Genomic DNA, 57,671 nt, shown 5'->3' with positions numbered 1-57,671 from the left:
TCGACCTGCCCGAGGCGGAGTCCGAGCTGGTCGCGGGCTTCATGACCGAGTACAGCTCGCTGAAGTTCGCGCTGTTCATGCTCTCCGAGTACGTCTCGATGGTGACCATGTCCGCGGTCACCACCACGCTCTTCCTCGGCGGCTGGCGGGCGCCCGCGCCCATCACCACCTTCTGGGCCGGCGCCAACTCCGGTTGGTGGCCGATGCTCTGGTTCTTCGGCAAGGTGCTGATCCTGGTCTTCGTCTTCGTCTGGCTGCGGGGCACCCTGCCCCGGCTCCGCTACGACCAGTTCATGCGCTTCGGCTGGAAGGTCCTGCTGCCGATCAACCTGGTCTGGATCCTGGTCCTGTCCGGGCTGCGCTCGATCGAGGACTGGCAGACCCGGCACCGGCTGCTCGCCACCGCGATCGGCGCGGGCGTGCTGCTGCTGGCCACGCTCTTCTGGCCGTCCAAGAAGCGGGAGCCGAAGCCGACGCTCCAGGAACAGGCCAACAGCCGTCCGCACGGCAGCTTCCCGCTGCCGCCGATGGACCTGCAGGTACCACCGAGCCCGCGCACCAAGCGCGTGGTCGCCGAGCGGGAGCCGGCCAACATCGCCGCCGGCTCGGACTCCAGGGAGGTGTGACGTGGGCGCGATCACCGGAACGTTCAAGGGCTTCGGGGTCACCTTCTCGCACATGTTCAGGAAGGTCGTCACCACCGACTACCCGTTCAAGCCGCCGGTCTCGGCGCCGCGCTACCACGGGCGGCACATCCTGAACCGGCACCCGGACGGGCTGGAGAAGTGCATCGGCTGCGAGCTGTGCGCCTGGGCCTGCCCGGCGGACGCGATCTACGTGGAGGGTGGCGACAACACCGAGGAGCAGCGCTTCTCCCCGGGTGAGCGGTACGCCAGCGTCTACCAGATCAACTACGCCCGGTGCATCTTCTGCGGGCTCTGCATCGAGGCCTGCCCGACCCGTTCGCTCACCATGAGCAACGAGTACGAGCTGGCCCGGGACAACCGGCAGGACCTGATCTTCACCAAGGAGCAGCTGCTCGCGCCGCTGCTGCCGGGGATGGAGCAGCCGCCGCACCCGATGCGGCTGGGTGACAGCGAGAAGGACTACTACATCGGTTCGCTGACCAACCCGGGCACGTCGGCCGGTGCCGAGCACTCGCCGATGGGCCCCGGCCGGTACCAGGTGGAGGAGCACCCCGAGGTGACCTTCCCCGGCGCCGAGCAGGCGGCCCAGCGGGCAGCGGCAGGCAAGGGAGACGGCGCATGACCACGCAGACGGTGCTCGCCGCGGCGGGCCAGGTGTCCGGGGGTGAGGAGGTCACCTTCTGGATCCTCGCCCCGCTGGCGCTGATCGGCGCGATCGGCATGGTCTGGGCCCGCAACGCGGTGCACTCCGCGCTCTGGCTGGTGCTGACCATGCTCTGCCTGGGCGTGTTCTACGTGCTCCAGGCGGGCCCGTTCATCGGCATGGTGCAGATCATCGTCTACACCGGCGCGATCATGATGCTCTTCCTGTTCGTGCTGATGCTGGTCGGCCGGGACGCCTCCGACTCGCTGATCGAGACGCTGCGCGGACAGCGGGTCGCCGCGGTGGTGCTCGGGCTCGGCTTCGCCGGGCTGGTGGGCAGCGGCCTCTACCGGGCTCTGCACGGCGTCCAGGCGGTGGGCCTGGAACAGGCCAACGCCGAGGGCAACGTGCAGGGCATCGCCCGGCTGCTCTTCACCAAGTACGTCTTCGCCTTCGAGCTGACCTCCGCGCTGCTGATCACGGCGGCCGTCGGCGCGATGGTGCTGGCGCACGTCGAGCGGCGCAAGGAGGACCGGATGGACCAGGTCGCCACCATGAAGGCCCGGTTCCGCCCCGGCAACTACCCCGGCCCGAAGCCCGGCCCGGGCATCTTCGCCACCTCCTCCTCGGTGGCCACCCCGGCCCGCCTGCCCGACGGCCGGCTGACCGAGCGCAGCACCCCGGACATCCTGCCGGTCCGCGAGCTGACCGCCGAGGAGACCTCGCTGAAGGGGACCGAGAAGAAGTGACCCCGGACTACTACCTGATCCTCGCGGCGTTGCTGTTCACCATCGGCGCCGTCGGCGTGCTGATCCGGCGCAACGCCATCGTGCTGTTCATGTGCGTCGAGCTGATGCTCAACGCGGCCAACCTGACCCTGGTCACCTTCAGCCGGATCAACGGTGACCTGAACGGCCAGATCATGGCGTTCTTCGTGATGGTGGTGGCGGCGGCCGAGGTCGTGGTCGGGCTCGCGATCATCATGTCGATCTTCCGGACTCGACGCTCCGCGAGCGTCGACGACGCCAACCTGCTGAAGTACTGAGGGGTCCCCGGTGGAAGAGACCGTTCGATACGCCGAAGCCTCGGGGCTCCTGGGCAGCGTCTGGCTGCTCGTGGCGATCCCCCTGGTCAGCGCGGCGATCCTGCTGCTGCTCGGCCGGCGGGCCGACCGCTGGGGGCACTGGCTGGGGGTGGCCGCCATCGGTGCCGCCTTCGTGCTCGGCCTGACCTACTTCTTCCAGCTGCGCGGGCTGGAGAACAAGTCCGTCGAGCAGAGCCTGTGGCAGTTCATCTCGGTCGGCGACTTCAAGGTGGACTTCGGCCTGCTCTTCGACCCGCTGGCCGCGGTCTTCGTGCTGCTGATCACCGGGGTGGGCTTCCTGATCCACCTCTACGCGGTCGAGTACATGGCGCACGACGAGGGCCGCCGGCGGTTCTTCGGGTACTTCAACCTCTTCGTCGCCGCGATGCTCCTGCTGGTGCTCGGCAACAACTACGTGATGCTCTACTTCGGCTGGGAGGGCGTCGGCCTGGCGTCGTACCTGCTGATCTCCTTCTGGTACGGGCGGCCGAGCGCGGCCACCGCCGGCAAGAAGGCGTTCCTGATGAACCGGGTCGGCGACGCCGGCCTGGCCATCGGCATCTTCGTCATGTTCGCCACCCTCGGCACCACCCAGTACGACGAGGTCTTCAACGGTGTCGGCTCCCTGACCGGCACCACCGTCCTGGTGCTGGGCCTGCTGCTGCTGCTCGGCGCGGCCGGCAAGTCCGGCCAGTTCCCGCTCCAGGCATGGCTGCCGGACGCGATGGAGGGCCCGACCCCGGTGTCGGCGCTCATCCACGCGGCCACCATGGTCACCGCCGGCGTCTACCTGATCGCCCGGTCCAACCCGATCTTCTCGGCCAACGCCACCCTCCAACTGGTGGTGGTCAGCGTCGGCGCCCTGACCCTGCTGCTCGGCTGCGTCATCGGCGCGGCCAAGGACGACATCAAGCGGGTGCTGGCCTGGTCGACGGTGAGTCAGATCGGCTACATGTTCCTCGGCGTCGGCCTCGGCGGCGGGGCGTACGCGCTGGCCATCATCCACCTGCTGGCGCACGGCTTCTTCAAGGCCAACATGTTCCTCGGCGCCGGCTCGGTCATGCACGGCATGCACGACCAGGTGGACATCCGCCGCTTCGGCGGGCTGTCGAAGTACATGAAGGTCACCTGGCTGACCTTCATGATGGGCTGGCTGGCCATCATCGGCATCCCGCCGCTGTCCGGCTACTTCTCGAAGGAGCCGATCATCGGGGCCGCGTTCGAGCGGGACGGCTGGACCGCCTGGCTCTTCGGCGGCGCGGCGCTGCTCGGCGCCGGGCTCACCGCCTTCTACATGACCCGGCTGTTCGTGCTCACCTTCCACGGCCCGAAGCGGTGGACCGAGGACATCGAGCACCCGCACGAGTCCCCGAAGCTGATGACCGTTCCGCTGATCCTGCTGGCGGCCGGCTCGGTGCTGGCCGGTGCCCTGATGACGTGGAACGACGGGGTGGTCTCCTGGCTGACGCCGGTGCTCGGCGAGGAGGCCGGGAGTGAGCCGCACGCCGTGCTCCCGCACGTCGTGATCACCATCCTGTCGGTCCTGGTCACCGTGCTCGGCGCCGGACTGGCCTGGGCGTTGTTCCGCAACGGCACGGCCATCGAGCCGCAGCCGGCCGGCGTGCTGGTCACCGCCGCCCGCCGCAACCTCTACACCGATGCCGTCAACGAGGCGGTCTTCGAGAAGCCGGGCATCTTCCTCACCCGGGCGCTGGTCTTCCTCGACAACCGGGGCGTCGACGGGCTGGTCAACGGTCTCGCCGCCGCGGTGGGCGGGGGCTCGGGCCGGCTCCGGCGGCTGCAGACCGGTTTCGTGCGGTCGTACGCGACCTCGATCCTGACCGGCGCGCTGCTCGTGGTGGCGGCGTTCCTGGCGGTGCAGGCGGGGTGGCTGGCGTGATCGACCTCAACCCGGCCGCCCCCGCCGGCGGGCCACGCAGTCACGACGGAGGTAAGGCCGAATAATGTCCAACTTCCCGTTCCTCTCGGTGCTGACCGTGGCACCGCTGGTCGGCGCCCTGGTCGTGGCCCTGCTGCCGCGCCGGTCGCCGGAGCTGGCCAAGCTGGTGGCGTTCGGCTGGTCGCTGCTGGTGCTGGTGCTGTCGGTGATCATGTGGATCACCTTCCAGGCCGACGGTGATCGGTTCCAGTTCCGCGAGTCGTACGCCTGGATCCCGAACTGGGGCGTCAGCTTCACCTTCGCCGCCGACGGCATCGCGCTGGTCATGCTGATGCTGATCGCGATCCTGGTGCCGCTGGTGATCCTGGCGTCCTGGCACGACGCCGAGTCGTCCAAGCGGTCGGTGCCCGTCTACTTCGCCCTGCTGCTCGTCCTCGAGTGCACGATGATCGGCGTCTTCGCCGCCGCCGACGTCTTCCTGTTCTACGTGTTCTTCGAGGTCATGCTCGTCCCGATGTACTTCCTCATCGGCAGCTACGGCGGCCACCAGCGGCAGTACGCGGCGGTGAAGTTCTTCCTCTACTCGCTGGTCGGCGGCCTGTTCATGCTGGCCGCGGTGATCGGCCTCTGGGTGGTCGGCGGGAAGACCTTCGACTGGCAGGCGCTGAGCCAGGTGGACATCTCCACCGGCACCGCCCGCTGGCTCTTTCTCGGCTTCTTCCTCGCCTTCGCGATCAAGGCGCCGTTCTTCCCGTTCCACACCTGGCTGCCGGACGCCGGTGGCGCGGCCCCGGCCGGCGCGGCGGCGCTGCTGGTCGGCGTGCTGGACAAGGTCGGCACCTTCGGCATCCTGCGGTACTGCCTGCCGCTGTTCCCCGAGGCGTCGCGCTGGTTCGCGCCGTGGGCGCTGGCCCTCGGCGTGATCGGCATCATCTACGCGGCGCTGCTGGCGGTCGGCCAGAACGACCTGAAGCGGCTGGTGTCGTACACCTCGATCGCGCACTTCGGCTTCATCGGCGTCGGCATCTTCGCCTTCACCACCCAGGCCGGCACCGGCGCGGTGCTCTACATGCTCAACCACGGCCTCGCCACCGGCCTGCTCTTCCTGGTGGTGGGCATGCTGATCGCGCGCCGCGGGTCGGCCCTGATCAGCGACTTCGGCGGCGCGGGCCGGCTCGTCCCGCTGCTGGCCGGGGTGCTCTTCTTCGCCGGTCTCGCCTCGCTGGCGCTGCCCGGCACCGCGCCGTTCGTCTCCGAGTTCCTGGTGCTGATCGGCACCTTCACCACCAACAAGCCGGTCGCGGTGATCGCCACGCTCGGCATCATCCTGGCTGCCGCGTACGTGCTGTGGATGGTGCAGCGCACCACCCAGGGCACCCTCAACCCGGCCCTGACCGAGGTCGAGGGCATGCGCCGCGACCTCACCCTGCGCGAGAAGGTCGTGGTCGCCCCGCTGATCGCGCTGATCGTGCTGCTCGGCTTCTATCCCAAGCCGGTCACCGATGTCATCAACCCCGCCGTCCGCGCGACCATGCAGGACGTCGGTCGGACCGATCCCGCCCCGACGGTCGGCAGCGTCCAGGAGGCCGCAAAATGACCGAGCTGAAGTTGCCGTCGATCGACTACGCGGCGCTCGCTCCGATCCTGATCATGCTGGGCGTCGCCCTGGTCGGCGTCCTGGTCGAGGCGTTCGTGCCGCCGCGCCTGCGCAACGGGGTGCAGCTCGCGCTCGCCCTGGTGGCGGTGCTCGGCGCGCTGACCATGGTGATCCTCAACTCCGACGACCGGCTGATCACCGCGGGCCAGGCGCTCGCGGTGGACGGGCCGACGCTCTTCCTCCAGGGCGCGATCCTGATCCTCGCCGCGATGGCGCTGCTGCTCATCGGTGAGCGTTCGGTCGAGCGGGGCGGGGCGTTCGTCGCCCACGCCGCGGTCACCGCCGAGTCGCCCGACGACCGGCGGCAGGCCGACGGCGTCGGCGGCACCACCGAGGTGTACCCGCTGGCCACCTTCGCGATCGGCGGCATGCTGATCTTCGTGGCGGCGAACGACCTGCTGACCATGTTCATCGCGCTCGAGGTCTTCTCGCTGCCGCTCTACCTGCTCTGCGCGCTGGCCCGCCGCCGGCGGCTGCTGAGCCAGGAGGCGGCGATGAAGTACTTCATGCTCGGCGCGTACGCCTCGGCGTTCTTCCTCTTCGGGGTGGCGCTGATCTACGGCTTCACCTCGGGCATCCCGGGCCGGACGGCCGGCGTCGACTTCGCCACCGTGCACGCCGCGGTCACCGACTCCCCGGCCAGCCCGGTGCTGCTCTTCGCCGGCATGGCACTGCTCGCCATCGGCCTGCTGTTCAAGGCGGCCGCCGCGCCGTTCCACGTCTGGACGCCGGACGTCTACCAGGGCGCCCCGACGCCGGTCACCGGCTTCATGGCCGCCTGCACCAAGGTCGCCGCGTTCGGCGCCCTGCTGCGGGTCTTCCACGTCGCCTTCTCGGGGGCGGCCTGGGACTTCACCCCGGTGCTCGGCGCGGTGGCGGTGCTGACCATGCTGGTCGGTGCGGTGCTGGCGGTCACCCAGACCGACATCAAGCGGCTGCTGGCCTACTCGTCGATCGCGAACGCCGGCTACCTGCTGGTCGGCGTGCTGGCGCCGAGCAAGGACGGCCTCTCCGGCACGATGTTCTACCTGGTCGCGTACGGCTTCTCGGTGCTCGCCGCGTTCGCCGTCGTGACCCTGGTCCGGGACGCCGACGGCGAGGCCACCCACCTGTCCCGCTGGGCGGGCCTGGGCCGGCGGTCGCCGTTCTTCGCCTCGATCTTCACCTTCATCCTGCTGGCCTTCGCCGGTATCCCGCTGACCAGCGGCTTCACCAGCAAATTCGCCGTCTTCGCCCCGGCGCTGGACGCGAACCAGGCCTGGCTGGTGATCGCCGGCGTGCTGACCAGCATGGTGCTGGCCTTCCCGTACCTGCGGGTCGTGGTGATGATGTGGCTCTCCGAGCCGGGCGACGCCACCCCCACGGTGACGGTGCCGGGCGCGCTCACCTCGGCGGCCCTGGTGATCGGCGTGCTGGCCACCCTGGTCCTGGGGGTCGCCCCGGCGCCGCTGCTCGATCTGGCCAACGGTGCCGCCGAATTCGTGCGATGACCAACGTTGTCCCACCGGGGGCCGGTACGCCGTGGCGTACCGGCCCCCGGTCCGTGTCCCCCTGTCCGGGGCAGGTCGAACGGGTGTGGCATGGTTGAACACGTGGTGATTCCGGCTGGCGAGCGTTCAGGTGCCACCGGCTCCGGCGGTCGTCGGGGTCGGGAGGGCACGGGTCAGTTCGGCGCGCTCGGCCTGCATCTCGCCGATCCCCGCGTCGAGGCTTCCGTGCTGGGCCTGCTGGAGGATGTCGAGGTCGAGCTGCGGGCCAGCGTGGCCAGCGCCGACCCGCTCGTCACCGAGGCGGCCCGGCACCTGATGGAGGCCGGCGGAAAGCGGTTCCGCCCGCTGCTGGTGGCGCTGGGCGCGCAGTTCGGCGACCCGGCCGATCCGCACGTCGTACCGGCCGCCGTGGTGATGGAGCTCACCCACCTCGCGACGCTGTACCACGACGACGTGATGGACGAGGCGGCCGTCCGCCGGGGCGCCCCGAGCGCCAACTCGCGCTGGGCCAACTCCGTGGCCATCCTGGTCGGCGACTACCTCTTCGCGCGGGCCGCCGATCTGGCGGCCGACCTGGGCCCCGAGGCGGTGCGGTTGCAGGCGCGCACCTTCGCCCGGCTGGTCCACGGGCAGATCGCCGAGACCGTCGGCCCTCGGGACGGCGAGGACCCGGTCGCCCACTACCTGAGCGTCATCGCCGGGAAGACCGGTTCGCTGATCGCCACCTCGGCCCGTTTCGGCGGCATGTTCGCCGGGGCGTCCCCCGAGCACATCGAGGCCCTGGGCGGGTACGGCGAGACGATCGGGGTGGCCTTCCAGCTCTCCGACGACCTGCTCGACATCGCCTCCGAGTCGACGCAGTCCGGCAAGACGCCCGGCACCGACCTGCGCGAGGGCGTACCGACCCTGCCGGTGCTCTACGCGCTCGCCTCGGACGACTCGGACGCCGCCTCGGTGCGGCTCCGGGAGATCCTGGCCACCGGCCCGCTGGTCGACGACGCGCTGCACGCCGAGGCCCTCGGCCTGCTCCGCGAGTCCCCCGCGCTCAAGCGCGCCCGGGAAACCGTCCGCAGCTACGCCGAGGACGCCAGGACCCGGCTAGCTCCGCTCCCGCACAACCCGGCCCGCCACGCCCTCGAATCCCTCTGCGACTACATCGCCGACCGCACCAGCTAACCCCCGCCCCCCACCCCACCCCCTCCGCGACTCCAGGGTTGATCATGAAGTTGTTGCCACGACACGCCGTGTCGGAGGGCAACAACTTCATGATCAACGGGAGCCTGTCGGGGCCGGCGCGGGTCGGGCGTCAGGGGTGGGTCAGGAGGCGGCTGCCGGTGAGCATGAGGGTGGCGGCGACGAGCATTGACGCCGCCGCGAGGGCCCACATGACGGGGTAGCCGAGGTGGGCGGCGACGGTGCCGAGGGCCAGCGGGCCGAGGCAGCCGCCGGCGTACACCCCGGTCTGGGTGATCGAGGTGGCGGCGGCCGGGGCCTGCGGGTGCAGCCTGACCACCGCGAAGTTCATCAGCCCGGGCCACGCCCAACCGAGGCCGAAGCCGAGCACCACGCCGGCGACCAGCGGTGCCGGGCCGGCCAGCGCGAGCAGGCCCAGCCCGCCCGCGCCGACCACCAGCATCCCGGCGATCAGGGCGACATGGCCGCCGGTCCGGCGGTCGGCGAGCCAGCCCGCGCCCACCCGGGCCGCCACGCACACCGCGCTGCCCAGGGTGAGGGTGAGGCCGGCCAGGCCGGGCGACAACCCGCGGCCGACCGAGGAGTCCACCACGAACGTGCCCAGCGCGTTGGCCGCCGCCGCGGCCAGCGTCGCCGCCACCCCGACCACCACCAGCGCCCACGTCGCCCGGCCGGCCCGGCCGGCGGCGACCCGCGCGGTCCGGTCGTCCTCCTGCGGGGGTACGGCGGGCAGCGCGGCCAGCGCCGCCCCGGCCGCCGCCACGAACGCCCAGCGCCAGCCGGCGGTCAGCGCGATGGTGGGCACCGCCGCACCGGCCAGCAGCGTGGAGACCGGGATCGCGGCCTGCTTCACGCCGAACGACAGCCCCTGCCGGTGGGCGGGGACGTGCCGGGCCAGCGCCGCGTTGCTGGCGAGCTGGCCGAGCGCGTTCGCGGCGGCGCTCAACCCGAGCAGCGCGACCAACGCCGGGTACGACCGGGCCAGCGCCGCCACGCCCAGCAGCGAGCCGGCGGAGAGCAGGATGCCGGCGCGGGCCACCACGGCCGGGCCGTACCGCTCGACCAGCGCCCCCGAGGGGACGGAGGCGAGCGCGCTGATCCCGAAGTAGACCGAGACGGCGAGGCCCAGCCCGGCCGGGGAGAAGTGCAGGTCATCGCCCATCTGCACGGCGAGGCCGCCGACCAGGAAGACGGGCAGCACGCACGCGATGGTGGTGGCGATGGCGCCCGCGCTGGCGCCGACGGTCCGCCGGGGTGCGGGGGGTGCGGGGTCGAGCACGGTGTCGGTCATGGTCAGGCAAACCTACGCTGCCACGTTTTGGCAGCGGATCGTGTCTGTCGGTGCACGGTCTGTGCCCGGTGATCTGGCATCCTCCATCCGAACAGGCATTTCGCACTCGGCCTGTTTTTCATATGGTGTAAGTCCCCGGCGGCGGAGGTGGTTGTGCGCGACCCCTTGGCGGAACCTTCGGACCTGATCCGGAGCGTGTCCCGCGCGCTTCGAGTGCTCGAATCGGTCGGCCGTGCGCCGAAGGGCCTGACCGTCAAGCAGATCGCCCGCCGCTGTGAGCTGACCGTGGCCACCACCTACCACCTGGTGCGCACCCTGGCGTACGAGGGCTACGTGATCCGTCGCGAGGACGGCACGTACATCGTGGGGCTGGAGATCGCCGACCGGTACCGCGAGCTGGTGACCGCGTTCCGCGGGCCGCAGGCCGTCGGCGAGTCGCTGCGCCGGGCGGCCGCCGACACCGGGTACAGCCACTACCTCGGGCGTTTCGTGGGCGGCCAGGTGGCCGTCACGGCGGTCGCCGAGGGGCCGCGCTCGCCGTACCTGGAGGACCTGGTGCCCGGCTTCGACGAGGGCGCGCACGCCACCGCCCTCGGCAAGAGCCTGCTCGCCACCCTCACCGCCGAGCAGCGCTTCCGCTACCTGCGGGAGTACGGCATGCGCCCGTTCACCAGCGCCACCCTGACCACCACGGAGGCGTTCGAGGCCGACCTGGCCGCCGGCGACCGGCGCGGCATGCAGCTGGAGCTGGGGCAGTTCCGGCAGGGCGTGGCCTGTGCCGCCGTGCTGGTCACCCCGGACAAGGACATCGAGCGCCGGGTGGTGCTGGCCTGCGCGCTGCCGGCCAGCGAGATGATGACCTCCGCCCGGGTGGTCCGGGCCAAGCTGCTCACCGTCGCCCGGGCCGTCGCCGACGGCATCGCCGCGGAGAGTTGACCGCCTGGCGGTCACGGCTGGTTGCGGCACGTCGCGGTGTCCACCCGCCGGGACACTGCCGCCTGCCGCACGTTGCGAGGGCAACGACGACGGGCCCGGGCCCGAACGCGAGCTACGGTGAACCGATCGGAGTCACCGCACGTATTCACGGGTGAACGCACCGCCGGACTCGCCGGGAGCGAGGTGACCGCCATCAGCGACCATGACGCCCAACTGCTGCGGGCGCTGCACCACGAGCACGCCGACGCGCTGTTCGCGCACGCACTCCGGCTGGTCAACGGCGACCGGACGCGCGCCGAGGACCTGGTGCAGGAGACGTTGCTGCGGGCCTGGCGGCACCCCGAGTCGCTGGACCCCACGCGCGGCTCCGTCCGGGCCTGGCTCTTCACCACGGCGCGCAACCTGGCGATCGACGCCTGGCGGCGCCGGTCCACCCGGGTGGGCGAGGTCTACACCGACGAGCTGCCCGAACCGTCCGAGACCGTCGACGAAGCGGAGCGCGCGGTGGAGGCGTGGACCGTGGCCGAGGCGCTGAACCGGCTCAGCCCGACCCATCGTGAGGTGCTGGTCGAGTGCTTCTACCAGGGACGTTCGGTGGCCGAGGCCGCCGCCCGGCTCGGCGTGCCGCCGGGCACGGTGAAGTCGCGCACCCACTACGCGCTGCGCTCACTACGGTTGGCGCTGGCCGAGATGGGGGTGACCGGATGACCGGCTGCGAGTTCGCGCACGACGACGGCGCGTACGTGCTGGGCGCCCTCGCCCCCGCCGACCGCGCGGCCTACGAGCGGCACCTGGCCGGCTGCGCGGCCTGCCGGGAGGCGGTCGCCGAGATCGCCGTGCTGCCCGGGCTGCTGGGCCGGCTCGACCCGGCCGGGCTGGAACAGTTCCTGCCGTCCGCGTCGGAGACCTCCCGGGTGCCCGCGCTGCTCGACGCCGCGCGGGAGCGCCGGCGCCGCGAGCGGTCCCGGACCCGCCGCCGGTACGCGGTGATCGCGCTCGCCGCCGCCGTGCTCGCCGTGCTGGTGGGCGTCGGGGTGACCGTGGTCCGACCGGCCGCCCCGCCCCCGCCGCAGGTGTCGTTGGTGGCGATGCGCCCGGTCGCCGGCGCGGTGCCGGTGCACGCCGAGATCGGGCTGCACGGCACCGACTGGGGCACCGAGGTCACCATGCACTGCGGGTACGAACGGCGAACCGGGCACCGCGAGGCGTACACCTTCCGGCTGGTGGCGCACGGCCCGGACGGCGCGACCGAGCAGGTGGGCTCCTGGCTGGCCGCCCCCGGCGACGACGTCCGCTTCACCGGCGTCACCCATTTCACGGCGGGCGAACTGGTGCGCCTGGAACTCCTCCGCGGCGACGACACCCCCGTCCTCGCCTACGACGCCCGCTGACCCCGGGGGTCAGTGCGTCGCAGCGGGGACCGGGGCTGCCGCGCGGGCCTCGGCGCGGGTGCGGTGGGCCTGGCGGAGGGCGTCGATGGTGAAGACGATCAGGGCGATCCAGACCAGGGCGAAGCCGGCGAGGCGGGCCGGCGGCATCGGCTCGTGGAAGATCAGCACCCCGCAGCCGAGCTGCAGGATCGGGGCGAGGTACTGGAGCATGCCGAGCGCGGACAGCGGCAGCCGGTTCGCCGCGCCGGCGAAGAGCAGCAGCGGGATGGCGGTCGCCGCCCCGGCCAGCACCAGCAGCACGGTGTGCCCGGTCGAGACGTGCCCGAACGTGGACTCGCCCCGCCGGATCAGCCACCCCAGGTACGCCAGCGCGGGCAGCGCCAGCACCGCCGACTCGACGAAGAGGCCCTCCGCGGCGGGCAGCCCCAGCCGCTTCTTCACGAACCCGTAGCCGGCGAAGCTGAAGGCCAGGGTGAGCGCCAGATAGGGCAGCCGGCCGTAGTCCACGGTGAGCACGGCCACCGCCAGCGCGCCCACGCCCAACGCCGCCCACTGCGCCGGCCGCAGCCGCTCCCGCAGCACGAGCACCCCGAGCAGCACCGAGACGAGCGGGTTGATGAAGTAGCCCAGGGCGGTCTCGACCACCCGGTCCGAGTTCACCCCGTAGATGTAGGTGCCCCAGTTGACCGCGATCAGCGCGGCGGCGGCGGCGATGCCGGCCAGCGCCCGGGGTCGGCGCAGCAGCGCCCGCAGGAAGCCGACGTTGCGCATCGCGGCGAGCAGCAGCGCCACGAAGGCCACCGACCAGACGATCCGGTGGGCGAGGATCTCCAGCGGCCCGGCCGGGCGCAGCAGCTTCAGGTAGATCGGGAAGAAGCCCCAGAGCAGGTACGCGCCGAGTCCGTACAGGTAGCCGAGGCGGATGGGGTTCACGCCTCCACCGTAAGTGGCGAAGCGGCCTGCTGGTCCTTTCCGGTGACCTGGTTCACCCGCTGGTCGAGCTGCATCCACCGGTCCGGGTCGACCGGGGTGAAGCCGACCTTGGCGTACACCCCGTGTGCGTCCGCGGTGGCCAGCACGATCCGGCGTACGCCCAGCCCGGCCAGGTGGTCGCGGACCGCGCCGGCCAGCCAGGTGCCCAGCCCGCGGCCACGCTCCGCCGGATCGACGTAGACGTCGCAGAGCCAGGCGAAGGTGGCCCGGTCGGTGACCACCCGGGCCACCGCCGCCTGCCGGCCGTCACCGGGCCGGTAGACGCCGAAGCCGATCGAGCCGGCGAAGGCACGCGTGACGGTCTCCCGGTCCCGCCCCAGCGCCCAGTACGCGTCGGTGGAGAGCCACCGGTGCACCAGGTCCAGGTCGATCCGGTCCGGGTCGGTGCTGAGCTGGTAACCGTCAGGGCGGGTCAGAGTGAACACCCCGGTGACGCTAGTACCGACCGCGCCGGCCCTCACCAGCCAATTCCCGCCCGCTGGACTGGCCGGCGGGCGGGAATCGGGGCGGGTGGGACGGTCAGTCCCGGTCAAGGACGGCGCCGAGGATCCACGTGACGATGCCGACGAAGAGCGCGCCGAGCACCGCGGCCGGCCAGAAGCCGTCCACGTGGAACGGCAGCCCGGCCTGGTCGGCGATCCAGCTCGTGAGCAGGAAGAGCAGCCCGTTGACCACCAGCGCGATCAGGCCGAGCGTGAACAGGTAGAACCCGCAGCCGACGGTCTTGATGATCGGCTGGAGCACGGCGTTGACCACCCCGAAGATCACCGCGACCAGCACGAGGGTGGTGACCGTCTCGGTGACGGAGTCGGAATTCAGCGAGATGCCCGGGATGAGCAGCGTGGCCAGCCAGAAGGCCAACGCCGTCGAGCCCAGCCGGATCAGAAGACCCTTCAGAAAACCCATGGCGGGGATCGTGCCACGGACCGTCCACCGGCGGAACCCGTGAAGATCGACGAATCCGCCGTTCGGCGGCCGGGTTGTCAGCGGCGGGCGGGGCGGCCGACCAGTTGCGACTCGATCGGCGTCGGGGAGAACAGCGCCCAGCGCAGCGCCCGCCGGTTGACCACCGCGACCATGTCGTCCCGGATCCGGGTCAGCCAGTCCGCCGAGCCGCCCAGCCCGAGGGCCGCGCCGGCCAGGGCCGCCTCAGCCGGGTCCAGGGGTTGCAGGATCGCCAGGTCCGCCCGGGCCAGCGCGGCCACGTCCGCCGGGGTGAGCGCGTCCCGGACGACCATGGTGGACTGCCAGGCCGCCCCGGGATCGGCCCCCTCCGGCGCGGCGCCGGCGTCAACCACGAGCAGCAGCGGCTGCAACGGCGACCCGGGCGCCCCGCCCACCGGCCGCCCGGGTGGGATCACCGGCACCGCCCCGCCGGGCGCGCCGACGCCCCGGACGAACGGCTCCCAGGCCCGCGGTCGGGCGGTCTGCACGACCACCCGGGCGCCCAGGGCCAGCGCCCGCAGCACGACCAGCTGCGCGGCCCGTACCCCACCGACCAGCAGCAGCCGGGTCGGCTCGGGGCGGAACAGCCGGACGGTGACCGCCCCGCCGTGCCGGTTCGCGCCCACCATCAGCCCGGCCTCGCCGAGGCCCAGCTCGAGCGCGTCCAGGGCCGCGCCGTCCACCGCCCCGTCGGCCCGCGCCGACGCCAGCGGCAGAGTGCCTGCCAGCCCGCCCAGCTGCTCGCCGTCCAGCCGGCGGACCTCACCGCCGAGGTCGGCGACGAGTCGGCGCAGCGCCCGGACGGCGACCGTCAGCTCCGCGACCGTCCGGGCGGCCAGCCGTACCGTCAGCTCGGCCGGCACCGGCGTGGCGTCGGCGCCGGCGCCGACGCGCGGGCCGACGCAGAGCGCGACGGTGGTGGCGGTCGCCGGCAGCGCGAGCAGCCGGGACACGAGCCGCCGCCCGGCGTCGGTCCGCGGATCCGGCCAGCGGCGCAGCCGGAACGTGGTCTGCAGCAGCCCGCCGGCGCCCACCGTCTGCCAGGACTCCCGGGCGGGCGCCCCGGCGTCGTGGTGGGCCAGTTCGGCGAGCACCCGCAGCGCGGCCGGCGCACCCAGCGGTCGCCCGGTCAGCGGCCCGAGCCGGCGGACGATCCGCCGGACCGTGCCGGACAGCGCACGCCTCAGCTCCTCGTCCGACCAGCCGTCCCCGCGCAGCACCCGGACGGCGAGCACGGCTCGCTCCCGCCCGGCCAGCCGCCCGTCGGTGAGCTGCCGGTACGACGTGCCGGCCGTGCCGGCGCCGGTGGCCGGAGCCGGGGCGGGCGAGGCGGCGAGCACGAGCTGGATCCGCACCGGTGGGCTCTCCGCGCCCGGGGCCGGCAGCAGGGACAGCGGCGGCGGCAGGGCACGCCGGCCGTCGCCGAGCAGGTCGCCCGGGTCGCCGATCTCCAGCAGCGTGGTCAGCCCGCCGGCGTCGTCGACCACGGCCGCCGGACCGCCGGCCAGCTCGGCGGAGCGCACCTCGGCGCCGGGGGCCACCAGGTCCAGCAGGGCGGTCGGGCCGGCTGCGGGCGGGAGCGCGCGCCGACGGGTGAGGAACGCCAGGCCGACGACCAGCCACTCGAACAGCCAACGGGCGCGGCACCGGACCCAGGCGGCGGGCAGCAGCACGGCGGCCAGCAGCAGTGCGGCGGCGGTGACGGCCACCCCCCGGCCGACGGCGGCGGCGAGTACCGCCACCGCGAGCTGCGTCGCCACGACCTGACCCGCCCGCAGGCCCGAAGCCGTACGCGCGGCAGCCGGTGTCCACTGTGGTGGGCTTGGCTGGCGGGCGACCCCCGCCGCCGGAGGCCCGGTTCTGGTCGCCGTCACCGCGCCTCCTCCGCCGATCCTCGGGTGACGATGGCGTGGCTCATCGTAAGGGATCCCGGATCGGGCCGTTGTCCACAGGGGAGGCCGAGGGGGTAGCACAACCGCAATCGGGCGGCTACCGTCAGCGACGAATTCCGTCGAGCGCGCCGCCGTCCCGCCCCACCACGCCGGCCCCGCGCCACGGCACGTCCACGGTGGTCGCTCCCGCGACCAGCCACGACCGAGGAGACGAGGTGACGTCCGGGTGTCCCAGACCCAGGCAGAAGCCGCGGTGATGCAGCAGACCGCCGCGAAGTTCGAGCAGGTGGACCAGTCGTTGCAGACCATGCTGAGCGGCCTGATGGCCGAGCTGGAGGTGTTGCAGCAGGCCTGGCGGGGCGCCGGTGGGCGTTCGTTCGAGCAGGTCAAGCAGCAGTGGTCGCAGGACCAGGCGGCGCTGCAGCGAGCCCTGCGGGAGACCGCCGCCGCGATCCGCACCGCCGGCCAGCAGTACGACGTGTCGGACACCGAGGCCGCCAGCCGGGTCGCCGGCACCAACCGCGGCATCCAGTTGCCGCTCTGACCCTCCGGGAGGGAAGATCCGATGGACCACGGTGTGCTGGTCGTCAACTTCGCCGCGTTGCAGCAGGCCGGCGCGGATATCCAGAAGGCGCTGAACACGCTGGACAGCCAGCTCGGGCAGCTCGAACGGGACGCCGCGCCGCTGGTGGCGAGCTGGACCGGTGAGGCCCGGGAGGCGTACGAGCAGCGACAGGCGAGGTGGCGGTCGGCCTCGCAGGACCTGCAGGCGATGTTGCGCGACATCAAGCTGGCGGTGGACGACTCCGCCGCCGACTACCTTGACACCGAGAAGCGGAACGTCAACCTGTTCCAGTGACGGCCCCGTGGCGGCGGCGTCGCGCGGCCCGCCCGACGCCGCCCTGCTGCCGACGGCCCGACGAGCGGGCAGGGCTTCCGGTGGGCCGGTCCCGCCGGCCTTCGGCAGGTTGGACCGGCCGGGCCTCCGGCTGGTCAGGTCGGGCCGGCCGGGCGCCAGCGTCGGCGCGCGCCCCGGGGCAGCACCGCCGCCAGCAGCACCACCAGCGTCGTCGTCGCCCCGGCCGCGCCCGCCACCAGCAGCGCCCGGTGCCGGGCCGTCGCCCGCCGGGCCCGCTGTGCCGCCGCGGCCGGATCGGTGCCGCCCACCGGGAGCGCCGCCGCCCGGGCAGGCCGGTCCACCACCGGCCCGGGTGTCTCGGTGACCGCGCGGTACGGGTTCAGCACCCCGGCGCCGTAGCCGTCGCCGCGCCCCGGGGCCGGGTCGGTGCCGTCGACGATCTGCCGGGCCACCTCCGCCGCGGTCAACTCCGGGCGGTACTGGCGCAGCAGCGCCGCGGTCGCCGCCACGAACGGCGCCGCGTAACTCGTCCCCTCCGCCCGCCGGTGCCCCTGCCCGGGGGCGGCCATCAGCACGTCGCCACCGGGCGCGACCAGGTCGACGTACGGGCCGGTCTGGGAGAAGGGTGCCCGCACCCCGTCCGCCCCGATCGCGCCCACCCCGAGCACCCCGTCGTAGGCGGCCGGGTAGGGACGGGGGTCCCCGCTGTCGTGGAGGTTGCCCGCGGCGGCCACCACGACCACGTTCCGGCGGACCGCGTACCCGATCGCCGAGCGGACCGTCGGGTCGTCCGCGTAGAGCACGACGGAGAGGTTGAGCACGTCGGCGTCGTGGTCGACCGCCCAACGGATCGCCCGGGCGAAGTCGGCGGCGCCGACCGTACGCCCCGACTCCCGCCCGTCGACCACCTGCTGTTCGCTCACCCGCACCGGCAGGATGCGGGCGCCGGGCGCCAGCCCGCGGAACGCCACGCCCGGGCGGGGCGTCGCCGCGACGATGCTCGCCACCCCGGTGCCGTGCCCGGCGCAGTCCCGGGTGCCGTCGCCGCCCGGGTCGAGGAAGTCGGCGCCGTCGAGCACCCGACCGGCGAGTTGGGGGTGGCGCCGGTCCACCCCCGAGTCGACCACCGCGACGACCACCCCGGCGCCGGTGGCCAACGGGGTGAGCCGGTCCGGGGCGTACCGCTGCTGGGGCCACGGCTGGTCGGCCACCGGGCGGGCCGGCGCGGGCGGCGCGGCGCACGTCGGCGCGGCCCGGGCGGCGGCCGGCACGGCCGGCAGGACGGCGACGACGACCGCCGCGAGGGCGGTCAGCGCCGGGCGCGCGATGGGCCGGGACATCGACCGCCTCCGTATCGTGGCGACTCCGGAACGCGATGTTAGCGCCTCCACGGCGGACCGGTGGGCCGACGACGGCCAGCTCATCGTGATCTTGTTACCACCTTGTAGGTTGTACGCGATACCTATGGCCTGTTCGCGGGAGGAGAGGTGGCCGTGACCGGATGGGAACCGGCTACCGAGGCCGAGGTGGCGATGCGGGACGCGTTGCGGGCTCAGGACCAGGAGCTCTACTTCCGCATCCTGACCCGCGTCGACCTGCTGCTCCCGGTCTCCGCGGAGGCGCTCGCCGGGCAGACGCCGGCCGGGTGGGGGACCTGGACCACCGGTGGACGCACGCATGTGCTGGCATTTACGTCGACCACCGCGTTGCGGGCCTGCCTGGGTGACAACGTGGGCACCACCCGGCGCGTCCCGTATGCCGATCTCGCGGCGGACTGGCCGAACCACGAGTGGTGGCTGGCGGTGAACCCGGGGTTGCCGATCGAGGGCTACCTGCCCGCGTGGTTCGTCGCGCAGCTCTCCCGGGGCGACGTCCGGTTGCCCGGCCGGACCATGGGCGCCCGGGCCCGCCTGGAACGGGCTGAGACGGCCGCCCGCGCGCGGGCCAGCGCCACCGTGCCGGGCCGGGACGCCCCGGTCTCCCCGGCCCCCGGCACGCCGGTCTCCCCGGCCTTCGGCGGGGCCGCGCCGGCCGCCGCGCCGGAGCCGTCGACCGTGCCGATCCCGGCCGCGCCGGTCCGGCCCGCGGTTCCGCCGGCGGCCACCGCGCCCGGTGTGCTTCCGGCGGCCCGCCCGCCGGCCGCCCGACCGGCCGCCGCCCACCCGACCCCACCCGCCCGCTCCGGGCTGACCGGCGGCGCGCCCGCCCGGTCCTCGACTTCCCCGCTGACCAGCGGCCCGGGGCGGACGGACCCACCGGTCGCGGCGGCGCCGGGGGACCGGTTGACCGGCCCGGCCGGCCCCGGCCCGAGGCCCGGACGGAGAACGGCGGCGAGCGCCTCTCCGGCTGGCTCGACGACCTCCGTCGCCGCCCCGACGACCAGGACCCGTTCGGCTCCGGCCCGACCCCCGGCCGGCCCGGGGCGGCGGTCGCGAACGGCGGACGGGACGACGCGGAGCGCGACCCCAGCCGGTCCTTCTTCGAGCCCGCGTCCGGGCGGGTGTCGCGGCGGCCGTCACCGCTGGACCAGCCGCAGCGCACCGGTGACCGGTCCGTGCCGCCGTCCCGCCTCGGTCGGGCCGGTCAGCCGTTCCCGCGTCGCCGGCCCCTCGGCGAACCGGTGCCCGAGGACGCAACCCGCGCGTTCCGGGTCGACACTCCCGCCGAACCGGCGCCGGCGCGGCTCGAGCCGACCACGGCGTTCCGCCCCGTCGACCCGGCCGCCGGCGGGGACCCCACCGAGGCCCTGCCGCGTCGTCATCCGACACCCGCGGGGGCCGCCGACGAGCAGACCCAGCCGATCCGCGCCCCCGCCGGCCGCGCCGGATCGGCCGCCTCGCAGTTCGCCGCCCCGACGGAGGCGGAGGAGTTGCCCCCGTCGATCGCCGAGCCGGTGTCGGGGCCGCCCGCGCCCCGGCGGACCTTCTCGCCGATCGTCATCGAGGGGACCGTCATCGAGTCCCGCGACCTCACCGATCCGGCGGACGGCCACCCGGCGGGGTGGGCCGACGGCCGTCCGGCGGGGACGGAGCCGGCGGAGACCGCACGGCCGGGACCGTACGGAATGCCGGGTGCCGCCGCCGACCGGACCGCCGCGACCTCCGCCGACGCGGACCGGTCAGCCGCGCCCTGGGCCGGCTCCGCCGATCCCACCGTGTCGTTCCCGGTGGCGCCGCGGAGCGCGCCGCCCGCGCCCGCGACCGAACCGACCGCGCCGCTGGTCCCGCCCGGCGGGACCGCCGTACCGGCCGACGAGCCGGTTACGCCGGCCGCGCCGCTGTTCGCACCGACGGTGCCGCCGGCCGGGCCGACGCAGTCCGAGTCCGCCACGCCGGCCACGCGCGCCACGCCGGCCATGCCGGCGGCCGGGCCGACGCTGTTCGAGCCGACCATCCCGGCTGAGCCGATCGCGCCGTTGCTCGCGCCACCCACGCCGCCGGCCGAGCCGACGCTGTTCGCGCCGGCCGAACCCGCCGTCCCGCCGGCTGGGTCGGCCCCGTCCGCGGCCGAGCCGACCGCGACCGCGCCCCTGCCCGGGCCCGGCACCCCGCCGGCCGGGACGCCGCTGTCGCCCCAGCCGGCCACGCCGCCGGATGAGCCCACCGTCCGGTCGGCCGAGACCGTCGAGTCGGCCACGCCCTCAGGGGAGCCGAGCGCGCGGTCGGTCGGGCCGGCCGATCGGGGCACGCCGCAGGACGAGTCGACCGACCCGGGCCCGTCGCGGGTCGAGCCGGCATCGGCGGCGACCGGGCTCGGCGTCGGGCCGTTTGTCGACCAGGCCGGCGGGTCCAGCACGCCCCGGCGCGACGAGCCGGCGCCGGTCGACTTCGTGCCGGCGAACGACGTCGAGGAGGACCTGCTCGCCGCAGCGGGCAGCGGCAGCACGGACACGTTCCTCTCCACCCTGCTGCTGGCCCGGGTGCTGCTGCCGGCCGCGCCGGACTCGGCGCCGGGCAGCCGGCCGGGAAATCCGGGCTTCGTCTGGCGGACCGAGCAGCTGGACGGCGAGACGTACGTGGTGGTCTACACCTCGCCGGAGCGGCTCGCGGACCGGGCCGACGGGCCGGTCGAGACGGTACGGGTCAGGTTCGTCCAGCTCATCCGCAGCTGGCCGGACGAGAGTTGGTCGTTCGCGGTCAACCCCGGGACGCCGGTCGGGGCGAAGTATCCCGGCGAGCAGGTCCTCGGGCTGGCGAACTGGGCCGCCGAGGTGGGGCTCGGCGATGACCCGGAGAGCGAGCCGGAGCCGCCCGCCGCCGAGCCGGCGCCGACGACCTCGACCCGGTACGCCCCGCCGGCGCACGACCCCACCCGCCCGGTGACCATGCAGAAGGCGCTCGCCGCGAGTCAGCTCGCCTACTACCTGGAGCGGGGCTACGACCGGGTTTCCGGCTTCGTGCACCGGGCCAACGAGCTGGCCCACCTGACCACCCCGGCCCAGCTGTACGACGCGCTGGGCCTCGGTCACCCGGACTCGCCCTTCTCCCGCGATGCCGAGGAGATCTACGTGCTCCGCTGGCCGGCGTACCGGCCGAGCCTCTACCGCATCCCCTACGGCGGCCAGAACGAGGCCGCGATGCGGGCGATGGAGGGCTGGGTGATCGAGCGTCCGCCGTTCCGGGGCAACGGGTTCGCGCCGGGGGAGAGCAGCGACGTGGTCGCCGAGTTCAAGGTGGACAGCGCGCGGCTGCCGCACGGCGCGCAGCTCTGGCGGATCGGCGCGGACGGCACCGAGCGGGTGGTCGCCGTCCTGGACGGCGACGCGCTGCTGTGGCGACGGGACGGTGGGCCGTGACCCGCGACGGCTTCGTGGCCCGCTGGCAGGGTCGGGACTACCAGGCCAGCCCCGACGGCGACGACGTCCGGCTCTACCAGCCGGAGCCGGGCGAGGGCTTCGAGGAGGTACGCCCCGGCCGGCACGTCCGGGTGGTCCCGGCCGCCGAGGTGCAGGACCTGGCGTACGTCCGGACCACCTGCACGTGGCAGGGGCAGCCGTTCATCGTGCTGGCCGAGCACGACGGCTGGCTGCGGGTGGAGTACACCGGCGGCCGTTGGCCGGTCGCCCGGGCGATGGGCCTGGAGGCCTTCGACTTCGGTGTCTACCAGGGTTGGGCGCCCGCCAACGAGGTGGCCGACCTGCGCGAACAGCGGGTGTGAGTCAGGACTTCGTCCAGCGCAGGATCTCCCCGAGCACCACGTCCTTCGCCTCCACGTGCGAAAAGTGGCCGACCCCGTCGAGCAGCCGCCACTCGTAGGGGGCGGTGACGTACCGGCCGGAGCCCTGGGCGGTGCGCGGCAGGGAGGCGGTGTCCAGCGCGCCGTGCAGTTGCAGGGTCGGCGTGACCAGCGGCTTCTGCATCAGCCGGACGAACCGGTAGCCGTGCAGCCGCAGCACCGAGCGGAACGCCCAGCGGTAGCCCTCCAGGGCGCAGAAGGCGGCCTGCGGGATCTGCATCGCCTCCCGGCAGCACCGGGCGTACGCCGCGAAGTCCGGGCCGTCCACCCACTGTGGCCCGCCCCAGCGGCGCAGTATCGCCTCGACCTCGGCGGCGTCGTCCCTGGTCAGCACGTGTTCGTAGCGGGGGAGCTGGAACTTCAGCGCCGGGGTGGAGGCGGCGAACTGGCCGCGTGGGTCGGCGAAGATCGCGGCGCGCAGCCGGAGCGGGTGCGGGGCGCCGAGCACCACCAGCCGCCGGACCAGGGCGGGGTGGAACGAGGCGACCGTCCAGGCGATCAGGCCGCCGGCCCCGGCGCCGACCAGGGTCGCCGACCGTTCGCCCAGCGCCCGGATCAGCCCGGCCACGTCGGCGGCGAGGGTGTAGCCGTCGTACCCCCGGGGTGGCTTGTCGCTGGCGCCGTAGCCGCGCAGGTCGACCGCGACGGCCCGGAAGCCGGCGTCGGCGACCGCGGGCAGCAGCTCCTTCCAGGCCAGCCAGTACTCGGGGAAACCGTGCAGGAAGAGGACCATCGGGCCGGTGCCGGCCTCGACCACGTGGAAGCGGCTGCCGTTGGCGCCGACGAACCGGTGCGTCCACGGCCCCTCGGGCAGGACGCAGGACTCGTCGACGGGTCCGCCACGCTGCTCGGTCATGTGCCACAGCCTAGGGCCCGTGATCCGCTGGCCGTCCCGGTGACCCGGCCGGCGCGGAGCCGCCGGCCGGGGATCAGCCGACCGGCCTGATTTTGAGCAGGTCGGCCCGGATGCCGGGACCGCAGTTGGCATCGCCGGTGGGTGGCCCGATGGTGACCCGGACCCAGGTCCCGGTGCCCCAGGTGCCCATGTTTTCGCCGTGCAGCGCGTACTCGCGGCCGTCGTCGGTGACCAGGCCGTAGCACGGGCCCGAACCGCCCCGGGTGATCCGGCCGGCGAGCAGGTCTGCCCGGCGCAGGTCGGTGGGGCGCTCGGGCGGCCCGCTCGGCGGCCGCAGGGTCGGCAGGTCGGTCGAGGAGAGCGGCGGCGCGGTACGCCCCGACGGCGCGACGGACGACGGGCCGTCGAGCGGGGCCGTGGCCGGCTCTCCGGCGCTGCTCGCCGGGGTGGCCGACGGTTCCTGTCGCGCGGACACGGTGTCTCCGTTCTCCGGCCGCGCACAGCCGGTCAAGGTGAGGGCCAGCACGGCGGCCAGGCTCGCGTACGACGCGGTGGTGCGGGTGGTGGGCACCTCGGTTCGACGGTGCCGGCCGGTGCCGGGTTCCCCGACCTCGATGACGCTCGGCGGTGGGTTCGGCCGGAGGCCGGGGGCCGGCGCCGGAAAGGGCGATGCCCGGGCAGGTGGCCTGCCCGGGCATCGCGTTGTGCGGTGTTGCGCTGATCAGCGGGTCAGGAGAAGCGGACCTTCAGCGAGGTGCCGTCCTGCTCCAGGACATTGATCTTGGTGCCGGTGGCCGGGAGCTTGACGCCGTGGTTCGGCAGCTCCGGGTACCAGTACTGCTTGGTGTCGTCGAACAGCGGCTGCGCGGCCTGGCCACGGATGTACTGCGGCTGGCTGTTGATGTGCAGCGTGAACGAGTCCGCCTTCTTCAGGCTGAACGGCGCGTCGTAGACCTGGATCCGGGCCCGCCAGGGGTTGCCGGTCAGGTTGTAGATCGGCCGCGGGTGCGCATCGATGATCATGTTCCGACCCTCGCCCGGGTGGGCGAACGTGTCGTTGTCGGCCCACCGCAGGTTCCAGTAGGAGATCAGCAGACCCGTCTGGTACGCGTAGTGGTCCACGTAGTCCGGCCGGGTGTTCGCGTAGCCGAAGAAGTACGGGCCGGTCTTCAGGTACTGGTCGAACGAGACGTACGACCGGTTGCCGGCGATGTAGTAGTTGTCGAACAGGCGGGTGTAGGTTTCCGCCACGATGTCCCAGCCGTTCAGGGCCCAGTCGCCCGCACCGGCCTCGGCACCGTCGCTGAGCAGGGTCTGCCCGTCGGCGGTGATGGTGATCGCGTCACCGTAGAAGCCACCGGCGGAGACACCACCGTCGGTCTGGTAGCGGAGCCGGAACTGCACGACCTTGCCGGCGACGGCGTCCATCGGGATGTTGACGTCGACCCACTGGTCGTCGCTGGAGCCGTCCAGGGCGTAGCGCCCGGGCGAGATCTCCTTGAGGGCCTTGCCGTTGACCGTGCCATTGAGCGGAGCCCAGCTCTGGCCACCGTCGGTGGACGCCTCGAAGAAGAGGTAGTCGAAGTCCTCTTCGATGTTGTAGCGACCCTTCATCGACAGCGCGGCGCTGGTCTTCCCGGTCAGGTCGATCGTCCGCGTCATCGTGGTGTTCAGGTCGTCGTCGTTGCCGGAGAAGTACTGCTTCTCGCCCTCGAACGGCTTGCCGTTCTGGAAGGTGTACTCGCGCTGCGGCAGCACCACCACGGCGCCCTGCGCCTTGGTGGAGTTGTACTCCTGCGGGCCGAGCTCCAGGGTGCGCTTCTGGCCGGCCTTGATGACCTCGTAGTCGAGCCAGCCGAGCTGGAGCTTGTTCCAGGCGCCGAGGTCGCCGCCCCGCTCGCCGATGCCGCCGTCGTTCTTGGCGCCGAGCCGGCTCTGGGCCATCAGGGTCCAGTGCTCGTTGTTGTTGTCCCCACCACTGGTGACGTTGTAGTCGTCCGGCAGACCGAGGTCGTGGCCGTACTCGTGGTAGAAGACGCTCCGGCCGCCGTTCTCCGGCTGGATGGTGTAGTCACCGATCCACACGCCGGTGTCGCCGATCTGGGTGCCGCCGGCCGGGAAGTCGGCCGGGCCGGTCCTGCCCTGGTCGGACGCGAACGCGTACCAGCGGTGGCTCCAGATGGCGTCCTCACCCTGGATCGGGTCACCGTCGGCCTGGTCGCCGCCGGCGTGGACGATCTGGAAGTGGTCGATGTAGCCGTCCGGCTCGTTGAAGTTGCCGTCGGCGTCGTAGTCGTACCGGTCCCACTGGTCCATCGACTTGACGTCGGCGGCGATCTGCTCGTCCGTGCGGCCCTGGGCCTTCTGGTCGGCGACCCACTGGTTGGCGGCGTCGCGCACGAGGGCCCAGGTGTTGGTGCAGACGCTCGAGGCGCAGGGGTAGCCGTCGGAACGGCCGTACCGGGCCTCGTTGTACTTCACCTTGACCCAATTGGTGACCTCGCCGTCGACGCTGTAGCGACCCGAGGACTGGGCCTCGTAGTACTGCTTCAGCGACTCGTCGCCCTGACCGGTGCCGAAGTAGAGCTCGCGGAAGTGGTCAGCGCTGAAGTCCGGCTGCCAGACCGTGGAGTTGTCCACCGCCCGGTTGGGCTGCGGGATCTGGTTGTTCAGCGGCCCGTCGAACCGGGTCGGGCCCGGGGTGTCCGGGTCGGTGTCCTGGTCCGGGTAGTTCGGGTGCCGCTCGTCGCCGAACTCGGCGAGGATCACGAAGATCTTGTCGGTCCGCTCGCGGGAGAGCTCGACGTACTGGTCCTGCGTCTGGGCGGCGGCGCCGGCCCCGGCGGTGCGGGCGTTGCGGCCGTCCGCCTGCGTCTTGCCGACCTTGACGACGGTGCTGCCGTTGATCTTCTGTGCCTTCGCCCTGCCGGAGAGGACCTCGCTCAGGCCCTCCTGACGCAGCGCCCGCCGCTTGCTCTCCAGCGGGTTGGGCAGATCGTGATCAGTCTGCGCGGGCTCGGCGACCGACGGGGCGGCCGTCGGGAGCTTCGGCGTCGGCGCCGCGCTGGCGGCCGTGCCCGCCATCAGTCCCGTCGCCGTCAGCGAAAGCCCGAGCAGACCCACTGCGACTTTGCGCACGTGGTACCTCCGGTGTGAGGGAACCGGCCCTACGGGGGTACGGGCCGGTGGAGACGTCCCACGAGTGGGACCAATGGTGAAGATAGACATTCCCGTGACGGGTGGGAAGACAGGTGCGTCGATTTGTAGCAACTTTTTGTTGGGAATGCTTTTCGCCGTCACACCGGATCGGGCCATCGAGGGCGGTGAGCAGGGCGAACCGCGCGACGGCGGAATGCAGTGACGTCTTTCGATCGTTGGATATGCGGAAGGGGCCGGTGGCGGCGACGCCACCGGCCCCTTCGGACTTACTACCCGATCAGTTGCTGACCTTCACGACCATGTCGTCGGTCGGGTTGGTGCCCTGCTGCAGGATCTCGATCTTGGTGCCGGTGCCGGCCACCTTCACCGAGTTCCACGGGTTGCTGCTGTTCCAGTACTTGTTCGCCCCGCTGTCGGTGAAGAGCGGGTTCGGGTCGAGCGCCGGGACCGTGACCGCCACGCCGTTCTTGTGGAAGGTCTGCGCCGGCTTGGCGTACCGGCTGAACGTCGCGTCGTAGCCGTTGCGCCGGTTGCTGATGGTGCCCTGGTTGCCGACCTTGATCTGACCCGGCCGGACGTCGACCGGCAGGTTCAGGCCGTAGCCCGGGTGCGCCGAGGTGTTGTTGTCGCCGTACGCGTAGTTCACGTACCAGACCAGCAGGCCGGGCTGGTTCGAGAACCGCTCCACGAAGTCCGGACGGGTGTTGCCCCAGCCGAAGTTGTACCCACCGGTCCGCAGGGTGTCGTCGTAGCCGACGTAGGTCCGGTTCTCCGCGATGTAGAAGCGGGGGTACGTGTCGGTGACCGAGCCGGTCATCCGGGTGAAGCCCTTGGCGGTCCACTCCGCGGCGAGGGTCTCCGCGTCGTCGGTCCACGCGACGGTGCCGTTCTTGGTCAGCGAGATGTTGTCCAGGAACGGACCCGCAAGGTGCACGCCGCCGTCGGTGGCGTAGCGGTAGCGGAACGTCACGGTCTGCCCGGCGTACGCCGACAGGTCGTAGGTCAGGTCGACCCAGTTGCCGCTGGTGGAGCCGTCGACGCCGGTCTCGCCGGCGTCGATGAGCGAGTTGCTCAGCGCGTGCCAGGTGGCGCCACCGTCGGTGGACACCTCGGCGTAGAGGTAGTCGTAGTCCTCTTCGATGTCCCACTGGGCCTTGGCGGTGATCGACGCGGACGTCGAGCCGGTCAGGTCCAGGGTGCGGGTCAGCGAGGTGTTCAGGTCGTCCGCGCTGCCGCCCCACCACTCGTACGACCCGCCGAACGGCGTGTTGTAGTTCGTGGTCTGGGTCTGCGAGGGCAGGTTGACCACGACAGCCTGGGCCTTCGGCCCGTCGCTGTCACCGGCCGGGCCCAGGGTCACCTGGGTGCTGCCCTTGCCGTAGTCGACCGTGGTGTGGTTCAGCCAGCCCAGGAAGAGCTTCGACCACGGGTCCATGTAACCCGGGGTCGAACCGATGTCGTCGGTGCCGTGGCTCAGCCACGAACCCGAGGACATCAGGCTCCAGAAGCCGACGCCGTTGTCGCCACCCGCGGTGTCGTACAGGTCCGGCAGACCGAGGTCGTGACCGTACTCGTGGGTGAAGACGCCCAGACCACCGTTCTCCGGCTCCGTGGTGTAGTCACGGATCCACATCCCGGTGTCGCCGATCTGCACGCCACCCGCGAGGTTGCCGGCCGGCCCGGCCTTGCCCTCGAGGTTGGGGAACGCCGCCCAGCGGTGCGACCAGATGGCGTCCTCGCCCTGGGCGCCGCCGCCGGCCTCCTCGCCCTCACCGGCGTGCACCGCCTGGAAGTGGTCGAGGTAGCCGTCGGGCTCGTTGAAGTTGCCGTCGCCGTCGAAGTCGTACCGGTCCCAGATGTCGAACTGGGCCAGGTAGTCCTTGATCTGCTGCGGCGTCTTGCCGGCCTTGATCTGGGCGTCATACCAGGACGTGGCGCTGTCCTTGATGAAGTTCCAGGAGCCGTCGGCGTCGGAGATGGCGTTGCTGCCGTACCGCGCCTCGTTGTAGGGAACGGTGACCCAGTCGCTCACGTCACCGGTGACGGTGTACCGACCACCGGACTGCTTGAGGTAGAAGTCCTTGAACGACTCGCCCTCGCCGAAGAACATGTCCTTGTAGTGGTCCTTGCTGAAATCGGACCGCCACAGGGTGCTGTTGTTGTCGGTGGCGCCGCCGTCCCAGTTGCGGTCCGGCTCCGGGATCTGGTTGACCACGGGGCCCAGGGTGCCGCCGGTACGGGGGTCGGTCTTGTCGCCGAAGTTGACCAGCATCGTGAAGATGGGGTCGGTCTTCGGCGCCTGCTGGTACTCGACGAACAGGTCGTCCTTGACCTGGATGACCTTCGAGCCGTTGCGCGTCTGAAGCTTGGCCTTGCCCGTCAGCAGGTCGGCGATCGCCTGCTTCTTGACCTCCCGCTGCTGATCCGACTTCGGATCCGGGAGGCTGTCCTTGCCATGCTTCGCCTTGTCGGCGCCGGGGGTGGGCTCCGCCGCCGGGGCGGCGGAAGCCGGGGCCGTGACGACACCGGCTGCCAGCAGCGCGGCCGCGGCCGAGGCCAGGCCCGCTGTGACTCGTCTCCTCAAAGGTCCTCCTCCTTTGTGGATGTGTTACATGACAGAGGCAGCCAAAGCCATCACTGTCATGTCATGCGTCACTCACAATGACAGAGGTTTGCATCGTTGTCACGGGGCAATCACTCAGGAATGCGGGCATCTTTTGCGGGCAAATGTGGACCAAAAGGCGCACGGATTCAGCGCCGATTCACATTACGTTTCGGCCACGGTCACCGAGAGTGGTCGTGATTATGGAGTCCCCGTAGGGGAGCGCTGGCGGCCTCGAAAATGTCACACGGAAAGTTGGCCGGATGGCGGGCGGCGTAAGAGAACGCGAAGCGGGGCCCGTCCGGAGCAGTGTGCTCCAGCCGGGCCCCGCCGTGTGTCCCGTCAGTCGACGGGCCTCAGGTCACGGGGTGGCCGAGGTGACGTACACCGTGGCGTACGAGTTGTCCTTGGCGGCCCGCTTGATGGTGATCGAGACCCCGTAGTGCAGGCCCTGGTCACCCGGGCTGCCGGTGCCGAGCACGATCGCGCCACCGCCGAGGGTCGCCCCGTAGTACCCCGTCGCCGGCGTGCCGTCCGGGTTCACCACCCGGGTGGTGTATTTCGCGTTGCCCCGCGACGGGACGACCACCGAGGCGTCGTTGTCCCGGGCGAACGCCGCGCCGTTGCGGATCTCGATGCCCGGGTACCAGCCCTTGGCGTCGGAGAAGGCCGACACCGGGGCCTGGGCACCGAAGTCGGTGCAGTACTCGCTGTAGAACTCGTTCGCCGCCTCCAGGCACTCCTTGAAGGGGTACGTCGGCTTCAGCGAGAACGCCGCGTTGGACGACTGCGGACGGCTGGGCAGGTTGTCCAGCGTCGACGGGTCCTTCACGGCCGCCTCACCCTGCCGGCGGTACGGGTCGAAGTGCGAGTCGACGATCAGCAGGCCGCCCTTGGCGCCGTAGCTGGGCAGCGCGGTCATCTGCGCGGTGACGTGGTTGACGTCGCCCAGCACCGTGTCCCGGTACCAGACCAGCATGCCCGGGGCGTTGTACGCGATCCGGTCGACCTTCCAGGCCTCGTGCGAGTACACCGTGTCGTAGGCGTACTTCAGGCCCTTGTCGAAGCCGTCGAAGTTGCGCCACTCGGCCAGGTAGTACTGCGCCTTGACCTGGGTGCCGCCGTCGGTGTGCCAGCCGGCAATCCACCGACCGACCGACCGGCGGCTCCGGTCGTACCGCGCGGGAAACGACGGTGGGTGACGGTCCGCGCGGACCGTCACCCACCTCGGGGTACGTCTGCCGTCAGTCCTCGTCGGACTTACCGCCACCCATGCCGGAGGAGATCAGCTCCATCACCGAGGAGTCCTGGAGCGTGGTGACATCGCCCAGGGACCGGTGCTCCGCCACGTCCCGCAGCAGCCGGCGCATGATCTTGCCGGAGCGGGTCTTGGGCAGCTCCGGCACCAGCATGATCTGCCGGGGCTTGGCGATCGGGCCGAGCGTCTTCGCGACGTGGTTGCGCAGCTCGGCGATCAGCTGCTCGCCCGCCTCGCCGGAGATGTCCGTGCTGCCGCGCGGGATGGCGAACGCGACGATCGCCTGGCCGGTGGTCGGGTCGGTCGCGCCGACCACCGCCGCCTCCGCCACCGACGGGTGGCTGACCAGCGCCGACTCCACCTCGGTGGTGGAGATGTTGTGCCCGGACACCAGCATCACGTCGTCGACCCGGCCGAGCAGCCAGATGTGCCCGTCGTCGTCCTTCTTCGCCCCGTCACCGGCGAAGTACATGCCCTCGAAGCGGGACCAGTACGTCTCGATGAACCGGCTGTCGTCACCCCAGATGGTGCGCAGCATCGACGGCCACGGCTCGCGCAGCACCAGGTAGCCACCGCCGCCGTTCGGCACCGACTGCCCCTGGTCGTCCACCACGTCGGCGACGATGCCGGGCAGTGGGGTCATCGCCGAGCCCGGCTTGGCCTCGGTGACGCCGGGCAGCGGCGAGATCATGATCGCGCCGGTCTCGGTCTGCCACCAGGTGTCCACGATCGGCAGCTCACCCCGGCCGACGTGCTGGCGGTACCAGATCCACGCCTCCGGGTTGATCGGTTCGCCGACGCTGCCCAGCAGCCGCAGCGACGACAGGTCATACCCGGCAGGGATGTCCTCGCCCCACTTCATCATGGTGCGGATCAACGTCGGCGCGGTGTAGAGAATCGTCACCTTGTACTTGTCGACGATCTCCCAGAACCGGCCCTTGTGCGGGGTGTCCGGGGTGCCCTCGTACATGACCTGGGTCGCGCCGTTGGAGAGCGGGCCGTACACGATGTAGGAGTGCCCGGTCACCCAGCCGATGTCGGCGGTGCACCAGTAGACGTCCGTCTCCGGCTTCAGGTCGAAGACCGCGTGCGTGGTGTACGACGTCTGGGTGAGGTAGCCGCCGGTGGTGTGCAGGATGCCCTTCGGGCGGGCCGTGGTGCCGCTGGTGTAGAGGATGAACAGCGGGTGCTCGGCATCGAACGGCTGCGCGGTGTGCTCCGGCGCGGCGGTCTCCACCGTCTCGTGCCACCAGTGGTCCTTCGCCGACCAGGCGACGTCCTCGCCGGTGCGGCGGACCACCAGCACGTGCTCCACCGACGGGCAGTTCGCCACCGCTTCGTCCACCGTCGGCTTCAGCGCCGACGGCTTGCCCCGCCGGTAACCGCCGTCGGCGGTGATCACCACCTTGGCGGTGGCGTCCTGGATCCGGTTGGTCAGCGCGTCGGCGGAGAAGCCGCCGAAGACTACGCTGTGCGTGGCGCCGATCCGGGCGCAGGCCAGCATCGCGACCGCCGCCTCCGGGATCATCGGCATGTAGATCGCCACCCGGTCACCGGCCGCCACACCCAGCTCGGTCAGCGCGTTCGCCGCCTGACAGGTGAGCTTGTGCAGGTCGGCGTAGCTGACGGTGCGGGTGTCACCCGGCTCGCCCTCCCAGTGGATCGCCACCTTGTCGCCCTGGCCGGCCTCCACGTGCCGGTCCAGGCAGTTGTACGCCACGTTCAGCTGGCCGCCGACGAACCACTTCGCGAACGGCGGGTTCGACCAGTCGAGCACCTGGTCCCACTGCTTCGCCCAGGCCAGCCGCCCGGCCTGGCGCTCCCAGAAGCCCAGCCGGTCCTCCGCCGCCTCGGCGTACGCCTCGGCGGTGACGTTGGCGTTCGCGGCGAGCTCGGCCGGCGGCGGGAACTGGCGCGTCTCGTTCAACAAGTTGGCCAATGCCTCGCTCATGCCGTACTCCTTCATCGCGTGACCTGCGTCTCCTACCCGGCTAGAGGTTAGTCGCGGCGCCGCGCGCCCGCGACAGCCCGGTGACCGCCGACGCGCTCAGCGGCCCGCGGCACGCGCCGGGCGGCGCGCCGCACCGCGTGGTGCCGGTCTGTGATCGACTCCGATTCGCCGGAACGGTGGTGTCCGGCCCGCCGGGATCCCGCCCCTTCGGCGAGCCGGCGACGCGGGTGACGGTGCGGCGGGTGGCCCCGGTCGCGTTGCGGGCGGGTGGCCCCCGGTCGGGCCGGGCCGGTCGCTAGCGTGACGGGGTGACCACCGATCCGCTCGCCCCGCTGCTCGCGCTCGCCGACATCGCGCCCGCCGTCGAGCGCGCCCGCGACCGGGTCGACCAGGCACACCGCCACCGCGCGCTGCGCCGGCACGGCGGGCAGGTCGCGGCCGAGGTCAGCCTCCGGTCCGCGGTGGCCAGCGCCGCACTCGAGGGCCGTACCCACGAGCGCGAGGCGGTCCGGGCCGGCACGGTCACCGACCCCGTCCTCCAGGGCGCGTTGCGGGTCGCCGGGGCGCTGCCGGGGCTGAGCGAACTCTGGCCGAAGGCCCCCCGCCAGGCCCTCGCCAAGCTGCACGTCCTCGCCGCCCGCGACGTCGTGGCGGAATCCGAGCTGGGCCGGCCGGTGGCCGACCCGGTGGTCGCGGCGCGGCTCGACGGCCTGGCAGGCCTGGTCGCCGGCGGCACCAAGGTCCCCCCGCTGGTGCTGGCCGCCGTCGTGCACGGCGAGCTGCTGAACCTGCGCCCCTTCGCCGGGCCGTCCGGCGTGGTGGCCCGGGCCGCCGCCCGGCTGGTGCTGCTCGCCACCGGCCTGGACCCGCGCGGGCTGGTCGCCGTCGACGTCGGCCACCACGAGCGGGAACCGGAGTACGTCGGCGCGGCCGGTGCCTTCGCCACCGGCACCCCGGACGGGCTCCGCTCCTGGCTGCGCCACTACATGGCAGCCGTGGAGGTCGGCGCCGACCAGATCGAGCTCATCGGCGACGAGGTGCTCGCCGCGTCCTGACCCACCCGCCAGGCGGTCAGGCGACCGGGGTGACCTTGGCGCGGCGGTACCGGCCGTACCAGGCGATGCCGATGGCCACCCCGACGCCGACGCCGAGCGCCGCCGCGGCGACCGGCACGGCGGGCCGCTCGCGCAGCCGCCGGCCCAGCGGGATCGGGTGCCGGAACTCCAGCACCGGCCACGCGTTCTCCACCGCCAGCTTGCGCAGCGCCCGGTCCGGGTTGACGACGGTGGGGTGCCCGACGCACTCCAACAGCGGTCGGTCGCTGTACGAGTCGGAGTAGGCGTACGAGTCGGCCAGGTCGTAGCCACGCTCCGTGGCCAGCTTGCCGACCGCGTCGACCTTGCTCGGGCCGGCCGCGTAGAACTCGACCTCGCCGCTGTACCGGCCGTCCTCGACCGCCATCCGAGTGGCGATCACGTCGGTCACCCCGAGCAGCGCACCGATCGGGCGGACCATCTCGTCGCCGGAGGCGGAGACCAGCACGACGTCCCGCCCGGCGGCCTGGTGCTCCTCGATGAGGGCGGCCGCCTCGGCGTACACGTAGGGGTTGATCAGCTCGTGGAGTGTCTCCGCGACGATCTGGCGGACCTGTTCCACCTGCCAGCCCTTGCAGAGCGTGGCCAGGTAGTCCCGGGTCCGGGCCATGGTCTGCTCGTCGGTGCCGCCCAGCCGGAACATCAGCTGCGCGTACGCCGACTTGACCACGTCACGCCGGGTGATCAGGCCGTCCCGGTAGAACGGCCGACCGAACGCCAGGGCGCTCGACTTGGCGATGACGGTCTTGTCCAGATCGAAGAAAGCGGCACTTCGGCCCACGGCGCGAAAGTCTAGCCCGACGGTCCGCCGTTGACGGGTCCCCGGGGCCTCCCGGCCGGCAGGGACGCCGCCACCCCTGCCGAGAGTGACCATGGTCACACTCTCCGAACACAAATTGGGGGTGGGGTGAGCGCACACCACTCGACGTATACCGGTCCATTGCGGCATGCTTGTGCTCGCGACGGGAGCTCACGTCTCGTCACCCTGGAAGCCCTCGGCGGTTGCACCCCCCGTGACCGCTGAGTGGGTTCGGCTCGACCCCCCCGGAGCCGAACCTCAGGCGACCCCCGTCTCCCCCCGACGGGGGTCGTCCCTTTTTGGGGTGAGCGCTGCGCCGCAGGTCACAGCTCCTCTCCGTTCCCGTCGAAGGTTTTCTCTGAGGGTGTTTTCCAGACGGGAGGCAGCAGAGAGGCAGCAGCGCTGTCGAAGGCGGCCAGGACGCGGGCGGCGTAGTCGGCCGGAGTTCGCGTATAACGATTGAGCCTCGTGGACGCCTGCTCGTGGCCCATGACCCGCTGCACCAGGTTGATCGGGACGCCGTCGGTGACCAGCCAGGTGGCGTAGGCAATGATGCAGCGGTACCGCGTGCTCAACGGCCGCCACGACGACAACTGGCACGACGATCCTGAGGACCGAACAGACGACTAGGACCATCGACCCCCAAGCCCGCCCGTTCGTCATGCCCTCATGCGGCGATCGGGGCCATGATGAAGGTACGCCCGATGGTGATGGAGACGGTGGCCGAGGCGGTCGGTGACATCGCGCAGGTCGGCGCGAGCGACGGGCCAGCGCTGTGCGCGCGACAATCCCAGCGACCGGGGAGGGTCTTGGACGGCATACGTAAGTTGCACGGCACCAGCCCGGTTCCCGGAGGCAGCAAGCGGGCAGCCGAAACCTCGATCGAGGCCAGCCGAAAAGATGAACGGACGGTTGGCCTCACGTCGTTGTCAGCACCAGTCAGCATCGGGCGCCATGCATGGGCAGCATGCGTCCGGCTTCGGTCGGCAGAGCGTACCTACGTTGTAGCGGCCGCCACCGGCTGCGGAACTGGCCGAGCCGAATCATCGCCGCCGGGCTGCGCCGGCACCGCGCCCTGCCCGGTGCCGGGACCGACGGCCGGAGTGCCGCGGCCTGCGGAGGTCCGGCGATGTCCGCCGGTGAGCAGCCGCATCATCGGCAGTTCCACGGCATAGTGCAGGATCATCGCGGCGACGAGTGCCATGCAGAACGTGGCCAGGACCAGGACCGCGGCGGCCACCGTGGGGCGGTGGGGTTCGTCGTCGCCGAACGTGTGCCGTACGGCGTACAGGCAGATCTCGTGGACCATGTAGAAGGCGAAGGAGACCTCGCCCAGGTAGACCAGGCGCGGCGCCCGCCAGATCGATCGTGACTGCCGCACGTCGGCCAGGGCGGCCGCCGGGAGCAGAAGCGAGTAGCCGAGCACGGTGCAGGCGGCGTCGCGGGCCAGCCCGTACTGCTCTGGCACGTACGCCGCGACGGTCATCCCGGCGAGAACCACCAGGATGCTGACCGTCATGCCGGGTCCGCGCCACCGGCCGGCGCGCACCAGCAGCGCGAGGCACATGCCGAGCAGGAACTCGATCATCCGGACCGGCGGCAGGTGGTACACGACGAAGTGCTCGGACCAGCCGAACGGCTCGTGGAAAACCTTGATGCCGAACGGAAGAACCGCGATGACGAGGGCCGACGTCCCCGCGATGACCCACCAGGCGACCGGTCGGAGCCGCCGCAGCCCGGCGTAGAGCAGCGGGAAGCACAGGTAGAAGAACGCCTCGCAGCTCAGCGACCACGACGGGCCGTTGAACGAGTACCAGATGTCGGCCCGCCCGGGCACCCAGGAATGCAGCAGCGTGAGGTTGTAGAACAGCCGCTCGAAATCGATGACCTCCATGCCCCGCCACGACACCAGGAGGCAGGCGATCAGGAACGTCACGAAGTGGTTCGGGTAGATCTTGGAGAACCGGCGCCACCAGAATCGGCTGGCGGTGTCCGTCGGCCGCACGGACCAGGCCAACACGAAGCCCGACAGGATGTAGAAGAACGACACCCCGGACCGCCCTGCCGCCAGGAGCGAGTTCATCGCCTGCTGGGCGAGGCTGTCGGCGACGAAGAAGTTGCTCTCGCTCTGGATGTGCAAGCAGAAGATCATCAGCGCTGCGATCCACCGTAGCCCGGTCAGCGAGTCCAGGCGGGCCGCCGCAGACGGCGTGCTGCGGAACGTGGTGGAGGCGCTCGTCATCATCGTCCTTCGCGGCGGCGGTCGGCAGGGCCGGCATCACGACGCCTGCGGCGGAGATGCGCATCGTAGCCGAACGCGAACGCGGTCAAGCTCTGCCACCTGACCCCGGCAAACAGCGGCCGGTCCGACAGCGTCGCGCAGCGGCCGTAACGCACTACAACGGCCGGGTCGGTGCGGCCGTGACGGCTCAGATGATCCAGGAGCGGGCCGCGGAGTTCACCCAGACCTTTTCGCTGGTCAAGAGGACGGCGGGTGGCACGTCTGCCAGTCAGCGACCACCACCCGGCGTCGCCACACCTCGATTGAGTCTGCCGGTCGACTCCGGTACGTCGTAGGTTGGGCGCGTGACCGGAGAGCTGATGCCAAGGCCGGCGATGCGGGTATCCGATGCCGAGCGGAACCGGGTCGTCGAGCAGCTGAACCAGGCGGCAGGCGAGGGACGGCTCACGCTCGCCGAGTTCGAGGACCGGGTCGGCGGCGTACTGGCCGCGCGTACCCACGCCGACCTGGCGTCCTTCACCGCGGACCTGCCGGTGGCCGTCGAGCCGCAGGTGCTCGAGTTGCGGTCCCGCGCCTCGTCGCTCAAGCGGGCCGGACGGTGGGTCGTCCCCGGCCAGGTGGTGGTCGGGGCACGGTCGTCGAAGATCCGGCTGGACCTGACCGAGGCGGTCATCGCTTCGCCGTCGGTGCAGGTGACGCTCAACGTCCGGTCCAGTGCGGTCACGCTGGTGCTGCCGCCCGGGGGGTCCGCCTCGCTGGACGAGGTGGAGATGTCGGCCAGCTCGGCCAAGCCGAGGGTGCCTGACTCAGGCGGCCTGCATGTGGTGGTACGCGGCAAACTTCAGTCCTCGAGTCTGAAGGTGCGATACCAGCGCCGGTTCCTCCGCTGGCGGTGGTGACCGGTGCGACGGCAACGGCAACCCGCTACCTGACCACCGCCCGGAGCGTCTGGTTCGCCGAAAGGAAACAGACCAGGCCGGTGCCCTGGGCGTCGGTCACCACCCACGGATGGCCGACGTAGGTCTGCTGCCGGTACGACTGGCCCGGCTGGAGGACGGCGTACTGCAGCGGGGAGAAGAATGCGTGCCGGCCGCCGGCCGGCCGCCGCCTGCCGGCTTCCCGGGTGTCCTCCGGCGAATCCGTCATGGCCCCGATTCCGAGCGCGCGGTACCGCCCACCGCATAGTCGCTCCCTAGCAGATCGACATCGGTCGCGGGCGTTGTCCACAGCGGCTGAAGTTGTCCACAGGCGGCCGCTGCGGTGCGGCCCGCCGGCCCGGCCGGCAGCAGGCTCGACGGCAGCACGTCCGAGCCCGACCGCTGGAGGCCGCCATGCCGCCCCGTACCCCGCTCCCACCGCACCGCCGCCTTCCCCTGCTGGTCACCGCCGACGGCGACCTGCTCGACGAGCTGCTCCGGCTCGCCGCGGCGGGCGGCACCGAGGTCGAACTCGCCGCCGACCCCGCCGCCGCCCGCGCCCGCTGGCTGCCGGCCCCGCTCGTCCTGGTCGGCAGCGACCAGGGACAGGCCTGCCTGCGGGCCCGGCTGCCGCGCCGGTCCCGGACGGTGCTCGTCGGTCGCACCGGCCACCTCGACCCGGGCGCCGAGATCGCCGAGCTGATCGGAGCCGAGCACGTGGCCACGCTGCCCGCCGCCGAGCCGTGGCTGGTCGACCGGTTCGCCGAGTGTGCGCTGGGCCCGACCAACGGCGGCGCGGCCCGAATGGTGGCGGTGCTCGGCGGGCGGGGCGGCGCGGGTGCCAGCGTGCTCGCCGGCGGCCTCGCCGTCACCGCCGCCCGGTCCCGGCTGCGCACCCTCCTGGTGGACGCCGACCCGCTCGGCGGCGGGCTCGACCTGGTGCTCGGCTGGGAACAGCTGGAAGGTCTGCGCTGGCCCGGGCTCACCGGCACCGACGGGCGGGTCGACCCACCCTCGCTCGTTCGGGCCCTGCCCAGCCGAGGCGACCTGGTCGTGCTCTCCTGGGATCGCGGCGACCTGCTGCACCTGCCCGCCGAGGCGATGGCCGCCACCGTCGACGCCGCACGCCGGGGCCGCGACGTCGTGGTCGTCGACCTGCCCCGGCAACTGGACGACGCGTCGGTCGTGGCGTTGCAGGCGGCCGACCGGACCCTGGTGGTCGTACCGGCCGAGCTGCGGGCCACCGCCGCCGCGGCCCGGGTGGTCGCCACGGCCGCCCCGCACTGCGCCGACCTGGCGGTGATCGTGCGCGGCCCGGCCCCGGGCCGGTTGAAGGCCACCGAGGTGGCCCGGGCGCTCGGCCTGCCGCTCGCCGGCACCCTGCGCCCCGAGCCCGGGCTCTGCCGAGGGTTGGAGCGGGGTGAGGCGCCCGCCGCGGGTGGGAAGGGACCGCTCGCCGCGCTCTGCCAGCGGATCGTCGACGAGCTGACCGGCCTGCCGGCCACCGGTGCGGCATGACCGGCCCCGTCGACTCGGGCGAGCTGGCGGCCCGCGTCCGGCGCCGGTTCGCCGCCGCGGCCACCCCGGTCACCCCCGCCGCCATCGTCTCCGCCGTACGCACCGAGCCCAGCGCCGCCGTGCTCGGCGACACCGCCCTGCTGCGCATCGCCGACCGGTTGCACGACGACCTGGTCGGCGCCGGTCCGCTCGCTCCGCTGCTGATCGACCCGCAGGTGACCGACGTGCTGGTCAACGGCACCCGGGTCTGGGTCGACCGGGGGGAGGGGCTGCGCCAGGTGGCGGTGCCGCTCGGCTCCGTCGAGGACGTACGGCGGCTCGCGCAGCGCCTCACCGCGGCCGCCGGACGCCGGCTCGACGACGCTTCCCCGTACGCGGACGCCCGACTGCCCGACGGGACCCGCCTGCACGCCGTGCTGCCGCCGGTGGCGACCGATGGGCCCTACCTCTCCCTGCGGACCTTCCGGCAACGGCCGTTCACCCTCGAGGAACTGGTCCGGGAGGGCACCGTGCCCCGGCCGGTGGCGCCGGTGCTCGCCGCCGTCGTGGCGGCCCGGCTGGCGTACCTGGTCACTGGCGGCACCGGTTCGGGCAAGACCACCCTGCTCAACACGCTCCTCGGGCTCGTGCCGGCGACAGAGCGGATCGTGCTGGTCGAGGACGCTGCCGAGCTGCGCCCGGTGCACCCGCACGTGATCGGCCTCCAGGCACGCACGTCGAACGTGGAGGGCACCGGTGCGGTCGGACTGAGCGACCTGGTCCGGCAGGCCTTGCGGATGCGCCCGGACCGGCTGGTGGTGGGCGAGTGCCGGGGCGGCGAGGTGGTCGACCTGCTCGCCGCCCTGAACACCGGCCACGACGGTGGGGCGGGGACCCTGCACGCGAACGCCCCGACGGACGTACCGGCCCGGCTGGAGGCGCTCGGGCTGCTCGGCGGCCTGCCCCGGGCCGCGCTGCACGCCCAGGTCGCGGCGGCGTTGCAGGTGCTGCTCCAGGTTCGCCGCGGCAGCGAGGGCCGGATGCTGGAGTCGATCAGTCTGCTGGTGCCCGAGGGGCCGGACCGACTGGTGACCGTGGTGCCGGCCTGGGTACGCGGTCGCGGCCTCGGTCTGGCCGCCCGGGCGCTCGGGGCGCTGCTGCGGGAGCGCGGGGTCGATGTGCCGCCGCTCCTCTGCGCGGTCTGGCCGGGCTCGGCGGGTCCGTCGTGACCGGACCGGCCTGCCTGGTGACCATCTTCCTGTTGGCGGCCGCGGCGGTGGTCGGCTGGCCGCTGCACAGCGGCCGGGCTCGACGCCGCGCCGTGTTCGGCCCGCCGCCCCGGTCGGTCTCCGGTGGCCCCCCGGCGACCGCTGCGCCCTACGCTCCGGCCTCCCTCTCCGTGGGGCGCCGCTCGAACCGCGGGCGGCTGCCGGCCGGCACTCCGGTGCCTCGTCGCGGTGGCCCGGCGGCGGTGGTCGGGCGACCGTTCCCGACCAGGCCGCCGGGACGCCGCGACCCGCGCCGTCCGGCCGGCACCGCGCCCCCGACGACCTCCGCCACCCGGCGACGCCCGTCGGGCGGGCGGCGGCCCGATCGGCCGCAGCCGGCGATGGGCGCCTCTCTCGCTGGGCCGGAGCGTCCGCGCCGAAGCGAACGGTCCTGCTGGCCGCCGTGGTGGGCGGCGGGATCGGTGGTGGGATGGCGGGCCCGGTGGCCGCGGCGGTGCTCGGCGCCTACTGCGCGTTGGGGGCGCGTGCGGTCCTGCGCCGTCAGGCCGGACGGCACGCGCAGCGGACCCGTCGGCAGAGTTTGGACCAGATCGGTGGTCTCGCCGCCGATCTACGGGCCGGGTTGCCGGTGACGGCCGCGCTCAACGGCCCGTTGCCGCCGGGTGGTGCGGTGCCGGGGCCTGAGCCGCTTGACGATCCGATGTCGGGACCCTTGCCGCTCGAGGGTCGGGCCCCGGGGCCGGTCACGCTCGGTGGTTCGGCGTTGGGTCGCGTGACGCTCGGCGGTCTGGTGCCGGGGCCTGTGGCGCCTGGTGGCCTGGTGCCGGGGCCTCTGACGCACGGCGGTCCGGCGCTGGGTTCCGTGGCGCTCGGCGGTTCGGTGCAGGCCGCGTCCGGGTGGCCCGGCGCTTGCGGGGGTCGGCTTGCGGGCGGGTCACCTCCGGTGGCCGACCCGATGCCCGCCACCCCTGATGGCGAGCCCGGCGGCGCCGGTCGCCGCTTCGCACCTGACGCCGGTGGGCGCACCCGGCCGCCGGAAGGACCGGTCGCCGGCCGGTCGGACGGGCCGGAGCGGGTCACCGAGCTCGCCCGGGCCGCCGTGCGGCTGGCCGACCGCACCGGCGCACCCCTCGCCGAACTGCTGGAGAGGATCGAGGCCGATGCCAGGGCGGCAGACCGTGGGCGTGCCGCGGCTGCCGCTCAGGCCGCCGGCGCACGAGCCACCGCCTGGCTGCTCGCCGCCCTGCCGTTCGGCGGCATCGGGCTCGGCTACGCCATCGGGGTCGACCCCGTCGCGGTGCTGCTGCACACGCCGGTCGGTGGCGCCAGCGCGGTCGCGGCCGTCGCGTTGCAGATCGGCGGGCTGCTCTGGGCGGAACGGCTCGGCGCGGCCCCGGGGGTTGGTTGATGTCCCGGCAGGCGTTCGCGGCGGGTTGTCTGGTCGGGGCGGCGCTGCTCGTGACCGTGGCCGCCTCCCCGACTGTCCGAGCCGGCCGACGTCTCCGCCGGCTGGGCCGATCGTCGGCGGGCGATGCCGAGCGGGCGCGGCCGCCCTGGTGGCCCGACCGCACCCGGCTCGGCGCGGCACTGGCCGGAGTCGCGGCCGCGATCGTCGTCACCGGCTGGGCGGGCCTGTTCGTCGGGGTGCTGGTCGGCATCGTGGCGGATCGGCTGCTCCGTCGGATCGAACCGCGCGCAGTCCGGGACCGGCGACTACGCGAGACCGCCGACCTGCCGCTCGCCGCCGATCTGCTCGCGGCAGCCCTTCGCGCCGGAGCGCCGGTCGACCGCTCGGTGCTGGCGGTCGCCGCGGCGCTGGGCGGGCCGATGGCCGACCGGCTCGGGCGGGTCGGCCGGACGCTGCTGCTCGGCGGCGAGCCCGCGGAAGCCTGGTCGCAGCTGCTGCCCGTGCCCGGCGCGGACCGCCTGGTGGCCGCCGCGCTCCGCTCGTCGAACAGCGGCGCGGCACTGGCCGGCGCGCTCACCCGTCTCGCCGACGACCTGCGGGCCGACCGTTCCACCGCGGCCGAGGCGGCGGCCCGCCGGGCGGGCGTGCTCATCGTGCTGCCGCTCGGGCTGTGTTTCCTGCCCGCCTTCATTCTCGCCGGTCTGGTGCCGGTGATCGTCGCCGTCCTCGGCGACGTGCTCTGACCCCACGAGGAAGGGAAACACCATGCGCAAACTCCTCGCCCGCCTGCGCGGCGACGCCGGAATGAACACCGCCGAGTACGCCGTCGGCACCCTCGCCGCGGTGGCGTTCGCCGGCATCCTGCTCAAGGTGCTCACCTCCGGCAACGTGCAGTCCGCGCTGACCGCCGTCATCGACCGGGCACTGAAGTGACCGGGCGCCGGCCGGCCGGCCACCGATCGTCGGCCTGGCGGCGGACCGTCGGGTCGGAGCGTGGCTCATTCACCGCCGAGCTGGCGGCCGGCCTGCCGGCGCTGGTCCTGCTGCTCCTCACCGGCCTCACCGCCGTCAACGCGGTCACCACGCGGGGCGGTTGCCTGGACGCGGCCCGGGAGGCGGCGCTGGCCGCCTCCCGGGGCGAGAACGGAACGGCCACCGGTGCGCGGTACGCGCCGCCCGGCGCCGACGTCGCGGTCACCGTCACCGGCGACCGCGTCACCGCCACCGTCCGCGTGCCGGTCCGCGCCCTCGGGGCACGGCTGCCCCGGCTCACGGTCTCCGCCACCGCGGTCGCCGCCGTCGAACCCGGCGCCCCGGGACCACGACCGTGACGGCGGGAAGCGGGCTCCGGGTGAACCGCGCCAGCGCGGCGACGGACCGGGGCGGCGCGACCGTCTGTCTGCTCGCCGTGGGGCTGGTGTTCGTGCTGGTAGGGCTGTTCGGCGCGGCGCTCGGCGCCGCCCGGACGGCCCGGCAGCAGGCCCGGGTCGCCGCCGACTTCGGGGCGCTCGCCGGCGCCGATCGGGCGTTCGGCGGCGAGGCGACGGCCTGCGGGGCGGCCGGGGAACTGGTCGGTGCCAACGCCGCACGGCTCTCCGCCTGCCGCCTCGACGGGCTGGACGTGCTGGTCACGGCCGAGGTCACGGTCACTCCGCTGCCCTGGCTGACCGGCACCGCCACCGCGACCTCCCGGGCCGGCCCGATCCGAGGCTGACCGCTCGGCCCGGCCTTCCGAACCGCTCACCGGCTGGGCCGCGCATCGGTCGGGGCGCGGCGAACAGCCGCGCCCCGCCGACGACGGCTCAGCGGGACTGGAGGGCGTCCAGGCCGACCGCCATGGCGATGACCAGTCGCCGGTCGATCTGCGGGTTCTGGATCTCCACCACGTACCGGTCGCGCAGGCCCCACTTCTTGACCACCGAGAACACCGGCTGGCCCCCGGCGACGAAGTCGAAGTGGTAGGGCAGCCACGACAGCGAGTCGACGAAGCGGCGCAGCAGCGCCACCGGCAGGCTCCGCTCCTGGCCGGTGATCTGCGGCAGGCCGGCCTGCTCGACGTGCCACGTCGACCGCAGCAACGACTGGGCGAAGTCCTTGCGGAACAGCCCGATCGGGTTGCCGGCGTGGTCGGTCACGTCGTACGTGGCGCCGAGGTCGAGGCGCTGACGGGCCTTGAAGCCGAGCAGCGGGTACTGCTTGGAGTCGTCGGTGTAGATGGTCACCTGCTCCTTGAAGGCGAGCCGCTTCTGCTGCGCGAACGCGAGCAGCTCGCCCTCCGAACCGTCCGGCGCCACCGCGCGGACCTCGTACTGGTTGACCATCATCCGGATCCGCTGACGGATGAAGAACTGGTGCTGGGTCTGCAAGGTGTCGAGCTGCATGCGATCTCCTTCAAGACGTGAACGCCGGAGTCTCGCACAACCGGACCCTCAGCGTCCGCCCTCGATGGTCGCCCTCATCGCCCAGGCGTTGAGCACCTGGTGGGTGCCGCGCAGCCGCTCGCTGATCCGGCCCAGGCGTTCCGCAATGGTGTCGGCCACGGCTCGTCCTCGGCGGTCCGGACAGTTGATCATGCACTGCGCGACCTGACGGCACGGGCCGGCGGCTACGGGTGGGGTCAGGGCCCGTCCTGCCGGGGCGGCGCCGGCGCCGGTCCGGTCGTGGTGGGGTCGGGCGGGAGGTTGGTGAGGACCACGTCGAGGACCTTCACGGCCTCCGACTTGGACAGCGGGTTGTTGCCGTTGCCGCACTTCGAGGACTGCACGCAGGAGGGGCAGCCCGATTCGCAGCCGCACTCGGCGATCGCGTCGCGGGTGGCCCGCAGCCAGGCCGCCGCCGTCCCGTAGGCCCGCTCGGCGAAGCCGGCCCCGCCCGGGTGCCCGTCGTAGACGAAGACGGTGGGCGCCTCGGTGTCCGGGTGGACGGCGGTGGAGAGGCCACCGATGTCCCAGCGGTCGCAGGTGGCGATCAGCGGCAGCAGGCCGATCGCGGCGTGCTCGGCGGCGTGCAGCGCCCCCGGAACGTCGGCGGCCTCGACGCCGGCGGCAGCCAGCGACTGCGGCGAGAGGGTGAACCAGACCGCGACGGTGCGCAACTCCCGGGTGGGCAGGTCCAGCGGCCGGGTGTCGATCACCTCGCCGGAGGCGATCCGCCGTCGCTGGTACGACACGACCTGGCTGGTCACGTCCACTTCGCCGAGGAAGAGCCCGACCGGCCCGGCGTCCACGTACGACCGGACGGACACCACGGACAGCGACGTGACGTCCCGGGCGTGGGTGGACCAGTCCGGCTCCTCCGCGTGCACCAGCGCGCACCCGTCGGCGAGGTCGAGCGAGTCGACCACGTACGAGACGCCCTGGTGCAGGTAGACCGCGCCGGAGTGGATGAGGAAGTGCGACGAGCCGCCGTCGACGGTGCCGAGCAGCCGCCCGGTGGACGCCTCCACCACGCAGACCGGCGCGCCGCCCTCGCCGCGCAGGTCGACCTCGGGGCGTTCCCGGTGCCGCCAGTACCAGCCGGTGGGCCGCTGCCGCAGCGCGCCGGCCTCGACGAGCGAGTCGACCGCCTCCTTCGCGCCGTCGCCGAAGAGTTCCAGGTCGGCGGGGGTGAGTGGGGCTTCGGCGGCGGCGCAGGCGAGCTGCGGGGCGAGCACGTACGGGTTGGCCGGGTCGAGCACGGTGGCCTCGACGGGCCGGCCGAACAGCGCCTCCGGGTGGTGCACGAGGTAGGTGTCGAGCGGGTCGTCCCGGGCGACCAGCACGGCGAGGGCCTCGTCGCCGGAGCGGCCGGCCCGGCCGGCCTGCTGCCACAGCGACGCCCGGGTGCCGGGCCAGCCGCAGATCAGTACCGCGTCCAGGCCGACCAGGTCGACGCCGAGTTCGAGGGCGTTGGTGGAGGCGAGGCCGAGCAGGTCGCCGTGCAGCAGCGCGCGTTCCAGCTCACGCCGTTCCTCGCGCAGGTAACCGGCCCGGTAGGCGGCCACCCGGTCGCCGAGCCCGGGTACCGCCTCGTCCAGGGACCGCCGGGCGTTGGCCGCCACCACCTCGGCGCCCTTCCGGGAGCGGACGAAGGCCAGGGTGCGCACCCCCTCGGCAACCGAGTCGGCGAGCAGGTCGGCGGTCTCCCGCAGCGCGGAGCGACGGACCTGGGTGAGATCGTCCTCCGCCAAGGAAGTCGAGTGGGGCAGCAGCGGCGGTTCCCAGAGCGCGAAGGTCACCCCGCCGCGTGGGGAGGTGTCCTCGGCGACGGCGGCCACCGGCAGGCCGGTGAGCCGCCCGGCCGCCGTCGCCGGGTCACCCGACGTCGCCGAGGCCAGCACGAAGACGGGGGTACGCCCGTACTTCGCGCACTGCCGACGCAGCCGGCGCAGCACGTGCGCGACGTGTGAGCCGAACACGCCCCGGTAGGTGTGGCACTCGTCGATCACCACGTACGCGAGCCGGCGCAGGAAGCCGGACCAGTGGGCGTGCCCAGGGAGGATGCCGTGGTGCAGCATGTCCGGGTTGGTCAGCACGAACCGGGAGTGCCGGCGGATCCACTCCCGTTCGGCGCGTGGGGTGTCCCCGTCGTAGCAGGCGGGGCGTACCCCGTCGAGTTCCAGACCGGCGACGGCGCGCAACTGGTCGGCGGCGAGCGCCTTGGTCGGCGCCAGGTACAGCACGGTGGCGCGCGGGTCGGCGAGGAGTGTGCTCAACGCGGGCAGCTGGTACGCCAGCGACTTGCCGGACGCGGTGCCGGTGGCGACCACGACGTGCTTCCCGGCGTACGCCAGCTCGGCGGCCTCGGCCTGGTGCCGCCACGGGGCGACCACGCCGCGCCGGGCGAACGCCGTCCGCAGTTCCTCCGGGGCCCAGGCCGGCCACGGCGCCGGCTCGCCGGCGCGGGCCGGCACCCGTTCGACGTGGGTGACCGGGTCGGCGGTGTGCCGGGCGCGCAGCCGGCGCAGCAGCTCGGCCGGCGGTCGCCCGGGGCCGGTGCCTGCGGATACGGTGGCGGCGGAGGTCACGTCCTGCACTCTCGCACTGGTGTTCGGAATTGGGAACCCGGGGCCGTGGGTATGGGGAGGACTCCGCCGATGGACCCGGCAGGGCCAGGTAGCGGGATGGTTAGATGCCCAGGAGAGTCTACGAGGAGGACCGATGGAGCTGTCGCTGGCGACCCGCACCGTGGGCGAGCACACGGTGCTCGAGGTCGGCGGTGAGGTGGACGTCTACACCGCGCCGCGGCTGCGGGAACGGCTCCTCGAGTTGATCGACGGTGGGGCCCGCCGGGTCGTGGTGGACCTGGGCCGGGTGGACTTCCTCGACTCGACCGGTCTCGGCGTGCTGGTCGGCGCCCTCAAGCGGCTCCGTTCGGCCGGTGGCTCGTTCGCCCTGGTCTGCGACAAGGAGCCGCTGCTCAAGATCTTCCGGATCACCGCGCTGGATCAGGTCTTCCCGCTGCACCCCACGGTCGACGCGGCGATCAGCGCCGACCCGACCGGCGCCGGCGCGTGATGGCGACCGTCAAGCTGTCCTTCTCGCCCGCCCCGGTGCACGTGCGCACCGCCCGCCTGGTCGGCGTCGCGGTGGCCCGCCGGGCCGGGGTACGGGAGGACCTGCTCGACGAGGTGCGGCTGGCCATCGGTGAGGCGTGCACCCGGGCGGTGGCGCTGCATCGGCAGTACGGCCTGGCCGACCCGGTGCTGGTGGAGATGTCCGACTCGGGGGCCTACTCGGTGCGGGTGGTGGACCGCGCCCCGATCGAGGCCGGCATCGGCCTGGCCGCGCTGCCCCCGGACGAGCTGGCCAAGGAGTCGCTCAGCGAGGACGCGCTGACCACCGGCGTCGGCTTCGCCCTGCTCGCTGGCTTCGTCGAGGACCTCCAGGTCCGCCCGGTCGAGGAGGGCATCGGCACCGAGGTCCGGATGGTGTGGCCGGTCGGCCGCTGACCTGACAGTTCGTCCCACAGGCCGCGTTCCCGCTGGGGAGCGCGGCCTCGTCGTGCTGGCCGCCCCGTATATCAGATTTTTCCTCATAACACAGTTGCGAAGATCATCGAGTGCGGGTGCCCCCTCGGTGTGACCTCCAACACTGCGGAGGGCTACAGTACCCGGGTTGTCAGCAAGTGACCCGTCCCGCAGCCAGCGGGAATGGGTGTTCATCGCTGGTCCGCGGTGGTGGGTTGGCGCGCTGGCGAGTTCGCATCCAGGCGTCGGCCCGTGCGTCTCCACTGGCCGTCGCGAGTGTTCGGTACAGGAGGACATAGATGTCCGGGACCTTGGCCGCCGACGGCGGCGCACTGTCCCTTACCGGAGCCAACGTGACGTACGTCGTCATCGCCGCGGTCATCGCGCTGGTGGCGCTCGTCTTCGCCGCCGCCTTGACCAAGGCGGTGCTGGCAGCCGGTAAGGGCACCACCAACATGCAGGAGATCTCCGGGGCGGTGCAGGAGGGCGCGTCCGCCTACCTGTTGCGCCAGTTCAGGACCCTGGCGATCTTCGTGGTGATCGCCGTCGTGCTGCTCTTCCTGCTGCCGGTGCACGACACCGACGGCAACGAGACCCTGGTGAAGATCGGCCGGTCGGCCTTCTTCGTGGTGGGCGCCCTGTTCAGCGCCTTCATCGGCGGCGCCGGCATGTGGCTGGCCACCCGCGCCAACCTGCGGGTCGCCGCCGCCGCCCGGGAGCGCGAAGGCGGGCGCGAGGGCGCCATGAAGATCGCCTTCCGGACCGGTGGCGTGGTCGGCTTCCTCACCGTGGGCCTCGGCCTCTTCGGCGCGGCGCTGGTCGTCATCCTCTTCCGGGGTGACGCCCCGACCGTGCTGGAGGGCTTCGGCTTCGGTGCCGCCCTGCTCGCCATGTTCATGCGGGTCGGCGGCGGCATCTTCACCAAGGCCGCCGACGTCGGCGCCGACCTGGTCGGCAAGGTCGAGCAGGGCATCCCCGAGGACGACCCGCGCAACGCCGCCACCATCGCCGACAACGTCGGCGACAACGTGGGCGACTGCGCCGGCATGGCCGCCGACCTCTTCGAGTCGTACGCGGTCACCCTGGTCGCGGCCCTGATCCTGGGCCGGGCGGCGTTCGGCGAGGACGGCCTGGTCTTCCCGCTGATCATCTCCACCGTCGGCGTGCTGGTCGCGATCGTCGGCGTCTTCATCACCCGGCTGCGCGCCTCCGACCGCAACGGTCTGACCGCGATCAACCGGGCCTTCTACATCTCCGCGGTGCTCTCCGCGGTGCTGGTGGCGATCGCGGCCTTCGCCTACCTGCCGGCGACCTTCGCCGAGCTGGAGGGCGGGCTCACCGACGTCGACCGCAACCCGCGGCTGGTGGCCATCGGCGCGGTGGTCATCGGCATCGTGCTGGCCGCCGCGATCCAGGCGCTGACCGGGTACTTCACCGAGACCAACCGGCGCCCGGTGCAGGACATCGGCAAGAGCTCGCAGACCGGGGCGGCCACCGTCATCCTCGCCGGCATCAGCGTCGGTCTGGAGTCGGCGGTCTACTCGGCGCTGCTGATCGGCGCCGGCGTCTTCGGCGCGTTCCTGCTCGGCGGCAGCTCCATCACGCTCTCGCTCTTCGCGGTCGCGCTGGCCGGCACCGGCCTGCTCACCACCGTCGGCGTGATCGTCGCGATGGACACCTTCGGCCCGATCTCCGACAACGCCCAGGGCATCGCGGAGATGTCCGGCGACATCGACGAGCACGGCGCGCGGACGCTGACCGAGCTGGACGCGGTCGGCAACACCACCAAGGCGATCACCAAGGGCATCGCGATCGCCACCGCGGTCCTCGCCGCGACCGCGCTGTTCGGTTCGTACACCGACACCCTGCGCTCGTCGTACGCGGACGCGGGCGTCGGCGACGTCGGCACCGAGATCCTCAACGCGCTGAACGTGGCCAACCCGCGCAACCTGGTCGGCCTGATCGTCGGCGCGGCGGTGGTCTTCCTCTTCTCCGGCCTGGCCATCAACGCGGTCTCGCGTTCGGCCGGCGCCGTGGTCATGGAGGTCCGCCGGCAGTTCCGCGAGCTGCCCGGGATCATGGACCGCACCCAGCGCCCCGAGTACGGCAAGGTCGTCGACATCTGCACCCGGGACGCGCAGCGCGAGCTGATGACCCCCGGTCTGCTGGCCATCCTGGCGCCGATCGCGGTCGGCTTCGGGCTCGGCCCGGGCGCGCTGGCGTCCTACCTGGCCGGTGCGATCGGGGCGGGCACGCTGATGGCGGTCTTCCTGGCCAACTCCGGTGGCGCCTGGGACAACGCGAAGAAGCTGGTCGAGGACGGCGCGTACGGCGGTAAGGGCTCCGACTCGCACGCCGCGACCGTCATCGGCGACACCGTCGGCGACCCGTTCAAGGACACCGCCGGCCCGGCGATCAACCCGCTGATCAAGGTGATGAACCTGGTCTCGCTGCTGATCGCGCCGGCCGTGGTGGCGTGGAGCGTGGGCGACGACAAGAACCCCGCCCTGCGTATCACGATCGCCCTGGTCGCCGCCCTGATCATCGTGGCGGCCGTGGTGTTCAGCAAGCGCAAGGGCATCGCCATGGAGGACTCCGGCACCGGCACCGGCACCGACGCCGGCGCGGGCAGCACGGAGGAGCGTCCGGAGCCGGTCAACGCCTGAGGGCTGTGACCGGCCGCGGTTCCCGGTCGGCGAACGCCGGCCGGGAACCGCGCTTGCGGGGTCCCGCCGGTGAAACCTGACCGGTGGCAGTTCCACCGGAAGGCCGTACGCTGCTTCGCATGCGTACGCGCCGGGCGGCAGCCGCCGGAAAGCTCACGGTGGTCCTGGCCACGCTCGCGTTCGTCGTCGCCGGCTGCGGCGGTCCCAGCCCGCGGGCCTGGGCGGCCTCGGTCTGCGAGGCGCTCACCCCCTGGCGCGCCGAGATCAACAAGCTGACCAGCAGCACCCAGCAGCAGATGACGGCGCAGACCACCCCGGCGCAGGCCAAGGAGAACCTGGTCCGGCTCTTCGCCGGCGCCGAGCAGGCCAGCGAGACCGCCCGCCGCAAGGTCGAGCAGGCCGGGGTGCCGGAGACCGACCACGGCGAGGAGATCTCCGCCGGCTTCCGGGCCTCGCTGAGCAAGGTGCGGGACGCCTACGGTCGGGCCCGGGACACCATCGACGGACTGGACACCGGGGAGGCCAAGGCCTTCTACGACGGGGTCCGGGCCGCGGTGGAGACGCTCAACAAGGAGTACGACGCGAGCGCGCTGGACACCGGCAAGCTCAGCTCCACCGAACTCAAACAGGCCTTCGACGAGGTCCCGGAGTGTCGCTGACGCCACCTACCCCTGACCCGATCCGGCAGCTCTCCCTGTTCTCCACCGAGGCGGCCGACCCGTCCCTGCCGGACCTGGCCGGCCTGCTCGCCGGGCCGGGAGAGGTGGTCCGGATGGGCGGCACGGCCCGACTGTCGGTCGTCGTCGACGCCGCCTGGCGAGTGCACGTGCTGGTGGCCGAGCTGGCCGCGCGCGGGGTGCCGGCGAGCTGGGAGCCGACCGAGGACGGCCGCCACCTGGTGCGCACCGCGTACGCGAGCAGCCTGGCCCCGCTGGCGCTGGCCTGGTTGCGCGGCGCCGGGAAGCGACCGCCGGCCGGGTTCCACCTCAACGGGCGTCGGCTGCGGCTCTGGCTCGCCGCCGCCGGGGCCGCGGAGCCGCCCGGTTTCCTGCTCCGGCTCGGCACCGGGGACGACTCGTGCTGGCCGCAGGTGCGGGCGGCGCTGGCCGCGGTCGGCCTGCCCGGTGCGCTTCTCGACCCGGGGGCGGGCGGGCCGGCGTACCGGATCACCGGGCGACGGCGGCTGGCCCGGCTGGCCGAGCTGGTGGGTGACCGGCCGACCGCCGCGCCGGCGGCCGACTGGCCCGGCGTCCCCGCCTGACCGCGGGCGGGGGCGGCCGCCACCCTGCCCGGGCGGGTGGTCGGGCGGACCCGCAACCCCGTCGGCTGTCTGATCCCAGACACGGCCCGCGTGGTGGTTTGTCCAGGAAAACGGACCGGTGGCTCCTCGGCCGAGGGTCTGTGATCGTCACAGTGACCCGCTCGGCGCCCTACCCGCGGTGTACGGTGGCGCCGTCCGGCGGGAGTCACCGCGCGGCCGGGCCGGCGGCCGCCACGTACCGACCGGTTTGCCGCCCGCGAAACCCGAAACGCGGCCGGCGCGTTACGTTGGACATCCGGACCGGTGGTGGTCCGGCCGGTGCAACACGGCCCGAAACAGGGCATGGAGCAGGAGTGAGGTCGAAGAGAGACGTGCCGAGCAACGCTGGAACCACCCGTCTGGTCATCGTCGAGTCACCGGCGAAGGCCAAGACGATCTCGGGCTACCTCGGCCCGGGATACGTCGTGGAGGCCAGCTTCGGCCACGTCCGGGACCTCCCCCGCAACGCCGCCGACGTGCCGGCCAAGTACAAGGGCGAGCCGTGGGCCCGGCTCGGGGTGGACGTCGACAACGGCTTCCACGCCCTCTACGTGGTCTCCGCCGACCGCAAGCAGCAGATCAGCAAGCTGGTGAAGCTGGCCAAGGAGGTCGACGAGATCTTCCTGGCGACGGACGAGGACCGCGAGGGCGAGGCCATCGCCTGGCACCTGGTGGAGACCCTCAAGCCCAAGGTGCCGGTCAAGCGGATGGTCTTCCACGAGATCACCAAGCCGGCCATCCAGGCCGCGGTGGCCAACCCGCGCGAGATCGACCGGGACCTGGTCGACGCGCAGGAGGCCCGCCGCATCCTCGACCGGCTGTACGGCTACGAGGTCTCCCCGGTGCTGTGGAAGAAGGTCATGCCGAAGCTCTCGGCGGGCCGGGTGCAGTCCGTGGCGACCCGGATCGTGGTCGAGCGGGAGCGCCAGCGGATGGCCTTCCGCACCGCCGAGTACTGGGACATCCTGGCCACCCTGGCGGTGGCCAATGCGGGCGAGGGGCCGCGCAACTTCAACGCCACGCTGATCGCGCTGAACGGCGACCGGATCGCCACCGGCAAGGACTTCGAGCCGACCACCGGTCGGGTCCGGGCCGGCGCGGGCGTGGTGCACCTCGACGAGAGCGGAGCGCGCGGGCTCGCCGCCCGGCTGGAGGGGCGGCCGTTCACGGTCACCCGGGTCGAGGAGAAGCCCTACCGTCGCCGCCCGTACGCGCCGTTCATCACCTCGACGCTCCAGCAGGAGGCGGCCCGGAAGCTGCGGCTCTCCTCGCAGCAGACGATGCGCACCGCGCAGCGGCTCTACGAGAACGGCTACATCACCTACATGCGTACCGACTCGGTGAACCTGTCGGAGACCGCCATCGCGGCGGCCCGCCGGCAGATCGCCGAGCTGTACGGCCAGCGCAGCGTGCCGCCGGAGCCGCGCCGCTACACCGGCAAGGTGAAGAACGCGCAGGAGGCGCACGAGGCGATCCGCCCGGCGGGGGACAACTTCCGCACCCCGGGCGACGTGGCGAAGGAGTTGTCGGCCGAGGAGTTCAAGCTCTACGAGCTGATCTGGCGGCGCACCATCGCCTCGCAGATGACGGACGCGGTCGGGTCCAGTGTCTCGGTGCGCATTCGCGCGGTCTCCGCCGCGCAGGAGGAGGCCGACTTCGGCGCCACCGGCAAGACCATCACCGACCCGGGCTTCCTCCGCGCCTACGTCGAGTCCAGCGACGACGAGAACGCCGAGGCCGAGGACGCCGAGCGTCGGCTGCCCACCCTGGTCAAGGACCAGCCGCTGACCGCCGACGAGCTGGCCGTGCAGGGCCACCACACCCAGCCGCCGTCGCGCTACACCGAGGCGTCGCTGGTCAAGGCCCTGGAGGAGCTGGGCATCGGCCGGCCGTCGACGTACGCGTCGATCATGCAGACCATCCAGGACCGCGGCTACGTGACCAAGCGCGGCCAGGCGATGATCCCCACCTTCCTGGCGTTCGCGGTGATCGGGCTGCTGGAGCGGCACTACCCGCGGCTGATCGACTACGACTTCACTGCCAGCATGGAGAACGAGCTGGACGAGATCGCCGGCGGGGAGCACGCCGCCGTCGACTTCCTCACCTCCTTCTACTTCGGCAGCACCAACGGCACCGGCGACCGGGCCATCGCCCACGCCGGCGGGCTGAAGAAGCTGGTCACCGAGAACCTCAGCGAGATCGACGCGCGCAGCGTCAACTCGATCCCGCTCTTCACCGACGACGAGGGGCGCGAGGTCGTCGTCCGGGTCGGCCGGTACGGGCCGTACCTGCAGCGGGCGGTGCCCGGTGAGCCGCCGGCGGTCCCGGCGGAGGGCGAGGAGGGCGGCGGCCAGGGCGACCGGGCACCGATCCCCGAGGGCCTGGCCCCGGACGAGCTGACCCCGGAGAAGGTGTACGAACTCTTCCTCGGCGGCGGGGGCGAGCGCAAGCTCGGCGACGACCCGGCGACCGGCGAGCCGATCGTGCTCAAGTCCGGCCGGTTCGGCCCGTACGTGGCCAGCGGGGAGCGCAAGTCGTCGCTGCTGAGCTCGCAGACGCCGGACTCGCTCACCTTCGACGAGGCGTTGAAGCTGCTCAGCCTGCCCCGGCTGGTCGGCGTCGCCCCGGACGGCGTCGAGGTCTTCGCCAACAACGGCCGCTACGGCCCGTACGTCAAGCGCGGTGACGAGTTCCGCTCGCTGGACTCGGAAGACAAGATGTTCACCGTCACCCTCGACGAGGCCCTGGCTCTGCTGGCCGCGCCGAAGGCCCGGCAGCGTCGGGCCGCGGCGCCCCCGCTGCGCGAGATGGGCAACGACCCGCTGACCGAGAAGCCGCTGGTCATCAAGGACGGCCGGTTCGGGCCGTACGTCACCGACGGGGAGACCAACGCGTCGCTGCGGCGCGCTCAGACCCCGGAGGCGTTGACCCTGGAAGAGGCCTCCGAGATGCTCGCCGAGAAGCGGGCGAAGGGGCCGGCGCCGAAGAAGAAGGCGGCGGCGAAGAAGGCGGCCCCGGCGAAGAAGACGGCGGCGAAGAAGACCACCGCCGCCAGCAAGTCGACGGCCGCCAAGAAGACCACCACGGCCAAGGCGACGACCGCCAAGAAGGCGGCTCCGAAGAAGGCCGCCGCCGCCAACCCCACCGAGGAGTGACGGTTCCCCTAACGGCTGACATCCCCGGGGTTGGTCGTCGAGCTGTGGTGGCCACTCCCTAACGTGAGGGAATGTTCGCAGTCGCCGTCACGCGCAGGCGGGTGCTGCTCGCCGCGGTGACGGGAGCGTTGCTGCTGGCCGTCGCTGCGGTCGGCGCCCGGGAGGGGGACGACGAGGCACCCGCGCCGGCCGGCACCACCGCGTCACCGGTGCAGCGGCAGACCGTCGCTCCGGGGTCGTTCACCGGGCCGGCCCGGGATCCCGCCGGCCGGCGGACCGTGCGGCTCGTCGCCGCGGGTGACGTCCTGGTCCATCCGGAGGTGACCGACCAGGCGCGCCGGGACGCCACCCGGGCCGGCCGGCCCGGGGCAATGGACTTCGCCCCGATGTTCGCCGGGGTCGCCCCGGCCGTCGGCGGCGCCGACCTCGCCCTGTGCCATCTCGAGACACCGCTGGCCGACCCGGCCGGGCCGTTCTCCGGCTATCCGTCGTTCAACGCGCCGCCGCAGGTGCTCGACGGGGTGCGCGCCGCCGGCTTCGACGGCTGCTCGACCGCCTCCAATCACAGCCTCGACCAGGGGCCCGACGGGGTGGCGCGGACGGTCGCGGCGCTCGACGCGGCCGGACTGGGCCACACCGGCAGCGCCCGGAGCGCCGCCGAGGCGGCCACGCCCCGGATCTACCGGGTCGGCGACGTCCGGGTCGCCCACCTGGCGTACAGCCTGAACTTCAACGGGCTGAGCCGCCCCCCGGGCGAGCCGTGGCTGGCCAACCTCATCGACCCGCCCGAGATCCTCGCCGCGGCCCACCGGGCGCGGGCCGCCGGCGCCGACATCGTCGTGCTCAGCCTGCACTGGGGTACGGAGTACCAGCACCTGCCGGACGCCGACCAGCGGGCCTGGGCGCAGCAGTTGATCTCCTCCCCCGACGTGGACCTCATCCTGGGGCACCACGCCCACGCGGTGCAGCCGTTCCAGCGCTTCGGCGACAAGTGGGTGGTCTACGGGATGGGCAACGAGTTGGCCCGGCACGCCGAGCCGATCGCCGACAACCGCGAGGGTGTGATGGCCCGGGCGACCTTCACCGAGACGGCCCCGGGCCGCTGGCGGGTGACCCGGATGGAGGCGCTGCCCACCTGGACCGACCTCGCGCCGGACCTCCGGCTGGTCGACCTCACCGCGGCGCTGGCCGACCCCGCCACCCCGGCGGGAGTGCGGGGTGGCTACCGGGCGGCGTACGACCGGGTGCTGGGCTACGTGCGGGCCCTCGGTGCCGGCCCGGATCAGGTGGTCGCGCCGAGCCGCTGAACGCCGTCGCCGAGGACCCGGTCGAGGTAGTCGTTGGCGAAGAGGCGGTCGGGGTCCAGACGGTCCCGGACGGCCAGGAAGTCCCGGAACTTCGGGTAGGCCGGCGCCAGGTCGGTCGCCTCGCGCCAGTGCAGCTTGCCCCAGTGCGGGCGTCCGCCCAGCTCCGTGGCCACCTCCTCGAACGCCCGGAAGTACGGCTCGAAGGGCGCGCCGACGTACTGGTGGATGGCGAGGTACGCCGAGTCGCGGCCGTACCCGTGCGACAGCCAGATGTCGTCAGCGGCGGTGAAACGGACCTCGACGGGGAAGAGCACCTTGAACGGGAGCCCGTCGACGATCCGCCGGAGCGCGTCGAGCGCGGTGGGCAGGACGGCGCGGGGCAGCGCGTACTCCATCTCCACGAAACGGACCCGGCGCGGGGTGCAGAAGACCCGGTCGGAGCGGCCGGTGTAGGTGCGTTCGGTGAGCGCCCGGGCGGAGATCGCGCTGATCCCCGGGGCCAGCGCCGGCACGGCGCGGCCCAGCCGGCAGGCCCCGGCGAAGACGCTGTTGGCCAGGAACTCGTCGTCCAGCCAGCCGCGCCACCGGGGCAGCGGCCGGTCGTCGGCCGGCACCCGGTCGTTGGTCTTGACCTGCACCCGGGAGGTGTACGGGAACCAGTAGAACTCGACGTGGTCGTGCCCCTCGATCAGGGACGGCAGCTCGCCGAGGACCGCGTCCAGCGGTGCCGGCCGTTCGTGCGCGCGGAGCACGAAGGCGTCGACGCAGCGCAGGGTGACCTCGACCAGCACCCCGACCGCGCCGAGGCCGACCCGGGCGGCGGCGAAGACGTCCCGGTGCTCGTCGGCGGAGCAGCGCAGCACCTCGCCGGTGCCGGTGACCAGGGTCAGCGCCGTGACGAAGGTGGAGAGACAGCCGAGGCGGGCGCCGGTGCCGTGGGTGCCGGTGGAGAGCGCGCCGGCCACGGTCTGGGCGTCGATGTCGCCGAGGTTGGGCAGCGCCAGGCCGTGTCGGGCGAGCAGGTCGTTGAGGGCGTGCAGGGTCATCCCGGCCGGCACGGTGACCAGCCGTCGGGCGGTGTCGACGGTGACGCCGGTGTCCAGTTCGGCCAGTTCGAGGCGGTCCCCGTCGGTGAGGGCGGCGCCGGTGAACGAGTGCCCGCTGCCCACCGCCCGGATCCGCCGGCCCGCCGCGGCCGCCGACCGGACGGCCTCGGTGACGTCCTCGACGGTCCGAGGGCGCAGGATGGCGGTGGGGGTGCTGTGCTGGTTGCCGGCCCAGTTTGACCAGGCGGGTGGCGTACCGGGCATGGACGCTCCTCGACATGAATATGAACTGACTTCATATCAGGAACGTTGTACCCGGTAAATACCGCAAGCGGGGCCCGTTCGTTGTACCGGTAGTCACGGTCTCGTGACGTGCAGATATGTTCATCCGTCGAAGGGGGGTGGCGAGTGTCCACACCAGCCGCCACGACCGGGCCGCTGCGCCGCGTACCGGTGCAGGGTCGAAGTGTCGCGCGGGTCCAGCGAATGCTGGACGCCTGTGCCGAGCTCGTCGACGAGGTGGGGTACGAGGGACTGACCACGACCCTGCTCGCCGAGCGCGCCGAGGTGGCGATCGGGTCGGTTTACCAGTTCTTTCCGGACAAGCGGGCGATCGTGCAGGCGTTGACCCTGCGCACGATGGAGTCCTACCTCCAGCGGCTCGACGAGCGGTTCGCGTCCGACGACCTGACCCACTGGTGGGACGGCGTCGACGCGGGGATCGACGAGTACATCACGATGCACCGCACGGTTCCCGGGTTTCGTACCCTGCACTTCGGCGACGTGGTCGACCTGCACCTGCTCGATGAGCAGCGGGACAACAACGGCGTGATCGCCGACCAGTTGGCCCGGGTGCTGACCGAGCGATTCGGCCTTGACGCGCCCGATCTCCGGTTCCACCTGGAGGTCGCGGTGGAGGCCGCCGACGCCCTGATCAAGCTGGCGTTCCGCCGCGTGCCGGAGGGCGACGAGCGGGTGCTGGTCGAGGCGAAGGCGCTGGTCCGGGAGTACCTGCACCGTCAGGTCGACGCCCGGACCGAGGTCCCGCAGCCGAGCTGACCACGGCGCCGCCGAGCCGTGG

At 72.8% G+C, this 57,671-nt stretch carries 50 protein-coding genes and 2 pseudogenes (1 of these 52 cut by a window edge); 33 read left to right on the top strand and 19 right to left on the bottom strand.

Annotated elements, in window-relative coordinates; all coding sequences use genetic code 11:
• The 8 genes from nuoH to OG799_RS27025 all read left to right on the top strand — a co-directional run.
• On the top strand, positions 1–626 hold the final stretch of the coding sequence (nuoH, locus tag OG799_RS27060) for an NADH-quinone oxidoreductase subunit NuoH (RefSeq protein WP_406038801.1). It extends 730 nt beyond the left edge of the window; 626 of the gene's 1,356 nt are visible here — the last part of the coding sequence; the start codon falls outside the window, past its left edge; it ends in the stop codon at positions 624–626.
• Position 627: 1 nt separating this feature from the next.
• The gene (gene nuoI, locus OG799_RS27055) at positions 628–1,269 is read left to right on the top strand and encodes an NADH-quinone oxidoreductase subunit NuoI (protein ID WP_406038799.1); all 642 of its coding nucleotides are present in this window, start codon (positions 628–630) and stop codon (positions 1,267–1,269) included.
• The gene (locus OG799_RS27050) at positions 1,266–2,039 is read left to right on the top strand and encodes an NADH-quinone oxidoreductase subunit J (protein ID WP_406038797.1); all 774 of its coding nucleotides are present in this window, start codon (positions 1,266–1,268) and stop codon (positions 2,037–2,039) included. Before nuoI ends, OG799_RS27050 begins: the two co-directional genes overlap by 4 nt.
• Complete coding sequence (gene nuoK / locus OG799_RS27045) at positions 2,036–2,335, top strand: NADH-quinone oxidoreductase subunit NuoK (protein ID WP_406038795.1); 300 nt, start codon at positions 2,036–2,038, stop codon at positions 2,333–2,335. Before OG799_RS27050 ends, nuoK begins: the two co-directional genes overlap by 4 nt.
• A gap of 10 nt (positions 2,336–2,345) precedes the next feature.
• Positions 2,346–4,274, top strand: a complete 1,929-nt coding sequence (gene nuoL, locus OG799_RS27040) for an NADH-quinone oxidoreductase subunit L (protein WP_406038793.1) — start codon at positions 2,346–2,348, stop codon at positions 4,272–4,274.
• Between the two features lie 64 nt (positions 4,275–4,338).
• On the top strand, positions 4,339–5,871 hold the full coding sequence (locus tag OG799_RS27035; RefSeq protein ID WP_406038791.1) for an NADH-quinone oxidoreductase subunit M: 1,533 nt from the start codon (positions 4,339–4,341) through the stop codon (positions 5,869–5,871).
• Positions 5,868–7,421, top strand: coding sequence for an NADH-quinone oxidoreductase subunit NuoN (gene nuoN, locus OG799_RS27030; protein WP_406038789.1), 1,554 nt, complete (start codon positions 5,868–5,870; stop codon positions 7,419–7,421). Before OG799_RS27035 ends, nuoN begins: the two co-directional genes overlap by 4 nt.
• A 90-nt stretch (positions 7,422–7,511) precedes the next feature.
• A complete protein-coding gene (locus OG799_RS27025; RefSeq protein WP_406038787.1) occupies positions 7,512–8,597 on the top strand; it encodes a polyprenyl synthetase family protein in 1,086 nt (361 codons plus the stop codon).
• Between the two features lie 130 nt (positions 8,598–8,727).
• Here OG799_RS27025 and OG799_RS27020 read toward each other — a convergent pair whose 3' ends face one another.
• Positions 8,728–9,906: an MFS transporter gene (locus OG799_RS27020; RefSeq protein WP_406038785.1), complete on the bottom strand. Its 1,179-nt coding sequence runs from the start codon at positions 9,904–9,906 to the stop codon at positions 8,728–8,730.
• 153 nt (positions 9,907–10,059) lie between these two features.
• Between OG799_RS27020 and OG799_RS27015 the strand changes: the two genes are divergently transcribed.
• The 3 genes from OG799_RS27015 to OG799_RS27005 all read left to right on the top strand — a co-directional run bounded on the left by OG799_RS27015 (position 10,060) and on the right by OG799_RS27005 (position 12,233).
• Positions 10,060–10,842: an IclR family transcriptional regulator gene (locus OG799_RS27015; RefSeq protein WP_406038783.1), complete on the top strand. Its 783-nt coding sequence runs from the start codon at positions 10,060–10,062 to the stop codon at positions 10,840–10,842.
• Positions 10,843–11,055: 213 nt separating this feature from the next.
• Positions 11,056–11,550: a sigma-70 family RNA polymerase sigma factor gene (locus OG799_RS27010; RefSeq protein WP_406046417.1), complete on the top strand. Its 495-nt coding sequence runs from the start codon at positions 11,056–11,058 to the stop codon at positions 11,548–11,550.
• Positions 11,547–12,233, top strand: a complete 687-nt coding sequence (locus OG799_RS27005; RefSeq protein WP_406038781.1) for an anti-sigma factor family protein — start codon at positions 11,547–11,549, stop codon at positions 12,231–12,233. Before OG799_RS27010 ends, OG799_RS27005 begins: the two co-directional genes overlap by 4 nt.
• 9 nt (positions 12,234–12,242) lie before the next feature.
• Here OG799_RS27005 and rarD read toward each other — a convergent pair whose 3' ends face one another.
• The 4 genes from rarD to eccE all read right to left on the bottom strand — a co-directional run bounded on the left by rarD (position 12,243) and on the right by eccE (position 16,045).
• Entirely contained in the window at positions 12,243–13,166 is a 924-nt protein-coding gene (gene rarD / locus OG799_RS27000) for an EamA family transporter RarD (RefSeq protein ID WP_406038779.1), read from the bottom strand.
• On the bottom strand, positions 13,163–13,651 hold the full coding sequence (locus OG799_RS26995) for a GNAT family N-acetyltransferase (RefSeq protein ID WP_406038777.1): 489 nt from the start codon (positions 13,649–13,651) through the stop codon (positions 13,163–13,165). Before OG799_RS26995 ends, rarD begins: the two co-directional genes overlap by 4 nt.
• Positions 13,652–13,745: 94 nt before the next feature.
• Complete coding sequence (locus tag OG799_RS26990; protein WP_406038775.1) at positions 13,746–14,132, bottom strand: phage holin family protein; 387 nt, start codon at positions 14,130–14,132, stop codon at positions 13,746–13,748.
• Between the two features lie 77 nt (positions 14,133–14,209).
• Positions 14,210–16,045 carry a type VII secretion protein EccE gene (gene eccE, locus OG799_RS26985; RefSeq protein ID WP_406038773.1) on the bottom strand — a complete coding sequence of 612 codons (1,836 nt, stop codon included), beginning with the start codon at positions 16,043–16,045 and terminating at the stop codon, positions 14,210–14,212.
• A 244-nt stretch (positions 16,046–16,289) separates the two neighbouring features.
• Between eccE and OG799_RS26980 the strand changes: the two genes are divergently transcribed.
• Both OG799_RS26980 and OG799_RS26975 read left to right on the top strand, forming a co-directional pair.
• Complete coding sequence (locus tag OG799_RS26980) at positions 16,290–16,607, top strand: WXG100 family type VII secretion target (protein WP_109803084.1); 318 nt, start codon at positions 16,290–16,292, stop codon at positions 16,605–16,607.
• A gap of 21 nt (positions 16,608–16,628) precedes the next feature.
• A complete protein-coding gene (locus tag OG799_RS26975) occupies positions 16,629–16,922 on the top strand; it encodes a WXG100 family type VII secretion target (RefSeq protein ID WP_089011602.1) in 294 nt (97 codons plus the stop codon).
• 134 nt (positions 16,923–17,056) lie between these two features.
• Here the strand turns inward: OG799_RS26975 and mycP are convergent, their stop codons facing one another.
• The gene (gene mycP / locus OG799_RS26970) at positions 17,057–18,262 is read right to left on the bottom strand and encodes a type VII secretion-associated serine protease mycosin (RefSeq protein ID WP_406038770.1); all 1,206 of its coding nucleotides are present in this window, start codon (positions 18,260–18,262) and stop codon (positions 17,057–17,059) included.
• Between the two features lie 153 nt (positions 18,263–18,415).
• Here mycP and OG799_RS26965 point away from each other — a divergent pair.
• The 3 genes and pseudogenes from OG799_RS26965 to OG799_RS26955 all read left to right on the top strand — a co-directional run.
• Positions 18,416–19,078, top strand: a pseudogene (locus OG799_RS26965) (SseB family protein); the annotation flags it as partial.
• 464 nt (positions 19,079–19,542) lie between these two features.
• On the top strand, positions 19,543–21,717 hold the full coding sequence (locus tag OG799_RS26960; RefSeq protein ID WP_406038768.1) for an SseB family protein: 2,175 nt from the start codon (positions 19,543–19,545) through the stop codon (positions 21,715–21,717).
• Complete coding sequence (locus OG799_RS26955) at positions 21,714–22,079, top strand: hypothetical protein (RefSeq protein WP_406038766.1); 366 nt, start codon at positions 21,714–21,716, stop codon at positions 22,077–22,079. Before OG799_RS26960 ends, OG799_RS26955 begins: the two co-directional genes overlap by 4 nt.
• Position 22,080: 1 nt before the next feature.
• Here OG799_RS26955 and OG799_RS26950 read toward each other — a convergent pair whose 3' ends face one another.
• The 6 genes from OG799_RS26950 to acs all read right to left on the bottom strand — a co-directional run bounded on the left by OG799_RS26950 (position 22,081) and on the right by acs (position 31,983).
• Positions 22,081–23,013, bottom strand: coding sequence for an alpha/beta fold hydrolase (locus OG799_RS26950; protein ID WP_406038764.1), 933 nt, complete (start codon positions 23,011–23,013; stop codon positions 22,081–22,083).
• A gap of 73 nt (positions 23,014–23,086) precedes the next feature.
• Positions 23,087–23,584 carry a hypothetical protein gene (locus tag OG799_RS26945; RefSeq protein ID WP_406038762.1) on the bottom strand — a complete coding sequence of 166 codons (498 nt, stop codon included), beginning with the start codon at positions 23,582–23,584 and terminating at the stop codon, positions 23,087–23,089.
• A gap of 158 nt (positions 23,585–23,742) precedes the next feature.
• On the bottom strand, positions 23,743–26,136 hold the full coding sequence (locus tag OG799_RS26940) for an immune inhibitor A domain-containing protein (RefSeq protein WP_406046416.1): 2,394 nt from the start codon (positions 26,134–26,136) through the stop codon (positions 23,743–23,745).
• Positions 26,137–26,449: 313 nt separating this feature from the next.
• The gene (locus OG799_RS26935) at positions 26,450–28,756 is read right to left on the bottom strand and encodes an immune inhibitor A domain-containing protein (protein ID WP_406038760.1); all 2,307 of its coding nucleotides are present in this window, start codon (positions 28,754–28,756) and stop codon (positions 26,450–26,452) included.
• Between the two features lie 379 nt (positions 28,757–29,135).
• Positions 29,136–29,996: a hypothetical protein gene (locus OG799_RS26930; protein WP_406038758.1), complete on the bottom strand. Its 861-nt coding sequence runs from the start codon at positions 29,994–29,996 to the stop codon at positions 29,136–29,138.
• Positions 29,997–30,018: 22 nt separating this feature from the next.
• Positions 30,019–31,983, bottom strand: coding sequence for an acetate--CoA ligase (gene acs / locus OG799_RS26925; protein ID WP_406038756.1), 1,965 nt, complete (start codon positions 31,981–31,983; stop codon positions 30,019–30,021).
• A 308-nt stretch (positions 31,984–32,291) separates the two neighbouring features.
• Between acs and OG799_RS26920 the strand changes: the two genes are divergently transcribed.
• The gene (locus OG799_RS26920; RefSeq protein ID WP_406038754.1) at positions 32,292–33,038 is read left to right on the top strand and encodes an oxidoreductase; all 747 of its coding nucleotides are present in this window, start codon (positions 32,292–32,294) and stop codon (positions 33,036–33,038) included.
• A 16-nt stretch (positions 33,039–33,054) separates the two neighbouring features.
• Here the strand turns inward: OG799_RS26920 and OG799_RS26915 are convergent, their stop codons facing one another.
• The 3 genes from OG799_RS26915 to OG799_RS26905 all read right to left on the bottom strand — a co-directional run bounded on the left by OG799_RS26915 (position 33,055) and on the right by OG799_RS26905 (position 36,118).
• The gene (locus OG799_RS26915; protein ID WP_406038752.1) at positions 33,055–33,858 is read right to left on the bottom strand and encodes an HAD family hydrolase; all 804 of its coding nucleotides are present in this window, start codon (positions 33,856–33,858) and stop codon (positions 33,055–33,057) included.
• A gap of 341 nt (positions 33,859–34,199) precedes the next feature.
• On the bottom strand, positions 34,200–34,451 hold the full coding sequence (locus OG799_RS26910; RefSeq protein ID WP_406038750.1) for a hypothetical protein: 252 nt from the start codon (positions 34,449–34,451) through the stop codon (positions 34,200–34,202).
• 422 nt (positions 34,452–34,873) lie between these two features.
• Positions 34,874–36,118, bottom strand: a complete 1,245-nt coding sequence (locus OG799_RS26905; RefSeq protein ID WP_406038748.1) for an acyltransferase family protein — start codon at positions 36,116–36,118, stop codon at positions 34,874–34,876.
• 344 nt (positions 36,119–36,462) lie between these two features.
• On the opposite strand from OG799_RS26905, the gene OG799_RS26900 reads away from it, so the two are divergent.
• Positions 36,463–37,017, top strand: coding sequence for a DUF1707 domain-containing protein (locus OG799_RS26900; RefSeq protein ID WP_406038746.1), 555 nt, complete (start codon positions 36,463–36,465; stop codon positions 37,015–37,017).
• A 25-nt stretch (positions 37,018–37,042) separates the two neighbouring features.
• Here OG799_RS26900 and OG799_RS26895 read toward each other — a convergent pair whose 3' ends face one another.
• Positions 37,043–37,264: a hypothetical protein gene (locus OG799_RS26895; RefSeq protein ID WP_406038744.1), complete on the bottom strand. Its 222-nt coding sequence runs from the start codon at positions 37,262–37,264 to the stop codon at positions 37,043–37,045.
• Positions 37,265–37,449: 185 nt separating this feature from the next.
• Here OG799_RS26895 and ssd point away from each other — a divergent pair, with 185 nt between their 5' ends.
• From ssd to OG799_RS26860, 7 genes and pseudogenes are all read left to right on the top strand, one after another.
• On the top strand, positions 37,450–38,553 hold the full coding sequence (gene ssd, locus OG799_RS26890) for a septum site-determining protein Ssd (protein ID WP_406038742.1): 1,104 nt from the start codon (positions 37,450–37,452) through the stop codon (positions 38,551–38,553).
• On the top strand, positions 38,550–39,761 hold the full coding sequence (locus OG799_RS26885) for a TadA family conjugal transfer-associated ATPase (RefSeq protein ID WP_406038740.1): 1,212 nt from the start codon (positions 38,550–38,552) through the stop codon (positions 39,759–39,761). Before ssd ends, OG799_RS26885 begins: the two co-directional genes overlap by 4 nt.
• Before the next feature lie 1,084 nt (positions 39,762–40,845).
• A pseudogene (locus tag OG799_RS26880) lies at positions 40,846–41,169 on the top strand (hypothetical protein); the annotation flags it as partial.
• A complete protein-coding gene (locus OG799_RS26875) occupies positions 41,169–41,912 on the top strand; it encodes a type II secretion system F family protein (RefSeq protein ID WP_406038738.1) in 744 nt (247 codons plus the stop codon). The pseudogene OG799_RS26880 and the gene OG799_RS26875, both read left to right, overlap by 1 nt.
• A gap of 22 nt (positions 41,913–41,934) precedes the next feature.
• Positions 41,935–42,102 carry a DUF4244 domain-containing protein gene (locus OG799_RS26870; protein WP_076470820.1) on the top strand — a complete coding sequence of 56 codons (168 nt, stop codon included), beginning with the start codon at positions 41,935–41,937 and terminating at the stop codon, positions 42,100–42,102.
• Positions 42,099–42,500 carry a TadE family type IV pilus minor pilin gene (locus tag OG799_RS26865; RefSeq protein ID WP_406038735.1) on the top strand — a complete coding sequence of 134 codons (402 nt, stop codon included), beginning with the start codon at positions 42,099–42,101 and terminating at the stop codon, positions 42,498–42,500. Before OG799_RS26870 ends, OG799_RS26865 begins: the two co-directional genes overlap by 4 nt.
• Positions 42,497–42,883: an Rv3654c family TadE-like protein gene (locus OG799_RS26860; protein WP_406038733.1), complete on the top strand. Its 387-nt coding sequence runs from the start codon at positions 42,497–42,499 to the stop codon at positions 42,881–42,883. The genes OG799_RS26865 and OG799_RS26860 overlap by 4 nt, the downstream gene beginning before the upstream one ends.
• A gap of 88 nt (positions 42,884–42,971) precedes the next feature.
• Here the strand turns inward: OG799_RS26860 and OG799_RS26855 are convergent, their stop codons facing one another.
• Positions 42,972–43,550 carry a hypothetical protein gene (locus OG799_RS26855; RefSeq protein ID WP_406038731.1) on the bottom strand — a complete coding sequence of 193 codons (579 nt, stop codon included), beginning with the start codon at positions 43,548–43,550 and terminating at the stop codon, positions 42,972–42,974.
• Positions 43,551–43,786: 236 nt separating this feature from the next.
• On the bottom strand, positions 43,787–46,174 hold the full coding sequence (locus OG799_RS26850; protein ID WP_406038729.1) for a DEAD/DEAH box helicase: 2,388 nt from the start codon (positions 46,172–46,174) through the stop codon (positions 43,787–43,789).
• A gap of 133 nt (positions 46,175–46,307) precedes the next feature.
• On the opposite strand from OG799_RS26850, the gene OG799_RS26845 reads away from it, so the two are divergent.
• The 7 genes from OG799_RS26845 (at position 46,308) to OG799_RS26815 (ending at position 55,544) form a co-directional block, all read left to right on the top strand.
• Positions 46,308–46,664: an STAS domain-containing protein gene (locus OG799_RS26845; protein WP_089011584.1), complete on the top strand. Its 357-nt coding sequence runs from the start codon at positions 46,308–46,310 to the stop codon at positions 46,662–46,664.
• Positions 46,664–47,098: an ATP-binding protein gene (locus tag OG799_RS26840; RefSeq protein ID WP_130330938.1), complete on the top strand. Its 435-nt coding sequence runs from the start codon at positions 46,664–46,666 to the stop codon at positions 47,096–47,098. The genes OG799_RS26845 and OG799_RS26840 overlap by 1 nt, the downstream gene beginning before the upstream one ends.
• Positions 47,099–47,415: 317 nt before the next feature.
• Positions 47,416–49,782, top strand: coding sequence for a sodium-translocating pyrophosphatase (locus tag OG799_RS26835; RefSeq protein WP_406038726.1), 2,367 nt, complete (start codon positions 47,416–47,418; stop codon positions 49,780–49,782).
• A 119-nt stretch (positions 49,783–49,901) separates the two neighbouring features.
• Entirely contained in the window at positions 49,902–50,441 is a 540-nt protein-coding gene (locus tag OG799_RS26830; RefSeq protein ID WP_406038724.1) for a hypothetical protein, read from the top strand.
• Positions 50,432–51,043 (top strand): hypothetical protein, encoded by a 612-nt coding sequence (locus tag OG799_RS26825; RefSeq protein WP_406038722.1) that lies wholly within the window; start codon positions 50,432–50,434, stop codon positions 51,041–51,043. The genes OG799_RS26830 and OG799_RS26825 overlap by 10 nt, the downstream gene beginning before the upstream one ends.
• 371 nt (positions 51,044–51,414) lie before the next feature.
• A complete protein-coding gene (topA, locus tag OG799_RS26820; protein WP_406046415.1) occupies positions 51,415–54,237 on the top strand; it encodes a type I DNA topoisomerase in 2,823 nt (940 codons plus the stop codon).
• A gap of 71 nt (positions 54,238–54,308) precedes the next feature.
• Positions 54,309–55,544 (top strand): CapA family protein, encoded by a 1,236-nt coding sequence (locus OG799_RS26815; RefSeq protein ID WP_406038720.1) that lies wholly within the window; start codon positions 54,309–54,311, stop codon positions 55,542–55,544.
• Here OG799_RS26815 and OG799_RS26810 read toward each other — a convergent pair.
• Positions 55,520–56,854, bottom strand: coding sequence for a D-arabinono-1,4-lactone oxidase (locus OG799_RS26810; RefSeq protein WP_406038718.1), 1,335 nt, complete (start codon positions 56,852–56,854; stop codon positions 55,520–55,522). The genes OG799_RS26815 and OG799_RS26810 overlap by 25 nt on opposite strands.
• Before the next feature lie 222 nt (positions 56,855–57,076).
• On the opposite strand from OG799_RS26810, the gene OG799_RS26805 reads away from it, so the two are divergent.
• The gene (locus OG799_RS26805; RefSeq protein ID WP_406038716.1) at positions 57,077–57,649 is read left to right on the top strand and encodes a TetR/AcrR family transcriptional regulator; all 573 of its coding nucleotides are present in this window, start codon (positions 57,077–57,079) and stop codon (positions 57,647–57,649) included.
• Positions 57,650–57,671: the final 22 nt, after the last annotated feature.

It is taken from the genome of Micromonospora sp. NBC_00898, from assembly GCF_045207895.1.
Lineage (GTDB): Bacteria > Actinomycetota > Actinomycetes > Mycobacteriales > Micromonosporaceae > Micromonospora.
The sequence above is the reverse complement of the archived record's forward strand: the minus strand, read 5'-3'. Positions and strand labels throughout refer to the sequence as shown.

Bases quoted from the DNA above. Each gene is read 5' to 3' on its own strand.
- OG799_RS27050 (WP_406038797.1), top strand. From the start codon at position 1,266: ATGACCACGCAGACGGTGCTCGCCGCGGCGGGCCAGGTGTCCGGGGGT.
- OG799_RS27035 (WP_406038791.1), top strand. From the start codon at position 4,339: ATGTCCAACTTCCCGTTCCTCTCGGTGCTGACCGTGGCACCGCTGGTC.
- nuoN (WP_406038789.1), top strand. From the start codon at position 5,868: ATGACCGAGCTGAAGTTGCCGTCGATCGACTACGCGGCGCTCGCTCCG.
- OG799_RS27025 (WP_406038787.1), top strand. From the start codon at position 7,512: ATGGTTGAACACGTGGTGATTCCGGCTGGCGAGCGTTCAGGTGCCACC.
- OG799_RS27020 (WP_406038785.1), bottom strand. From the start codon at position 9,906: ATGACCGACACCGTGCTCGACCCCGCACCCCCCGCACCCCGGCGGACC.
- OG799_RS27005 (WP_406038781.1), top strand. From the start codon at position 11,547: ATGACCGGCTGCGAGTTCGCGCACGACGACGGCGCGTACGTGCTGGGC.
- OG799_RS26990 (WP_406038775.1), bottom strand. From the start codon at position 14,132: ATGGGTTTTCTGAAGGGTCTTCTGATCCGGCTGGGCTCGACGGCGTTG.
- OG799_RS26975 (WP_089011602.1), top strand. From the start codon at position 16,629: ATGGACCACGGTGTGCTGGTCGTCAACTTCGCCGCGTTGCAGCAGGCC.
- mycP (WP_406038770.1), bottom strand. From the start codon at position 18,262: ATGTCCCGGCCCATCGCGCGCCCGGCGCTGACCGCCCTCGCGGCGGTC.
- OG799_RS26950 (WP_406038764.1), bottom strand. From the start codon at position 23,013: ATGACCGAGCAGCGTGGCGGACCCGTCGACGAGTCCTGCGTCCTGCCC.
- acs (WP_406038756.1), bottom strand. From the start codon at position 31,983: ATGAGCGAGGCATTGGCCAACTTGTTGAACGAGACGCGCCAGTTCCCG.
- OG799_RS26905 (WP_406038748.1), bottom strand. From the start codon at position 36,118: ATGACGAGCGCCTCCACCACGTTCCGCAGCACGCCGTCTGCGGCGGCC.
- OG799_RS26895 (WP_406038744.1), bottom strand. From the start codon at position 37,264: ATGACGGATTCGCCGGAGGACACCCGGGAAGCCGGCAGGCGGCGGCCG.
- ssd (WP_406038742.1), top strand. From the start codon at position 37,450: ATGCCGCCCCGTACCCCGCTCCCACCGCACCGCCGCCTTCCCCTGCTG.
- OG799_RS26885 (WP_406038740.1), top strand. From the start codon at position 38,550: ATGACCGGCCCCGTCGACTCGGGCGAGCTGGCGGCCCGCGTCCGGCGC.
- OG799_RS26875 (WP_406038738.1), top strand. From the start codon at position 41,169: ATGTCCCGGCAGGCGTTCGCGGCGGGTTGTCTGGTCGGGGCGGCGCTG.
- OG799_RS26870 (WP_076470820.1), top strand. From the start codon at position 41,935: ATGCGCAAACTCCTCGCCCGCCTGCGCGGCGACGCCGGAATGAACACC.
- OG799_RS26855 (WP_406038731.1), bottom strand. From the start codon at position 43,550: ATGCAGCTCGACACCTTGCAGACCCAGCACCAGTTCTTCATCCGTCAG.
- OG799_RS26845 (WP_089011584.1), top strand. From the start codon at position 46,308: ATGGAGCTGTCGCTGGCGACCCGCACCGTGGGCGAGCACACGGTGCTC.
- OG799_RS26840 (WP_130330938.1), top strand. From the start codon at position 46,664: ATGGCGACCGTCAAGCTGTCCTTCTCGCCCGCCCCGGTGCACGTGCGC.
- OG799_RS26835 (WP_406038726.1), top strand. From the start codon at position 47,416: ATGTCCGGGACCTTGGCCGCCGACGGCGGCGCACTGTCCCTTACCGGA.
- OG799_RS26830 (WP_406038724.1), top strand. From the start codon at position 49,902: ATGCGTACGCGCCGGGCGGCAGCCGCCGGAAAGCTCACGGTGGTCCTG.
- OG799_RS26815 (WP_406038720.1), top strand. From the start codon at position 54,309: ATGTTCGCAGTCGCCGTCACGCGCAGGCGGGTGCTGCTCGCCGCGGTG.
- OG799_RS26810 (WP_406038718.1), bottom strand. From the start codon at position 56,854: ATGCCCGGTACGCCACCCGCCTGGTCAAACTGGGCCGGCAACCAGCAC.
- OG799_RS26805 (WP_406038716.1), top strand. From the start codon at position 57,077: ATGCTGGACGCCTGTGCCGAGCTCGTCGACGAGGTGGGGTACGAGGGA.